Source organism: Stenotrophomonas sp. (assembly GCF_050737075.1).
Classification (GTDB): Bacteria; Pseudomonadota; Gammaproteobacteria; order Xanthomonadales; family Xanthomonadaceae; genus Stenotrophomonas.
In genome coordinates, this window is record NZ_JBOHXV010000018.1 from 1 (window position 1) to 55,472 (window position 55,472).

Consider the following 55,472-nt stretch of genomic DNA (forward strand, 5'->3'; position numbering starts at 1 on the left):
GACTAACAGTCGGCTCTACCCGGTCGGCTCTACCCCGTCGGCGCCATGCCATCGGGTCCATGCCGTCGGGTTTTACCGCGTCATTTCCCCTGCGCGATCCGTGCTTCGATGTCGTGCGCCGTGACCGGACCCAGGAATTCCTTGGCGACCTTGCCATCGGGCGCGATCAGGTAGGTCATCGGCAGGCCGCGCGGAATGGCGAAGTCTTCCGGCGGGTTGTAGGTGTCCACGATCACGATGGGATAGGTGACCGGACGCTTCTGCAGGAACGCCTTCATCTCGACCGGCTCGATGTCCTCGAAGGCCAGGCCCACGACTTCGATCTCATCGCGCATGGCATGCAGCGCCGACAGCTCCGGCATTTCCTTGCGGCACGGTGCGCACCAGGTGGCCCAGAAGTTCACCACCACCCACTTGCCACGGTGCGCGGCCAGGTCATAGGTGCCACCGTCGACCGTAGGTGCGACCAGCCGGGGCTCATCGGCCGTTTTGCGTTCGGCGACCGCTTCCGCAGGCGTGGCCGGATCGGCTGCGGCCGGTGCATCGGCGGCCGCCGGTGCCGGTGCAGCCGGTGCCGGTGCAGCGGCGTCGGGCTGCGCGGCGGGCTTGTTGCAGCCGGCCAGGGCCAGCAGGCTCACGGCCAGCAGCAGGGGCTTGAGGGTCATCATTTCTCTCCAGGGGTGGAATAGATATCGCTGACGCGGCGCTTGAGCAGCTCGCGCAGGGGCAGGCGCAACGCGTCCAGCGCGGCCACCGAGGCGGTGCCGAGGCTGTCCTCGCGGTACGGCAGGTAGGCTTCCTTCACCGGAATGCGCATCTGCGTGGTTTCGTACAGATCGGCCAGCGTGAGTTTCTCCAGGTCGCGCGCCAGCAGCCACTCGCCCTGCTCGTCGCGGCGTACCACGCGGATCGCCTCCAGGTCACAGAGCATGGTCTGCAGCAGCGAGTCGGTCAGCATGGGCTCCAGCCGCAGGATCTCATCGTCATCCAGCCCGCGCCCGTCGACCCGCGCCTGCTGGAAGCGCCCGATCAGCCGCAGCAGGCCGTAGATCTCATAACCGGTGGGAAGCCGCAGGTCGGCCGGCTGGTAGCGGAACGCGGCGATCGACGAGGCCAGCGACGCGCCGAGCAGCACCGAGACCCAGCACAGGTAGATCCACAGCAGCAGGATCGGCACGAACGCCACCGTGCCGTAGAGCTTCTGGTAGGACTGGAAACTGCCCAGGTAGGCGCCCATGCCCCACTTCACCAGCTCCAGCATCACCGCTGCCAGGATCGCGCCGGGAATGGCATGCCGCCACTTCACCAGGTGATGCGGGACCACGCGGTAGACCAGCATGATGCAGACGAATTCGATCAGGATCGGCGCCAGCGTCAGCGAGGCGTTGGCCAGCAGGCGGCCTTCGCTGGTGCCGAACAGCGGCAGCGCGAACACCCGCGCCGAGACCGCCAGCGAGGCGGCGGCGAGCATCGCGCCCAGCGTCAACACCGTCCAGTACACCAGGAAACGGGTGAGCTTGGGGCGTGCCGAGCTGACCCGCCAGATCTGGTTGAAGGTGGTCTCCACGCTGTTGAGGGTGATCAGCAGCGACACCACCAGGGCGATGAAACCGGCGGCGGTGAGCTGGCCCGCACTGGCCGAGAACTGGCGCAGGTAGCCCTCGGCGGCACGCGCCGCACTGGGCACGAAGTTGGAGAACACATAATCGCTGAGCGTGTCGCTCCAGCGGTCGAACACCGGAAACGCCGACAGCACGCCGAACACCACGATGGCCAGCGGCACCAGCGCGAACACGGTGGTGTAGGCCAGCGAGGCGGCGGCCTGGAACAGGCGGTCGTCCAGGAAGCGGCGCCACAGGAAGCGGCCGAAGCTGGCCGAGCGTGCGCGATCACGCACGCGCTCCATCCACAGGTTGAGGGTATCCAAGGGTTCCATCGAGGCAAGGGTACCTGAAGCCGGGTGGAGGCAATGCCATACTGCGGCTCGACTGGACACAACGGAAGCGAGATGGCGGAGATTCTGGTGCTGTACTACAGCCGCGGCGGTTCGGTGGCACGGCTTGCGCGCCAGATCGCGCGCGGCATCGGCGAAGTGCCCGGCATGGGCGCGCGCCTGCGCACGGTGCCGCCGGTAGCGGCAGTGACGCAGACCGCACGACCGCCGGTGCCCGACGAAGGCGCGCCATATGTGAGCGTGGAAGATCTGGCCGAATGCGCCGGGCTGGTGCTGGGCAGCCCGACCCGCTTCGGCAACATGGCCGCGCCGGTGAAGCACTTCCTGGACGGGCTCGGGGCCGAGTGGGTCAACGGCACCCTGGCCGGCAAACCTGCCGGCGTGTTCACCTCCACCGCGTCGCTGCACGGCGGCCAGGAGTCCACGCTGTTGTCGATGCAGGTGCCGCTGCTGCACCACGGCTGCCTGATCGTCGGCATTCCGTTCACCGAGCCGGCGCTTAGCCACACCACCACCGGGGGCACGCCCTACGGCGCCAGCCACGTGGCCGGTGCGGACGACAACCCGGTGCCGAGCGAGGACGAGGCCATCCTGGCGCGTGCGCTGGGCCGCCGGGTGGCCGACATCGCACGGCGGCTGGGATGAGTGCGCGCGCGCAGAAGGGGATCCTGGCCGCACTGCTGCTGGCGCTGGCGGCGGTATTCGCCGTCTGGTTCGCGCATGACCGGCACTGGCTGGCCAGCCAGCTGGTCTTCACCGCCCCACCCGTGCTGCTGGCCATTGGCGTGCTGACCGGACGCGGCAACGCGATGTTCTGGGCCGGCGTGCTGGCCCTGTTCTGGTTCAGCCATGGCGTAATGAGCGCCTGGAGCCACCCGGAAACCGCGCTGTGGGCCTGGCTGGAGCTGCTGCTGGCGCTGGCGGTGATCGGCGTTTCCTGCGCCCCCGGCCTGCGCAGGCGGTTCGGCAGGAAGCGTTGAGGCCGCCAGGGCAGCGCCCGGTGCCAGCGGATCGCGCGGTATCATGGCGTCCGGGCGCGGGTCGTTGCCGCGCAGCTCATCGTCAACCAGGATTGCTGCAATGGAAGAACTACTGATCATCACCACCGGTGGCACGATCGACAAGATCTACTTCGACGACAAGTCGGACTACCAGATCGGCGATCCGCAGATCGGGATGATCCTGCGCGAGCTGGGCGTGACCTTCCGTTTCAACGTGATTCCGATCCTGCGCAAGGACTCGCTGCACATCACCGATGAGGACCGCGAACTGATCCGCGCCACCATCGCCGCGCAGCCCACCCGCCACGTGCTGGTCACCCACGGTACCGACTCGATGGTGCAGACCGGCCAGGTGCTCAAGAGCATTGCCGACAAGACCATCGTGATGACCGGCGCGCTGAGTCCGGCACGCTTCCGGGGTTCGGATGCCGAGTTCAACATCGGCTGCGCGATCGGCGCGGTGCAGTCGCTGCAGCCGGGCGTGTACATCGCCATGAACGGCCGCATCTGGAATCCCGAACACGTGCGCAAGAACGTCGCCGCGAATCGATTCGAGGAGGCTTGAGGCGGGAACCGCCTCAAACCTCGGTAGCAACCGACCGTTGGTCGGGCGACCTTTGAATACGCTTTTTGTTCATCGTACCGATGAACAAAAACGCCCCGGCCGAGGCCGGGGCGCTGCCCATTGGAGAGGGGCTGGGCTCAGTACTGCGCGGTCAGGGTCACACCGGAGAAGGTGCTGTAGGCCTTCACCCGGACGTGCCAGGTGCCGGCTGCCGGCGCGCTGATGGTGCAGGTTTCATTGTTGCCGCTCAGGTACGGGCGGCAGTTGTACACGGTGTCGGTCGGCGCACTGCCCGAGCGCACGTACAGGTCGGCATCGCCGCTACCGCCGGCAATGCTCACCTTCAGCTGCGTGCTGCCCGACGGCACGGTGACGGTGTAGGCCAGCGATGCCCCCGCGGCGGCACCCAGGCCGGTGACGGGCACGTTGTTCTGCAGCACGGTGCCGGTGCCCGGGTTCGGGTTGGTCCCGCCCAGTGCCGCCGTCACCGCCGCATCGGCATCGACGATACCCGCGCCGCAGCCGCCGCTGCAGGCACCCGGCAGGGCCCGGGCGGTGTTCTTCAGCAGGGTTTCAATGGCCGCCGGCGACAGCGCGGTCGGCGCGACCGACTGCACCAGCGCGACCACGCCGGCCACATGCGGCGCCGCCATCGAGGTGCCGTTGTAGGACGCGTACGAGGCAGCGCCCGGCACGGTGGTGCCGCTGTTGAGCGTGGACAGGATCGCCTGGCCCGGGGCCGACACGTCGATGCCTGCACCGTAGTTGGAGAAGCTGGCACGCGCACCGGCCGAGGTGGTGGCGGCCACCGCGATCACGTTGGCGCAGTTGGCCGGCACCGACGAGGACACGTTGGCATTGCTGTTGCCCGCTGCCACCACCACGGTGGTGCCGCGCGAGACCGCGCCGTTGATCGCGTTCTGGTAGGTGGTCGAGCAGCTGCCACCGCCACCCAGCGACATGTTGATCACTTCGGCGGGGTTGGCGTTGGCCGGCACGCCGCTGACGGTGCCGCCGGACGCCCACACGATCGCATCGGCGATGTCGGAGGTGTAGCCGCCGCACTTGCCGAGCACGCGCACCGGCACCACCTTTGCGTTGTACGCGGTACCGGCCACGCCGGTGCTGTTGTTGGTCACCGCGGCGATGGTGCCGGCCACGTGGGTGCCATGCCAGCTGGAGTTGGACGCCGGAATGCCGGCGCCGCATTCGTTGGCGGCGTACCAGTCGCCTTCGTCATTCGGGTTGTTGTCGCGGCCACCGCCATCGCGCGCCATGGCGGCGTCGCTGATGAAGTCATAGCCGGGCAGGATGTTGGCATTCAGATCGGGATGGTTGGTGATGCCGGTGTCGATCACCGCCACGACCACGCCGGTGCCGGTGGCCTTGTCCCACGCCGGGCGCACGTTGATCGACGCATTGCTGGTGCCGAAGCCCCACTGCTCGGACAGGCGCGCGTCGTTGGGCACGAGGGTCGCGTGCATCAGCTGATCGACCTCCACGTATTCCACGTTGGGGTCGGCCGCCAGGCGGCGCATCAGCAGTTCGGACTCGGCCGCATCCAGCGGACGGTCAGCCTTGACCACGGTCGAGCCGATGGCCAGCTGGCGCAGCTTCTGCAGGCCCAGCGCGCGACCCTGCGCGGCCGGAACCGCCGACGCCGCCGCCTTGAGCGAGCTGGCCAGCGCGGTCGGGGTGGCCACGTCCGTGCTGCCGTCCTTGTACTTGACGATGAAGCGCTGGTGGGTGGGTGCGGAGGACAACCCGCTCAGCTGCACATCGCCGGCGAAGGCCGGCGCGGCCAGGAGCAGGGTCGAAAGAACCGAACCACTGAGTACAACCAATGCACGCTGGCGCAGACGCTGCGAATCATGAGACATCGGATTTCCCTTTAGGACTGAAAGATGCCGTCGATGCGGCGGAGGTCGGCGCGATCCGGTCGCTTTGGAGAGATGGCGCGGATCGAACCTGAAAGATGGATCGGTTTCCCCTTACGAACCGCCCGACCCCGGACGCTAGTGGTTTCGACCCACCCCAACAACGTTTCAGCCCGCTTTCAGGCTTGTGAAAGTTTCGATCTGAGACATTCAGGGTCAAGGGTTTGTGAATGTGAAGAAACTTTTTGATAGGCCACGTGCCTGCATCGCGGCATTCCGTGTCCTGCGTCACTGTCTTGTGCGTCAATGGCAAGACATGGCTTGCGCATCAATGCGTTACGGGCATTTGGATCGTTTAGACGCGGGGTCGGCATGCACCGCGACAGCCACCCATGGGGTGGCTCTACCGCCGCGCGCCACCCGCATGTAGAGCCACCCCATGGGTGGCTGCACGGTAGAGCCACGCCCTGCGTGGCTGCCTGTCGAGCGCCCATGAAAAAGGCCCGCATGTTGCCAGGCGGGCCTTGGACGTTCAGCGGCGGCGCGTCAGATCACGCGTCCAGGCGCACCAGCCAGCCATGGCGGTCCGGTAGGCGGCCGTACTGGATGTCGGTCAGTTCCTTGCGCAGCGACATGGTCACTTCGCCGGCCGGCGCGTTGATGTCGCCCACCTCGAAGCCCTCGCCCTTGAGCTGGCCGATCGGGGTGACCACCGCGGCGGTGCCGCAGGCGAACACTTCGGCGATCTCGCCGGAGGTCACGCCCTGCTTCCACTCGTCGATGGTGACCTTGCGCTCCTCGACCTTCATGCCGCGGTCGCGGGCCAGCTGCAGGATGCTCTCGCGGGTGATGCCTTCCAGGATGCTGCCCGACAGTTCCGGGGTCACCAGGGTGCCGTCCTTGTAGACCAGGAAGACGTTCATGCCGCCCAGTTCTTCCAGGTACTTGCCTTCGACCGGATCCAGGAACAGCACCTGCGAGCAGCCCTGCGCCTGCGCCTTCTGCTGCGGCAGCAACGAGGCGGCGTAGTTGCCACCACACTTGGCCGCGCCGGTGCCGCCCTTGGCCGCACGCGCGTATTCGGTGGACAGCCAGATCGACACCGGGGCCACGCCCTTGGCGAAGTACGGGCCAGCCGGGCTGGCAATGACGTAGTAACCGGCCTTCTGCGCGCCACGCACGCCCAGGAAGGCCTCATCGCCGATCATGAACGGGCGGAAGTACAGGCTGGATTCGTCGGCCGACGGCACCCAGTCGGCGTCCACGGCGATCATCTGCTTGAGCGACTCGACGAAGATGTCGACCGGCAGCTCCGGCAGAGCCAGGCGCTGCGCCGAACGCTGCAGGCGGCGGCCGTTGGCGTCCGGGCGGAAGGTCCAGATCGAGCCGTCGGCATGGCGGTAGGCCTTGATGCCTTCGAAGATTTCCTGGCCGTAATGCAGCACGGCGGCGGCCGGGTCCAGCTGCAGCGGGCCGTACGGGCGCACGCTGGCATCGTGCCAGCCGGTGTCCTTGTCCCAGCGCACTTCCACCATGTGGTCGGTGAAGTGCAGACCAAAACCGGGGGCGGCCAGGATGCGCTCGCGCGCCTCGCTGCTGCGCGGCTGGGCGGAACGGGTGGTGGTGAAGCTCACGGAAGACTGGGACACCGGATATTTCCTGTTCTGGTTACGGGGAACACACGCCGCCAAGACGCCTGCGGCGGATCAATTACAGCATGCCGGTTTCGAGGCGGGCAGCCTCGGACATCATGTGCTGGTTCCACGGCGGGTCGAAGACCAGCTCGACATCGGCCTCGGCCACCGTCGGGATCATCTCCAGCTTGCTGCGCACGTCGTCCACCAGGATATCGCCCATGCCGCAGCCCGGCGCGGTGAGGGTCATCTTGACGTCCACCTCGCGCTGGCCGTCGTCCAGGTGCTTGAGCTCCACTTCATAGACCAGGCCCAGGTCGACGATGTTGAATGGGATTTCCGGGTCGAAGCAGGTCCGCAGCTGCTGCCACACCAGCTTTTCGACCTCCTCGTCGGAGGCGTCGGCGGGCAGTTCCAGCGCGGGCACCGGATCCTTGCCGATGGCGTCACCGTTCTTGCCGGCGATGCGGAACAGATTGCCTTCGACAAACACGGTATAGCTGCCACCCAGGGCCTGGGTGATGTAGCCATAGCTGCCGGCCGGCAGGGTGACAGTTTCGCCCTGCGGGACCATGACGGCCTCGCAGTCGCGTTCGAAGTGGACGGGTTCGCTGCTACGGGAGTACATGTGGATCGATATGGGGGTCGCGGCCAATTCCCGCAAGACGGCCATTTTAGCCCAGTGGCCGCCCACGCGCCGGTCACCCCGCAAGCCGGTATCCTGTGGCGACTCAATGGAAGAATGCATGTCGCCCACGTCTGCGCCCGCCAGGTCGGTTCACTGGCTCTGGCCCCCGCTGTTGTTGATCGGAGTCGTCACGGCCACGCTGGCCTGGTTGTTCATCGCGCTGCTGAGCGGCCGCCAGTCAGGCTGGATGGCCGTCCTGGCGGCACTGGAACTGGGGTTCATGCTGCGCCTGGGCAGCCTGGGCGCCGGCCCGCTCCGGGTCGGGATCACGCTCGCCGGCACCCTGCTGGTGGCGCTGGCGGCCAACTGGGGCATCGCCTCGGCCTACCTGGGCGGCTCGCTGGGGCTGGATCCGTGGAATTCAGCGTTGCGGATGGGCCCGTTCATGGCCTTCACGCTGCTGCAGTTGGCCAACGGGGCTGCCGAGCTGTTGTGGCTGGGTGTGGCTCTGGTCGTTGGATGGTGGGTCGCGCGGTAACGCCAACGCATTCTGCGCTGGCGCTCCCACGGTTCGCTGCGCAAACCGCGGGCCCCGCGCATCACCATTCCCCCATACCCCCGCCGCTTCGCGGCCGCCCCCTGACTCAGGGGGCTATTCCCGCACGCATGCCGTCAGTGCCCGCCGTCGAGGGCTTTGAGCTCGCTGACCAGCGCGCTGGCCGCACCCGCCCCGTCGCCGTAGAGCATGCGCGCGTTGTCGGCATAGAACAGGGCATTCTCGATGCCCGCAAAGCCGGTGCCCTTGCCGCGCTTGATCACCACCACGTTGCGGGCGTTAACCACGTCCAGGATCGGCATGCCGTAGATCGGGCTGGCCGGGTCGGTGCGCGCGACCGGATTGACCACGTCGTTGGCGCCGATCACCAGCACCACGTCGGTGGTGGGGAACTCCGGGTTGATGTCGTCCATGTCCGCGATGAGGTCATAGGGCACCCCCGCCTCGGCCAGCAGCACGTTCATGTGCCCGGGCATGCGCCCGGCGACCGGGTGGATGGCGAATTTGACCTTGATCCCGCGCTCGATCAGCCGCTGCGCCAGTTCCCACACCTTGTGCTGGGCCTGGGCCACGGCCATGCCGTAGCCGGGCACGATCACCACGCGTTCGGCGAACGCCAGCATGGCGGCCACGTCGCTGGCCTCGATCGGCTTCTGCGCGCCGGTGATTTCCTGCGCCGTGCCACCCCCGCCGAAGTTGGAGAACAGCACGCCGCTGATCGGCCGGTTCATCGCCTTGGCCATCAACCGGGTCAACAGGATGCCGGCGGCACCCACCATCATGCCGGCGATGATCAGCGCCTCGTTGCCCAGCACGTAGCCCTCGAAGGCGACCGCCAGGCCGGTGAAGGCGTTGTACAGCGAGATGACCACCGGCATGTCCGCGCCGCCGATCGGCAGCGTCATCAGCACGCCCAGCGCCAGCGCGACCACGAAGAAGCTGACGATCGCCACCGGGCTCAGGCTCACCCCGGCCCAGATGCCCAGGCCGAACATGGCCACGGCCACCAGCAGGTTGAACGCCTGCTGGCCGGGGAAGGTCACGCGCCGGTCCAGCCGACCGTCCAGTTTGGCCCAGGCAATGATCGAACCGGACAGCGACACCGCGCCGATCGCCGAGCCGACGATGGCCAGCACCAGCACCGTTGCCGACGGCTGGCGCGCGGCCAGCTCGGCCAATGCCTGCTCGCTCCAGTGGCTGGTATCGCGGTTGGCCAGGAACGAGAACCGCAGCAGTTCCACCGCGCCGATCGCCGCGGCCGAACCACCGCCCATGCCGTTGTACAGCGCTACCATCTGCGGCATGTCGGTGATCGCCACGCGCTTGGCCGACCACCACACCACGCCGGTGCCGATCGCCACCGCCGCCAGGATCAGCGGCACGTTGTGCAGTTCGGGCAGGAAGAAGGTCGCCACCGTGGCGATCAGCATGCCCAGCCCGGCCCAGCGGATGCCGCTGCGCGCGGTCATCGGCGAGGCCATGCGCTGCAGGCCCAGCAGGAACAGGGTGGCCGCGACCAGGTAGCTCACCTGCACCAGCCACTGCAGCAGTTGCGCCGTGGTGACGTTCAAGGTGCCTTCTCCCCGTCACCGCGCTTCTGGCTGGGCTTGAACATGTCCAGCATGCGCTCGGTCACCACGTAGCCGCCGGCCGCATTGCCCGCGCCGAGCACCACGGCGATGAAGCCGATGATCTTCTCCAGCGGCGTCTGCGCGTGGCCCAGTACCACCATGGCACCGATCAGCACGATGCCGTGGATGAAGTTGGACCCGGACATCAGGGGGGTATGCAGGATCACCGGCACCCGCGAAATGATCACGTGGCCCGCGATCGCGGCCAGCATGAAGATGTACAACGCCACGAACCCGTCGCTCATTGCAGTCCCTCTTCCAGGCGGTCATCCCGTCCCCTGCATCATAACCATGCGCTGAACCGTTCTGCAGGCCGGTCAACCAAAGCCGCGCTCACGCGTTGTCACCGTATCCCCCCTGCGCGAGCGCTACCCTGTGCTGGTGAGCTCCTCCCTTCCGACGATGCCTGCCGACACCGACGCCACGCTGCCGGTCTCGCTGGACGTGTTCCTGGCCGGCATCGGCCCGCGCGCGTTCCGCTTCGCCGAGGCCGGCCTGCGCCAGCGCGACGATGCGCTGGACGCGGTGCAGGACGCGATGCTGCGCATGCTGGCCTACCGCGACAAGCCCGCCGCCGAATGGTCGCCGCTGTTCTGGAGCATCCTGCGCCGCCGGGTAGTGGACCTGCAGCGTCGTCGCGGCTTCCGCCTGCGCTTCTGGCGCAGCAGCGACGATGCGGGCGGCGAGCACGACATCGACTGGGCCGACCCTGGCCCGGGCCCGGCCCAGGCGCACGAGCAGCGCGACCAGTACGCGCAGCTGGTGAAGGCGCTGCGCGAGCTGCCGGCGCGCCAGCGCGAGGCCTTCACCCTGCGCGTCCTGCAGCAGCTGGACGGCGCAACCACCGCCGCCGCGATGGGCTGCAGCGAAGGCGCCGTCAAAACCCATCTTTCGCGCGCCCGGCAGGCGCTGCAGCAGCACCTGGAGATCGAACTGTGAGCCGCCCGCTTCCCCCGTTGTCCAACGACGCCGCCCTGCAGCAGCTGCATGCGCAGGCGGTTTCCCAGCTTTCCCCCGCCACGCTGGCGCGGCTGCGCGCCGCGCGCCACGCCGTACCGCGACGTACCCGCGTGCACGGCTGGTGGCTGGCCACGGCGTGTTCGGCGGTGGTCGCGCTGGGGCTGGGCTACAGCTTCACCGTCCATCCGCCGGTGGCACCGCCGGTGCAGGTGGCGGCCAGCGCGGGCGATGACAACAGCGATATGCTCGACGAAAATCCCGATATGTACGTGTGGCTGGGCACGACCGACCTGGCAATGGAGTGATTCATGAAACCGCGACTGACCCTGGGGTTGCTGCTGTTGACGCTGAGCGCGACGAGCTGGGCGCAGAGCTCGGCACTACCCGAGTGGGACAAACTTAGCCCGCAGCAGCGCGAGGTGCTGATCGCACCGGTGCGCGACCGCTGGAACGACGCGCCGCCGCCGCAGCGCGAGCGCATGCTGCAGCACGGCCAGCGCTGGCAGAGCATGACCCCGGAGCAGCGCGAGCTGGCCCGGCGCGGCCGCCACCGTTTCGAGAACATGAGCCCGGAGCAGCGCGAGCAGGCCCGCGCACTGTTCGCGCAGATGCGCAGCATGAGCCCGGCGCAGCGCGATGAACTGCGCGAGCGCTGGGCGAAGATGAGCCCGGAGCAGCGGCAGGAGTGGTTGAAGGCCAACCCGGCGAAGGATCTGCCGCCGACTCCGAAGCGGTAGAGCCCGCTGGGTGGAACCGACGGGGTGGAACCGACTGGGTAGAGCGGACTGTTAGTCCGCTGTCGCGCGCAGCGCGACGGATCCACCCGAAGCCCCGGAGGCAGCGGACTAACAGTCCGCTCTACCCAGTCGGGTTATCACCAGTCGCGTTGTCCAGCTACCCCTCGCCCGCGTTATCCCGCCGCGACCCACCGGGTTTTGGCCAGCAACTCATCCTCCCAATCGAACGCCACCGCGCCCTCCTTCAGGAACAGCGCGACGAAGTTGTACAGGTTGCGCGCATACATCTCGCTGGCATGCACGGCGCCTTGGCTGGCCAGGTTGAGCGGGCCGTCCACGGTCACGCCGCCGACGTCGACGGTCTCCCCTGGACGGGTCGCCTCGCAATTGCCGCCGGTTTCGGCGGCGAGATCGACGATCACACTGCCCGGGCGCATGCCCTGCACCATCGCGCTGCTGACGATCTTCGGCGCCGGCCGGCCGGGCACCGCCGCCGTACAGATCACCACATCGACCAGCCGCAGATGCTCGCCCAGCCGGCGCTGCTGCTCGGCGCGCTCCTCATCGGTCAACGGCCGGGCGTAGCCACCCTCGCCCACGGCGCTCACGCCCAGATCCAGGAATTTGCCGCCCAGCGATTCGATCTGCTCGCGCGTCTCGGGGCGCACGTCAAACCCTTCCACCTGCGCCCCCAACCGGCGCGCGGTGGCGATGGCCTGCAGCCCGGCAACACCAGCGCCCACCACCAGTACCCGCGAGGGACGAATGGTGCCGGCCGCGGTGGTCAACATCGGGAAGAAGCGCGGCGCCAGCTGAGCGGCAATCAAGGTGGCCTTGTAGCCGGCCATGCCGGCCTGCGAACTGAGCACGTCCATGGACTGAGCACGCGTGGTACGCGGCAGCCGCTCCAGCGGAAACGCCTGCAGCCCGCGCGACTGGATCATGCCGGCCCGCTCGGCATCGGCCTGCGGATGCAGCATGCCCACCAGGGCGGCGCCGGATTTGAGCTGGCCCAGCCGCGCGGTTTCCGGCGGCTGCACGCACAGCACGATATCGGCCTGGCCAAGCCGCGCGTCATCGGCCAGCTGCGCGCCAACCTCGAGATAGGCAGGGTCGGGGAAACCTGCGCCGCGACCGGCCCCGGGTTCGAACCACACCGCTGCGCCCAGCGCGATCAGCTTGCGCGCCGTTTCGGGCGTCATCGCCACACGCTGCTCGCCGGGCGCGCGTTCCCTCACCACCAAAACCTCGACAGCCATTGCCTGTCCCCGATGATCGGTAAGTCCCGCCGATCTTAGCCTGATACGGTGGCCGGGGCACCCTTACCCATCAAGACCTGCCCCGCTGCTCCAGGATCGTATCCCTATAGAAGGCTCTCGATGACCTCCCCATCCTCAATGAAGAGGGAGCATGCCGAATCCGAGCACGCTTCAAACGCAGGCCAGCCGCAGGAACTAGAGGGCATTCTTCCTCATGACCCCATCCTCAATGATCAGCCTGCGCTCACCATCAAGAACACAGCGGATGTCCAGGCACCAGACCTGATTGGCAAGATCCAGTGAACGGCAGAGTGTATTGGTATCGAACTCCACCTGCGGAACTCCGCTCCCGAGCGACTCTGCAGCAGCCAATCGGTGCCACAGATCGCCAAGCTCAGGTGCATCACGGTCCGTGACAGTCTCAATATCCAGCATCAACCATCCATGCGTGGAGCATTCACTTTGCCTGATCAGCGATGAAATGGTACGTCCTTCAAGAATTTTCATGACTCGCCGTTACGTTCCGCACTTGATCCGGAGGTTCCGGACATCCTGTAATGACTGCATCCCAGGCCACGTCTCAGCCCACCAGCAAGCTCACCGAAGCAGCTACACACGCTGAGACACAGCACAGGATCAGCGAGTAGACCACTACTGTGGGCAGGTTGCAGTAAACGGCATATGCGACGTAGGCCTCCTTCGGTTGGCGGCCGCTAACAGCAGCTGCGACAGCCAACCACGCCAGTGCCATGACACAGCCGCCACCGGTTCCCAATGCCATCCCTCGCCAATCCTGATTCGGGAGCGCCCCGGTTTGGTAAATCGAGATTGCAGCAACCAAGCCACCGAGGAGAAGCAGATTTTCCGTCAAAATGGCACCCCGATTCTCGCGCAGCAGTGTTTCGCGGCACTTGCTACCGCAAACGTTGGGCGCCCAGCGAGATAGTGCCTGGAAGGTTCCCGTAATCGCGTATGCAAGAAGGATCAAAGGGAGGCACACGGTAATCGACGGCCACTTGGATCCGTACAGCAGCCGGCCTATTCCATGTGTTGCAATTGAGACACCGACGGCCTGCGAACAATAAATTAGCAATCGGCGCAACGCCGGCGTAATCGTCATTTGCTTCGCACCTCCTCAATGAGCGGCTTCAACTCACCGGACGCGCCAATAGCCATCCCAAAAGCATTTGCTGCGGCCGGAGCCTGGTTGGAATCCTTGAATCCTGGGGTGGCGTCCTTTATTCCTTGCAGCAGATTAGTGGTAGCGAGTCGATCTCTCTGCGTCATCCCTGCGCTCGCTGCCTTGGAAGCCACGCTGGGAATTGAAGATTCCGCAGCACCTGAACCTCCCGTTGCGCCACTCACCAGTGCGCCTACAGCCACTTCGGATGCGGACGCCGTTCGCCCCTCAAGCTGAGCGTTTACCTGTGTCGCCGAAGCCGCAACAGCAGCGTTGCCGATGACATTGGCGGCAACTGTTCCTCCGGTCGTTGCAGCACCATTCGCAATTGCGCTTACGCCACCGCTTAACGCACCCGCTACCGTTGCGACCGCTACCTGCGTCAAGTTGATGCCTGCAAACCTTTCAGACAACGTCCCTGTTCCCATCGCCATCTGCACACTGATGTTCACTACAGCGCCAACAGGAGCGCCCCATAGGCATTGAGGACAGCGCCCGTCCGGATCGGTGATGTGCCAAGTGACGCTGGTGCTGGCCAACGCCCTCATGCCACGGAACGCGGGCCGCGCGAGGAAAAGCATGGCGCAAGCTCGATGGCAAGATCTGCTCCTTGCACAACGACGCTGAACGGCTCACTCGGAGGGCAGGGGTAACAGTCTACGAAGATGATTCCGCGCGGTCGCTCCACATGGAAAAGAACAGAATCTTCGGTGGCTTCTGATACAGCCAGGAGGGAGATCGGACTAACCTCTTCCACCCTTGCAAAGCCAAGGTAGTCTTTGTCATGAAAGCCAATCCATCCACTTATTGAAGTCAGCTTCTCTTGAATGCAAGCCAGCAACTCTCCAGCTTCACTCTTACCCACGTAAGGCGCAGCCAAACCCGGAGCAAGCGCAAGGTTCTTGGGCCAATCGAAGTTCAATGACAACCCCTGTTTCACGTCAAAGTCGTCCAGAGCCACCGATACTCCTGTCGTCTTGGCAATGATGGACGCAAGCGCATGCCCATGCAGTCCACGCAAGCGGTCCAATTCCCGAGCCTTGAGGATGCCTGCGCGCTTCAGACGCAACTCATCAGCTCTTTTATTCTCTTCAGACACATCCTCACCCGAAAATAGTCAGCGCTTTGGATCAAAGTCAACTCGGATCTTATCTACATTTTGGATTCGAGGCCTACCCGCCGGATCGACCTGTCCGCCTGGCTTTACAGCCCCCGCCTCAATCTGCGGCATGTCGGCGTGGTCTCCCCGCGTGTCCCTAGAAATTTGGACTGACTTTGTCTCAGTTCCTCCGCCTGCCTTCGGGACCTCATAGCTCTGTTGTCGCCCCAACTGCGTGCCATCCGAAGCTCTTCCATTCGATTGACTGCTAGGTTGCTGGCTCGTAGGAATGCCAGCCTCGCGCTTTGCTTCACGATTTGCTGCTTGCTGACTCAACTTCCCAACTGCGTTGGTAGCGCTGATTGCAGCCTTGACTGGCCTTGCTCCAGGTATAGCGGCCGCAGCTGCCTCACCTGGTGACGTTCTTACTAGCGCTTCACCACGCGCCGGCGCGTTGGCCGGTTCGGAGTGAAGAATTGCCCCGGCGCCGAAGATGACCGGAGCCAGCCAGAACATCCTTCCATCCGGATCGGTGAACTTGTAAGGATTGTTGTTCGCGTACGCGTAGCGATTGAATAGCGCGCCTCTTCTGGCATCGACGGCGACCGGATCGACCGATAGAAACACTCCGATTGCAGGGTCGTAGTATCGCTGCTGCATGTAGTCCAGCCCGGTCTCACGGTCGTGGACATGACCGGTGTAGCCGGGACCATCGCTTGAGTCCCCACCTATACGAAGCCCGTATGGCTCGTATTCTCGGCGCTCGATGACCTCCCCTGCCTCATTGGTGACCGCGACCACCGACCCGAGTGCATCGGTGTGGTAGTAGATGACGCTCGTGGGCGATGCGTCGCAGAGCGACGCACCCAGGAGCAGCACGATACCGGACAACAGCCTGCCGACCCAGTTCACTGCCATTTCACGGACGATCATCGATGTACTCATAGGCTTGAATCAGGAAGGGAGACCAGGCGGAACACCCTGCGGCGTTGCAGGCGCGCACGGCGTGCTGTGACCAGCACGCGACGTGCTGAGGAAATCCGCCGTTGCGAACTACGACCGACGTGCTGCGTTCGGCACTGCTGAAGGCTGCTACAGCGCCATTCGCGTTCGTCAGTTCATGGCGCTCCACATGTGCCACGGCACTCCATTCGACACGACACCGCCTTGATGACCCGGACATGTGCTGCATGGCGATTTTCTTGCTGTGCGTGATCGTCGGCGTGCCTGGAGGAAGAAGCACGTCGACCACCGATTCCCGGGACCAGGGGCCGCATCCGTCTGCATTGCAGGCCTGTATGCGATATCGCCACGCGCCGGTCCACCTGCCCTGCAGGCTCGCCGACTGACCACCGCCGCTGTGCACAGCCTGCCAACCTCCGCCCGGCACCAGCTCCTGCACCACGTAGGCGTCCACATGCGCCAACGCATTCCATGTCAGGGCGTAGGAACCGGTGTGACTGCCGCCCGGAGCGCTCAGCGCCGGCGCGCCGTCCGGCCGGACAACCACGCGTACCGTGGCTTCCGCGGAATCGGCGCTGCAGCCGCCCTCATTGCAGGCGCGCAACCGATACCCATAGTTGCCGCTGAGACGATTGGAGAGCGTCACGGCGGTGTGCGCACCCGTGTACGCACGTACCCATCCACCGCCTCCGTAACGTTGATCCAGCTCGTACCGTCCCGCACCCTCGGAAGCAGTCCAGGCAACGGGCAACTGAGCACCGATGTTCGTGTGCGGCACGTGCAGCGAAGGCGTCGCCGGGGGATAGACCACGCGGGTTGCCTCGGAGAGTACCGGACTGCTGCATCCCCATGGATTGCATGAGCGCACCCGGAAACGATACGTCCCTGCCGGCACCGCAACGAATCCGTGAAGCAAAGCTTCGCCTCGATAGGACTCTGACCACGCCCCCTGTGATTCCATCTCGAGGAGGTAGGTCGTCGGCCCGGTCTCGCGGGGGCGCGGCGGCTGCCAGGTGATCGTGAAGTTGCCCGATGGACCTACAGGCGGCGCGGTGATGCCGGCAGGTTCACGGGGCGGGTTGGATACGAACGTAGATACTGCGTTGCTCGGCACGCTGCACCCGGCTGCGTTACAGGCGCGCACCCGATAAGTGTACTGATCGGGCACACGCCCCTCCACGGCCACTGACAGTGCGGTACCGGTGTAAATGGTCGTCGTTCCGGAAGCGCTCGCCTCGGAAACGTCGTACGACGCTGCGCCCTTCATACCACTCCACGTGACGGCGAAGTTCCCATCCGTACTCCAGCCAGGCGCTTCGGCTACAGGTGGCGCGGGTGCGGCAAGCGAGGTGGGCCGCGCCACCAGCCTTCCGTTGAGGTAGACGTAGTCGTGGGCAGCAGCCTCGCGGTTGTTTCGCTGGAATCGGAGCACTCCCTCGCTGTCATAGAAGGACAGAATGGCGCCGCCGGTCGCATTCACAGCACCGACGCGGCGGCCGTGACCGTCGTAACTGTAGGTCTCCAGCCCTGGAATGCTCCGCAATCGGTTGCCATGATCGAACAGGAAATCCCGCCCGTTGCGGCGCGACAGGTTGCCCTGCATGTCATAGCTGAGCCCGATGACGGTGGACTGAGTGGTGCGATCAATGACATTGGTCAGGCGATTGGCCCCGTCGTACACGTAGTCATGATCGCGTCCCGCGATTCCGACCCTGCGCAGGTTGTCGAGGACATCGTAGCCATAGCTTGCACTCCCGAACATCGGCGACTGCGCGGCGACGAGACGATCCAGTCCATCGTAGGTCAGGTCACGATTGCCACGACTGCCCGGTGTGCCATCGCTGATGGCGACCACGTTGCCATTTCCATCATAGTCGTAGCTGTCATCCAGCACCGCTGCGCCAGAGGCGCTGTCCCGCCGCCTCTCCGCCAGACCCCGCACGTTGCTGGTCAGGGTGTGTTCCACGCCGTTTCCATAGCGAAAGCCAGCAATGTCGCCACCAGGCTCATACCGGACGTTCGTCGCGAAGTCGGCTGCACGCGTGGGCATTCCCAGCGCATTGGGCGCGTAGTCGACGCGCAGCCCATCGGGATACTGATAGGCCGCAAGCGACGCATTTGCGTCGTACGTTCGATGCAACGCGAGCACCTCACCGCTGCCGGTCTCCAGGGACTCCCGCGTGAGCAGACCGCGCAGATTGTAGGTGTAGCGACTGGTTGAGATCGCGCCGTCGTTGTTTGCGGTCACGAAGCGAGGTAGACCATCCGGCCAGTAGCCCCACAACTGGTCACCGTTCTTGTCTGTAAACCGCAGGCTCAACACGCGCCCGACTGGATCGTAGGTCCTATCCACGCGTGACGGCGCGCCAGCTGCTTCCGCCTGCGAGCAGCTGGACGGGTCCGTCAGTGCCACCCCTGCGGCAGACCAGGCGAGGTTTCCTGCGGCGTCATAGGCCATCACGGTAGCGCCTGTTTCCGGTTCAATCTGCTTGCAGAGCTGCTGATGCGCGTCGTAGACGTACCGACGGGGGCAGCGCACTGGTTGAATCCGCATTGCGTCGTCTGATTGCCGTGGGCTTCCCCAGACCATCGCGTTCGATATCGACGAACGTGCCTTCCGGAAGCTCAACGGTGACAGGATGATTCTGTTCCGGCGTGTCCCACGCCATGAAGGTCGTGGTGGTTACCTGGCCACGCGGATTGAAGACCTGCTGCCGGTTTCCGGGAAGATATGTTGTGCGGGTCGTCAATGGTCCCAGTTCGCTGTCCTGCTCCTGCAGCACGATCCGCCCCAGCGCGTCGTAGCTGGTGCGGCTGCCGGGACCAGCAGCGTCCACGTGGTCGATGGATCGTGATGGCTGGGACGCAAACTGCTTTCGCCCCATCACATCGAACCGGGCGACAGTCTGCGTGAGCGTCCCTGCCCGGTCGGCGGCGTCCCAGGATTCCACCAGAAGTGGTTGCCAAAGGGCGTCTAGAAGGGTGCGCTTGCGCGCATTCCCTGTACTTACCGTGTGCCGCCAGTGGCCGCCACCGATGCCGTACTCTGCGGAGCCCACCTGTTCCAGCAGGAACTGAGTGTTGTTCCAGGGCTGCTCGTCGTCTCGGGGCTGGATCAGGGAGGTGAGCCTGCCCATCGCGTCGTAGCCGTATCCGCGCACGGCACCACGCCGGTCGGTCACCTGTCGGATCCATCCGTTGTCATCGATCTGGGCACGCTCCTCCGCCCCGTCCGCGTACTGGATACGCTGAGGGAATCCCCGCTTCCAGTCACTCAGCGTCGTCGTGTGCCCCAGCGGGTCCCGCAGGGTCGAAAGGCTTCCATCCCCCAGATAGGTACGTTCGTCCACCTGCCGTCCGAAGGCGTAGTGCCGCCACGGCAGATCCCGCGCATCGAAATCGACTCTGGACAGCACCCGCCCGGGAACGGGCGCCAGCTCGTCCACCTGTCGGGGCTGACCAAGGACCCATGAGGCGAGATTGTCGTGATATAGGGTGCGCTCGGTCCGGTCATACCTGCCGTAGTTGAGGCTGTTTGCCCGGGAAACCTGCGCCGGCCGCGCAAACGCATCGAACGCGTCCACCCGGCGAATGTACGTTTCGCCGTCCTGCTCGATCGCGGTCTCCTGCAGCGGGCGGACGATCCCGATGGACGCATCGTCGACCCCCCAGGGAAATCCGTAGACGTCGGGGAAGGGCTGGCTTTCGCGATCAGCATTGCTGATGTAGTGACTGGTCTCGCGACGAAGCAGTCCCGGCCCGTACGTTTCCGATCTCAGCAGCCGCCCGTTGTCGTCACCGAACAGAGTTCCGAACGTTTGCTTCAGCTCACTGCCGTCCGGCTGCTTCACCACTACGACCTTCTCGCGGCGACACGATTCGCAAGGCAGGGGCCCAGTGCCTTGAACGGGCCTGACATTTCGGTACTCGTAAGACCAGCGCCGAGGCGCAAGTCCAGCCCCGGTAATGGTTTTCGCCTTGATCGAATAGACGTCGAAGTGGTCGGGGAACAGCGGCCTGAATGTGTTCGGGTTTGAGTCCGCCACGCAGGTATTGGCAGGGGTGCCGCTACGCTTGTGACGGCTCAAGCCAAACTGAAATGCTCCGGTGGCCCCTGTCGGGTGGTCCATCTCCACGTGGAAGTTCACGATGGGTGCCGGCATTGCCGGACAGTTGCGCATGCTCACGTCCAGCGGCACGTACGTTGGCGACAGCGTGCCGGTGTAGCGATAGCGCCAGGAATGGCCGTCAGGCTGCTGCACCGAGGCCAGCCTGGGCTTCCCGTAGGGGTAGTTGTTGTCCGTGTTGGAGGAATACCGGTAGTTCCAGGTGCGGCCGTTCGCCGATGCAACAGCGATCTCCGCACCCTCCCAGCCGATCTCGATGCGACGCCCATCATTGGATTCGATGGCGACCAGCTTGTCCCCGCTGTAGCGCCAGGCCACCCAGTTTCCGAACCGGTCCTCCACCCGGCTGGCGGCCAGGAACATCTTGCTTCGGCCAATGTACCGGCCGTATTTGTTGACGCGCCCTGCCCGCTTCTCGATGGCGATATCGAAGGTGTAGCGCAGCCCGTCTGGCGTATGCAGAACGAATCCTTCGCCCTGACTGATCGGCTGCTCGGCGGTACAGCTGAATACATTCAAGTCGCGGGTGGACCACACATACGGTCCGCCTTGCGACGGAACCGGCGCACCGCTGTCGCCGATGTACATCATCACCTGATCGCCCGCCCCGGGCAGGTGCAGGTAGTTGCCTGACCAGATTTCATCCAATCCGTAGGTACGCCCCACCCAGGGCCACCAATTCTCGGAGCAGCGCCGCGTGGCGCCATTACCGCTGTCCGTCCACCGTCCGGTGCTCGTGAATACGCCGTAAAGATAAGGCACGTCCAGATCCCACTCGCCAAAGCCGCCGAAGAACTCCATCTGCTTCTTCGACTCGACCTTCAGGCGGCGCCGCAGCTGCACCGGTAGACCATTATTCCCGGGTAGATCAATGTCGGTGACGACAAATTCGGTACTGCCGTCGTAGAGGCTGATTTGATCGCCGAAAAGATCCGAGGTCAGCGGCGCGGCCATCTCCGATGCGCGGATGCGTTCGTTATATTCCTGCCATGGGTAGCGCCCACCGCTGGACTGCGATGACGCAGAATCGACAAGACCCAGCCCGATGATGACTACGCCAGCTCGCACCCAGCGCGCAATGGATGAGTAGCTTTCCATTTTTTGACTCTCCTCGACGAAACATCTCTCGGCCACGCGCGGAGATGCGCTTGAACCGGGAGATGGATAGCAAGGATTGGGAAGCCCTGGAGTCAGCGCCGCGATGGAGGTGGTCAACGCGACGCTGGATGGCGCGAATCAGTCCATTCGATCGCCGTGAGAAAGGCGGCGCTGCGTCGATCGCGACGCAGGCGCAATGAGAGAGGCGTGTCGTACCTGCCGCCCGCGGAGTAGGGGGCGACCGAGACCAGCGGTTACGCTGGCGATCAGCGCGGCCGGGCAAAGCCCGGCGCTACGTTCAGCATTGCGGCATCGTAACGGCCTCAGTGAACCGTAGCGCCCTTGGTATCCAGGCGGTCGATCACGCCCTGCATGGCGCTGTCGAAGGCGCCGTCGTCGATGTGCGCGCGCAGGCGGCCCAGGCGGACCATGACCGCCAGTTCTTCCGGTGATGCCACGCAGAAGCGTACGCCGCGGCGGTTCACGAACAGCAGGCGCTGCGAGATCGGGCTCACCCAGGACAGCTTGCCGGCCTGGACCTTGCCGTCCTTATCGACGAAATCGAGCCAGCTGCCGATCTCCAGGCCGCGGAAGCGGTCGGCGTCGGCATTGTCGAAATCGCTGACATCCACCTTGCCGCCCAATTCCACCCCGCCGCTTTCCGGCGCCGGCGGCGCGGGCAGCACCACCTGCGGCAGTTCGGGCAGCGCGCGCTCCAGTTCCGGGCGCGATTCGGCGATGGACTGCAGCGTGTCGTGCAGCGTGTCGATGGCGGCCGTGGCCGCGTCGGCGTGGACGCCCACACTGGCGAACACCTTGCGCAGCGCCGGCTGCCAGGCCTGCAGCCACGGCTTGCCGACGATCTGGCGGCGCGCCTCGGAAATTTCTTCCAGCACCCCGTCGGCGAGCGCGAGCGCCTCGCTGACCGATGCACCGTCGTCCCCTTCGCGCAGCACCGCCAGGGTGAGGTGGTGCTGCCACGGCTGGCGCAGGAACTCGCCAAGTGCCTGCGGCAGCGTGGTATCGGCAATGCGCCAGTCGAGTTCGGTGGCGGCGCGGGTGCGCGCCATCTCCAGCTTTTCCTGGCCACGCTGGGTTTCCGCCGCACGCCGCTCGGCGATCTCGATGCGGCGACGGTGCTGGGTAAGGAAATCGCGGAATTCTTCTTCCAGCGTCAGGAAGATCGCCAGGTTCTCGTTGAACTCGGCCACCAGGCGTTCGATGATTTCTTCGACCTTGCCCATCAGCACGCGCTCGGCCTGGCTCTCGCCCATGTTGCCTTCGCAGGCCTCGGCCAGCGAATTGAGCAGCTTGCGCGCCGGGTGGGTCTTCTGCACGAACATGCGGCGGTCGAGCATGGCGACCTTCACGAACGGCACCACCAGCCGGCCGATCAGCTCGCGCGAGCGGCCCTCCAGGTCGCGCTCGTCGAGCATTACATCGAACAGCATGCCGACCAGGTCGATCGCATCCTCGTCCTGCGGGTCCAGCCGCGCCTGCGCCGGATCGACGCCGAGCCGGGTCGCGCCCGACAGCACTTCGCTCTTCAGGCGCTGGGCCAGCGATTCGCCGTCCTCACCGATCGCCGCGCGCAGCGTCGCGCTCGGCGTGGCCTGCAGCAGCGACAGCACCGACATCATCTCGCGCTGGCTGAGCGGGCGCTGCTGCCCGACCGCCACGCTGGCGGCGGACGTGGCGTCTTCGCGGACATGGCGGGTCTGCTGCAGCAGCTCGTGCAGCGCCTCCAGCAGCATGCCCTGGTTGCCGCTGAGGCCGTCGCCGCCCTCGCTGGCGCTGTCATGCGCGGCCTGGGCCGACTGCATGCGGCCGCGGCTGGCGGCCCAGCGGTCGGCGAAGCGCCGTGCCCAGGCGGGGGCCGCTGCGTCGTCGGCGTTCTGTGCCTCGGGGTCGAGCGCATCGACCAGATCGTCCAGCTCCTGGCGCGCCGACGGCGGCCGCGGCGCGGGACGGCGCGGTGCCGACAACTGCGGCATCACACCGGCTGCCGCCAACTGCTCGTCCAGCTTCTCGTAACGCTTGCCGATCGGTGCGTGCAGGTCACGCTCGCACAGCTTGATCAGCACCAGGCGCACTTCCGGCGCCAGTTCACAGTCTGCGAAGGCCTCATGGATCGCCACGCCGATGTGTTCGGGGCTGATCGGATTGAGGTCGGCGTCCAGTTCCACGCCGCCGGCGATCCAGCCCAGGCGGCGGTCCAGCCGCCCCAGCACCGGCTTCCAGTCGCGCAGCAGCACGGTGGCGAAATTGCGTACCGCCAGGCGCGATTCGAGCACGTGCTCGGGCACCAGGCTCAGGCCGCCTTCGACCTGGCCGGCCAACGTGGCCTCGGCCGACAACGGCTCACCCCGCTCCAGCGCATCCCAAGCCCGACCCAGATGGCCGCGGAAGCCGCCCACGATATCGTCGCGACGGCGGCGCAGCTCGCGCATGCCGTCCAGGAACAGCAGTTGCGACGCGCCGGCGGTGCCGGCACGGTCGAACAGCACATCGTCAAAGCGTGCCAGCACGGTCGCGAACGACTCGACCAGTCCGGGAAGGGCGGCCTCGCGCGCAAGCTTCAACAGCGCCGGGTCGCGACCCGGCTGCCCCGGTACGTTGGGCGTGGCGATCATGCGAGAAGGCTCCCCACCTTCGCAGGTACAGAATGCAACATGGATACAACGGGCGCGGGCGTCCCCAAGACACCGGCACTCGGATGGTAGGTCGGCCCGCCGGTCAGGGACAGTGAAACAGTCCGCACTTTGAACCTCACGACCCGGGCACCGGCAGGCCTTGTATCGTAAGGCCAGCGCTCCCGGGAAGCGAGTACAGCGACGTGAAGGATTGCCATTAATTAAGTGAGGTTCATCACGTTTTGTCGCAAATGGGCCAGAGATTGCCCAAGTTCGTGTCACAAACTGCCGCGACTATAATCGAGGGCACTGCGACACCCACTGAGATCCCATGCTCGATTCCCCTACACTGCACGCTCTGGACGCCCGCCGTTCGGTTCCCGCCCTGCAACTGGGCGCCCCCGGACCCGACCCGGAAACGCTGCTGCGGATGCTGGCCTCGGCCGTGCGCGTGCCCGACCACGGCAAGAAGGTGCCGTTCCGGTTCCTGCGCATCGCCGGCGACGCCCGCCACCGCCTCGGCGCGTTCCTGGCCCAGCGCAGCCGCGAGCGCGACCCCACCGCGTCGGACGCGCAGGTGGAGAAGGATCGGCAGCGCTTCTCGCACGCCCCGCTGATCATCACGGTCATCGCCCGGCCCACGCCGAGCCCGAAGGTGCCCGAGCAGGAGCAGCTGATGACCGCCGGCTGCGTCTGCTTTGCCCTGCTGCAGGCCGCCCAGGCACTGGGCTTCGGCGCGCAGTGGCTGACCGCATGGATGGCGTTCGACCCGGCCGTGCACGCCCACCTGGGCCTGGACGGCGAGGAGCGGATTGCCGGCTTCATCCATATCGGCACGCCGAAGACCGAGGTCCCGGAACGTGAGCGCCCGGATCCGGCGGCGCTGCTGCAGGACTGGGAGGGCTGAGATGCGCCAGCCGCTGTACCTGGTCGACGCCAGCCTGTACGTGTTCCGCGCCTGGCATTCGATGCCGGATGAATTCCAGGACCAGCAGGGCTGGCCGACCAATGCGGTGCATGGGTTCGCCCGCTTCCTGCTGGACCTGCTGGAGCGCGAGCGCCCGCAGCACATCGCGATCGCGTTCGACGAGGCGCTGGACAGCTGCTTCCGGCACACGATCTACGCCGCCTACAAGGCCAACCGCGACCCGGCTCCCGATGCGCTGCGCCGCCAGTTCGCCCATTGCAAGGCGCTGTGCGTGGCGCTGGGCCTGACCGTGCTCGCCCACCACGAATACGAGGCCGACGACCTGATCGGCAGCGCCCTGCACGCGCGCCGCGACGCCGGCATGCGCGGGGTGATCATCTCCGCCGACAAGGATCTTTCCCAGCTGCTGTACGAGCACGACGAGCAGTGGGACTACGCGCGCAACCAGCGCTGGGGCATGGCGGGGGTCAAGGCCCGCCACGGCGTGCATGCGCACCAGATCGCCGACTACCTGGCGCTGTGTGGCGATGCGGTCGACAACATTCCCGGCGTGACCGGAGTGGGCGCCAAGTCGGCCGCGGTGCTGCTGGCCCACTTCGGCAGCATGGACACCTTGTATGAGCGCCTGGACGAAGTGCCGTTCCTGCGCCTGCGCGGTGCCGCGCAGATGGCCGTGCGCCTGCGCGAGCAGCGCGAGCATGCGCTGCTGTGGCGCCAGCTCACCACGATTGCCCTGGATGCGCCGCTGGACGCGGCCCAGGCCGATTTCAGCCGTTCCAGCGCCGACGCGCAGATGCTGCAGGGTCTATGCGATGCGCTGCGCTTCGGCCCGTTGACCCGGCGCCGACTGTTCACCGCCGCCGGCCTGTCCGATTCCTCTTCCACTGCCAGCGAGTTCGCATGAGTCACAACACGCAGGACCCCAAGGTCGTCTATGAAGGCAAGTACCAGCGCATGGTCGTCCGCGGTACCTGGGAATACAGCGAGCGCACCCACGCCGGCGGCCTGGCGGCGATCATCATCGCCGTGACCCCCGACGACAGCGTGCTGTTCGTCGAGCAGTTCCGCGTGCCGCTGCAGGCCAGCACCATCGAGATGCCGGCCGGGCTGGTGGGCGACATCGACGCGGGCGAGTCGATCGAAGACTCGGCGGTGCGGGAACTGGAAGAAGAGACCGGCTGGACCGCCGCGCACGCCGAGGTGCTGATGATCGGCCCCACCTCGTCCGGTGCCAGCAGCGAGAAGATCGCGTTCGTGCGCGCCACCGGGCTGCGCAAGGTCGGCGACGGCGGCGGCGATGCCAGCGAAGACATCACCGTGCACGAGATTCCGCGTGCCCGCGCCGCCGCGTGGCTGGTGGAGAAGATGGGCCAGGGCTACCAGCTCGACGCCAAACTGTGGGCGGGGCTGTGGATGATCGAGCACCATCTGGACGGCACCCCGCGTGGCTGATTCGCGCGCACTTCCGCTCGCCACGGGCCCGCTGCTGGGTGATTCCGATCCGGCACCGTTCACCGTACTGCACCCGGGCGGGCGTTCGCCCTACGTGCTGATCGCCGATCACGCCGGCCAGCAGGTGCCGGCAGCATTGGCGGACCTGGGCCTGCGGCAGGCCGAGCTGGACCGGCATATCGGGTGGGATATCGGAATTGCAGGCGTCACGCGCGCGCTCGCCGGCCTGCTCGATGCGTGGGCGATCACCCAGACCTATTCGCGGTTGGTGATCGACTGCAACCGACCGCTCGCGTCACCGACCCTGATGCCCGAGCGCAGCGACAACACGCTCGTGCCGGGCAACGTCGGGCTGTCACCCGCGCAACGCCAGCAGCGCATCGACGAGATACATGCGCCGTACCACGCACGCATCGCCGCCGAACTGGATGCACGCACGGAACAGCAGCGCCCGACGCTGCTGGTGATGATGCACAGCTTCACCCCGCAGATGAATGACGTGCCGCGCCCGTGGCACGCCGGCGTGCTGTACCACCAGGACACACGGCTGGCACACGCCCTGCTGCAGGCGCTGCGTGACGAAGGTGATCTGGTGGTGGGCGACAACGAACCGTATTCGGTCAGCAGCACCAGCGATTACGCGGTACCGGTGCACGGCGAAGGCCGCGGCCTGCTGCACGTGGAACTGGAGATCCGCCAGGATCTGATCGCGGACGCGGCGGGGCAGCAGGCGTGGGCGGAACGGTTGGCGCGGGTGTTTGCGCGGTTGGAATCCGTGCGCGGGTAACACCGACGGGGTGCGTCAACGGGGACCCCGCACGGGGTGCCGACGGGGTGCCGGTGGGCTAACGACGGGGTACCGGCGGGGTACCGGCGGGCTAACGACGGGTACCGACGGGGTAGAGCCGACTGTTAGTCGGCTGCCGTCGGCGGGTGTTGGGTGATTGCGCGGAGAACAGCCGACTAACAGTCGGCTCTACCCAGTCGGCTCTACCCAGTCGGCTCTACCCAGCCGGCTCCAATACAACCCCGCTTTTTTCCGGCCGCAACCACAGCGCCACGCCTACCCCGAGCAACGCGAACAGCGCCGCGCCGTATTGCGCGTTCACCAGCCCCTGCAGCGCTTCCGGGCTGGTCCCCGCGGCACCTGCACTGCGCCACGCATTGGCTAGCATCACCAGCACCGCCAACCCCAGCGCGCCGCCGATCTGCTGCGCGGTGGCGGCCATGCCCGAGGCCACGCCCTGCTGCGCGGCAGGCACGCCCTGCCCGGCCACGATCCACATCGCCGTCCACGTCATGCCCTGGCCGATGCTGAGCACCACGATGCCCGGCAGCAGCGCCCAGTAGGTGGCGCCAAAGGGCAGCGCCACGGCGACCGCGCCGATGCCGACCGCGCCGGCGCCCATGCCCAGCGCCAGCACCTGGCGCGGCGAACGCCGGCGCAGCATGTGCTCGCTGATGCGGATGCCGAAGGTGCACACCAGCGTCGGCGGCAGGAACGCCAGCCCCGCCTGCAGCGCGCTCCAACCGTAGCCATCCTGGAAATACAGCGCCAGGAAGTAGTACTGCACGCCGAAGCTGCTCATGAACACCATCGTCAGCAGCATCGCCGCCCGCAGGCTGCGCAGGCGCAGCAGCGAGAACTGCATCAATGGGTCGCGGCTACGCTGTTCGATCGCCACGAAGGCGGCCAGCAGCACCACCGAGGCCAACAGGCAGCCCAGCGTGCGCGGCGCGGCCCAGCCCCATTCCGGCGCCTGCACCAGCGTGGTCACCAGCAGGCTGCCGCCGAGGGTCACGGTGAGGCAGCCGGCAAGGTCGAACGAGCGCCCGCGCACCACTGCGGCATCGCGCGGCAGCCACCAGCCGGCCAGCAGCGCGCAGACGCTGGCGAACGGCACGATCACCAGCAGCACCGACGACCAGCCGAAGCTCTGGGTGAGCACGCCACCGAGCAGCGTGCCCAGCGCCAGGCCACCGGCACTTGCCATCGACCAGATCGCCAGCGCGCGGTTGCGCGGCGCACCTTCGGCGTAGAGCGTGCTGATCAACGACAACGTGGCCGGGAACAGCAGTGCCGCACCGATGCCCTGCACAGCGCGTGCGGCGATCAACACCCCGCCGCTGTTGCTGAGCCCACCGACCAGCGAGGCCAGCGCGAACAGCGCCATGCCGGTGCGATAGACCCGGCGCCGGCCGAGCAGGTCGGCGGCGCGCCCGCCCAGCAGCAGGCAGCCGCCGAAGGCCACGGTGTAGGCGCTGACGATCCACTGCAGCTGCTGCGCATTGATCTGCAGCTGCACGCCCATCTCGTGCAGGGCGACGAAAATGATGGTGGCGTCCAGCGCGATGATCAGCTGGGCCATCGCCAGCAGGGTCAGCGCCAGGCGTGGCGGGAAGGAAGATGGGGTGTGGGTCATGCCGGTCGTTGCAGGGGGAAGGCGGGCAGTCTCATTGATGACGGGCAACAAAGAAACCCGGATACTTCGATTTCTGTCATGCATTTTCGCATCAATCGGACGCCACGATGGATCTCAATGCCGTGCGCATGCTGGTGCAGGTTGCCGAAGCACGCAGCTTCACCGCCGCCGCTGGCCAGCTGGGCGTCAGCCAGTCGGGCCTGTCGCGCGCGATCGGTCGGCTGGAGGGCGAACTGGGCGTGCGCCTGCTCCACCGCACCACCCGCACCGTCAGCCTGACCCCGGACGGGCGCCAGTTCGTCGAGCACTGCACGCCGTTGCTGTGCGGCCTGGAGGACGCCGAGCGCAAGCTGGGCGACCGGCCGTGCACGCCGTCCGGCGTATTGAAACTGACCGCGCCGTCGATGTTCGGGCGCAAGGTGCTGGTGCCGCTGGCCGGACGGCTGACGGCCGCGTACCCGCAACTGCAGTTCGAACTGGTGCTCAACGACCGGCTGGTGGACCTGGTGGAGGAAGGCTTCGATGCAGCGCTGCGCACCGGGCCGATCGGCGACGTGCGCATGGTGGCGCGGCCGCTGCGGCCACTGCGCTGGGTGACGGTGGCCTCGCCGGCGTACCTCGCCCGGCACGGCGCGCCGGCCACCGTCGATGCCCTGCACGATCACACCTGCCTGGCCGTGCGCAACCTGCGTAGTGGCCGGCTGGTGGATTGGCAGTTCCGCGAGGGCGACGGCCTGCGCGACTTCACCGCGCCGGCGCGGATGGTGTTCGACAGTGGCGACCCCCTGGTGGAGGGCGCCCTGGCCGGCATCGGCATCGTGCAGGTCATGGATTTCGCCGTGGCCGACGCGTTGGCCGATGGGCGCCTGCAGCGCGTGCTGGAACCGTTTGAAGGGCGCACCCGTGCGTTGTCGCTGGTGTATCCGCCCTCGCGGCAGGCCTCGCCGAAATTGACGGTGCTGGCGGAGGCATTGTCCGCCGGCACCTGGTGACCGCCTCAGCCGTCAACCGGCGAAACGGTCCGTCGCGCGTACCAGCGCGTCGATGTTCTCCGCTTCGAACGCGGAATGGCCCGAGGCCGGGCTGATTTCCAGCGTCGATTTCGGCCACGCCTTGTGCAGTTCCCACGCGCTCTGCAGCGGGCACACCACGTCGTAGCGGCCGTGCACGATCACGCCCGGGATGTCGGCGATACGGTGCGCGTCGCGCAGCAGCTGCTCTTCCACCTCGAAGAAGCCGCCGTTGACGAAGTAGTGGTTCTCGATGCGGGCGAACGCCAGCGCGAACTGCGGGTCCTGGTGGCTGTTGACGAAGTCGTCGTCCACATGCAGGAAGCTGGTTGCGCCTTCCCACACGCTCCACGCCTTGGCCGCCGCCAGCCGGGTCGCTTCGTCATCGCTGGTGAGGCGGCGATGGAAGGCGGAAATCAGGTCATGCCGCTCCACGGCCGGGATCGGCTTGAGGTAATGCTCCCACGCATCCGGGAACAGGCGGTTGGCGCCTTCCTGGTAGAACCATTCCAGTTCCCAGCGGCGCAGCATGAAGATGCCGCGCAGCACCAGTTCGGTCACGCGGGTCGGATGGGTCTGCGCGTAGGCCAGCGCCAGGGTCGAGCCCCAGCTGCCGCCGAACACCTGCCAGCGCTCGACGTTGAGATGCTCGCGCAGCCGCTCGATGTCGGCCACCAGGTCCCAGGTGGTGTTGTCCACCAGGTCGGCATGCGGCGTGGAACGACCGGCACCGCGCTGGTCGAACAGGATGATGCGGTACTTGGCCGGGTCGTGGAACTGGCGCATCTTGTCGCTGCAGCCGCCGCCCGGCCCGCCGTGCAGCATCACCACCGGCTTGCCGTCCGGGTTGCCACACTGTTCGAAGTACAGCGTGTGGCGGTCGTCGACCTTCAGGCTGCCGACGTCGTAAGGGGTGATGGCGGGATACAGCGTGCGCATGTGCGGAACTCCAGAGGGAATGACGGCCGTCGCCGGCGCTCAGCCGGCGTGGACCCTCATTCTAGCGTTGCCGGCCACCGGCCCAGGCTCACCCGGTCGCGCTGTTCCAGATCCACCGCCGTAGCCACTTCCACGAAGCCACGCGCGTCGAGCAGCGCACGGATCGCCTCGCCCTGGTCCCAGCCATGCTCCAGCAGGAGCCAGCCGCCGGGGAGCAGGTGCGCGGGCGCGCCGTCGATGATCTGGCGGATGTCCTCCAGGCCGTCGTGGCCGGAAGCCAGCGCACTGGCCGGTTCGAAGCGCAGGTCGCCTCGTACCAGGTGCGGATCGTCGCTGGCAATGTAAGGCGGATTGCTGGCGATCAGGTCAAAGCGCTCGCCGGCCAGCGGCGCGTACCACGAGCCTTGGCGGAAACCGACGTTGGGCAGTGCGTGGTGGCGGGCATTGGCGCCGGCCACGGCCAGCGCGGAAGCGCTCATGTCGGTGGCCAGCACCTGCGCCTGCGGACGCTCACTGGCCAGCGCCAGTGCAATGGCGCCGCTGCCGGTGCCCAGGTCGGCCACCCACAGCGGCCGGTCGGCGGGCAGGCGTTCCAGTGCCAGCTCGACCAGCCGCTCGGTTTCGGGCCGGGGAATCAGGGTGGCGGGGCTGACGGCCAGGTCCAGGGTCCAGAAGCCCCGTCGGCCCAGCAGGTAGGCCACCGGCTCACCGGCGATGCGACGCTGCAGCAGGGCCGCGAAGGCCTCGGCGTCGGCCGGGTCGAGCACATCGGTGGCGTGGGCGAACAGCCAGCTGCGCTCTCGTCCCAGCACGTGCAGCAACAGCAGTTCGGCCTCGTGGCGGCCTTCCACGCCGGGCAGCTCGCGGGCGGCATCGGCAAGCAGCTGGCGGATCTCCTGCGGGGCGGCGGTCATGGCGGGTCTGGGCAATGGTGGGGGCGCAGTGTAGGCCAATGGCGGCACCGGCCGACCGGCCGCGACCCGATGTCGCACCCGCCGCCAGAGCCTGAATGTCTGTTCAGCTTCACGATCACGCGCATAAGCAACGGCTATCAGGCCGTTGATCGGCGAATTCACCAAATCCTTTGCGCGACAAGGGTTCTGTCATGAATGGCGATCAATGTTCATCCCGGAATCAGTCCATATCGATAGACTGTATCTATTGTATAGATGCAATCAATGGATTGTCCTTATCGGAAGTGAGCCGCTAACCTGTGTTGGTCGCTTCACCCATCCCCCTTCACCACGAGGAATACCGATGTCGCTCATCAACACCCAGATCAAGCCGTTCGAAGCCAACGCCTACCAGAATGGCGAGTTCATCAAGGTCTCCGACAGCACCCTGAAGGGTCAGTGGTCGGTCCTGATCTTCATGCCGGCCGCCTTCACCTTCAACTGCCCGACCGAAATTGAAGATGCTGCCGACCATTACGCCGAGTTCCAGAAGGCCGGTGCCGAGGTGTACATCGTCACCACCGACACCCACTTCTCGCACAAGGTGTGGCACGAAACCTCGCCGGCCGTCGGCAAGGCCCAGTTCCCGCTGGTCGGCGACCCGACCCACCAGCTGACCAACGCCTTCGGCGTGCACATTGCCGAAGAAGGCCTGGCCCTGCGCGGCACCTTCATCATCAACCCGGAAGGCGTGATCAAGACCCTGGAGATCCACTCCAACGAGATCGCCCGTGACGTCTCCGAGACCCTGCGCAAGCTGAAGGCTGCCCAGTTCACCGCCGCCAACCCGAACCAGGTGTGCCCGGCCAAGTGGAAGGAAGGCGAGAAGACCCTGACCCCGTCGCTCGATCTGGTCGGCAAGATCTAAGTCGCACCTCACTCCCCCTCCCGTCCAGACGGGGGTGGGGGTGAACCGAAGCCGGTGCCCCGGCGCCCGCTTCGGTTCACCCCTACGCCGCCCAGATGTACCGTAGTGGTACGTCGACGCTGTTCCTTTGCCTGAATCAAGGAGTTTTTCGATGTTGGATGCCACCCTCCAGTCCCAGCTGAAGACCTACCTGGAACGCGTCACCCGTCCGATCCAGATCACCGCCCATGCGGACGACGGGGCCAAGTCGCAGGAGATGCTGGAACTGCTCGAAACCCTGGTCAGCCTGTCGAACCAGATCACGCTGGACGTGCGCCGCGACGGCGCCGAGCGTACCCCCTCATTCGCGCTGACCACCCCCGGCCAGGACATCCACCTGGCGTTCGCCGGGCTGCCGATGGGCCATGAGTTCACCTCGCTGGTGCTGGCCCTGCTGCAGGTCGGCGGGCACCCGTCCAAGGCCACCGCCGAGGTCATCGAGCAGGTGCAGGCGCTGGACGGCGACTACACGTTCGAAACCTACTTCTCGCTGTCCTGCCAGAACTGCCCGGACGTGGTCCAGGCGCTGAACCTGGCGGCGGTGCTCAACCCGCGCATCCGCCACGTGGCCATCGACGGCGGGCTGTTCCCGGCCGAAGTCGAGGCGCGCCAGATCATGTCGGTACCCACCGTCTACCTCAACGGCGAGATCTTCGACCAGGGCCGCATGAGCCTGGAGCAGATCGTGGCCAAGCTGGACACCGGTTCGGCCAAGCGCGACGCCGCCAAGATCGCCGCCAAGGCCCCCTACGACGTGCTGGTCATCGGCGGTGGTCCGGCCGGTGCGGCGGCGGCGATCTACGCCGCGCGCAAGGGCATCCGCACCGGCGTGGCCGCCGAGCGCTTCGGCGGGCAGGTGCTGGACACCATGGCGATCGAGAACTTCGTTTCGGTCAAGGAAACCGAAGGCCCCAAGCTGGCCACCGCGCTGGAACAGCACGTGCGCGAATACGACGTGGACATCATGAACCTGCAGCGCGCCAGCGCGCTGGTGCCGGCCGGTGACGATGGCCTGGTGGAGATCAAACTGGAAAACGGCGCGTCGCTGAAGTCGCGTTCGGTGATCCTGTCCACCGGCGCGCGCTGGCGGCAGATGAACGTGCCGGGCGAGGACCAGTACCGCAACAAGGGCGTGGCCTACTGCCCGCACTGCGACGGTCCGTTGTTCAAGGGCAAGCGCGTGGCGGTGATCGGCGGCGGCAACTCCGGTGTCGAAGCCGCCATCGATCTGGCCGGCCTCGTGACGCATGTGACCCTTCTGGAATTCGATGAGAAACTCCGCGCCGATGAGGTGCTGCAGAAAAAGCTGCGCAGCCTCGGCAACGTCACGATCATCACCAACGCGTTGACCCAGGAAGTGCTGGGCGATGGCCAGAAGGTGACGGGCCTGGTCTACAAGGATCGCGTCGGCGGCGATGCGCACCGCATCGAGCTCGAAGGCATCTTCGTGCAGATCGGCCTGCTGCCCAACACCGAATGGTTGAAGGACGCCGTCGCACTGTCGCCGCGCGGCGAAGTGGTCATTGACGACCGCGGCCAGACCAATGTTCCGGGGGTATTCGCGGCAGGCGATTGCACTACGGTGCCCTACAAGCAGATCATCATCGCGATGGGCGCCGGTTCCACTGCGGCACTGAGCGCTTTTGATCACCTGATACGTACATCCGTTCCCAAGAGCAGTGGCGCTGTCGCCGAAGCTGCCTGAAACGTCGGGTTCCCGGTTCGCCGGGAACCTTTTTGCCTGCTGGGTAAACCACGCCATCACCCGGTCCATTACCGTCTAGAGGTACAAGGAAATGAACCTACGTGATCTGAAATATCTGGTGGCGCTGGCCGACCATCGACACTTTGGTCGGGCGGCTGCCTCCTGTTTCGTCAGCCAACCCACGCTGTCGACCCAGATCCGAAAGCTCGAGGATGAGCTGGGCCTGCCGTTGGTCGAGCGCGCACCGCGCAAGGTCATGCTCACCCCGGCCGGCGTGGAAGCGGCTGCCCGTGCCCGCACCATCGTGGCCGAAGTGGAACAGATGAAGGAGGCGGCGCGGCGCAGCATCGACCCCGAGGCCGGCACCGTGCGGCTGGGTATTTTCCCGACCCTGGGGCCGTACCTGCTCCCGCACGTCATCCCCAACATCCGCGAACGCTTTCCTCAGCTGGAACTGCTGCTGGTCGAGGAGAAAAGCGACGAACTGTTGAACCGGCTGCGCGAAGGCCGGCTCGACGCGGCGCTGCTGGCGCTGCCGCTGGACGATGACCAGCTGCACGCGGAATTCCTGTTCGAGGAGCCCTTCCTGCTCGCCGTGTCCGGCCAGCACCCGCTGGCGCGTCGCAACCATCTGGACGTCCAGGAGCTGTCGTCGCAGAAGCTGCTGCTGCTTGAAGACGGGCATTGCCTGCGTGACCAGGCGCTGGCGGTCTGCCGCCTGTTCGGCGCGAACGAGAAATCCGAGTTCCGCGCCACCAGCCTGGAGACGCTGCGGCAGATGGTCGCGGCCGATGTGGGCATCACCCTGCTGCCGACCCTGTCGGTCAAGCCGCCGGTGCCGCGTTCGGAGAACATCCGCCTGCTGGACTTCAGCGGCGACGACCGCCCCAGCCGCCGCATCGCCATGGCATGGCGGCGCAGTTCGGCCATGACCGGCTTCCTGGAACAGCTGGCCCAGCAGTTCAAGCGGCTGCCCCAGGGGCTGTTTACCCTCGATCCCGCCGACCACGCCATGGGCGCCGCCAACCGGCGCCTTTCGCGGGCCTGAGGCGGTCGCTGAACCGGCTGCAGCGATCCGCCCCGCGGACGGGTCGCATCCGCCTTCGATAGGCAGCACAATAGAACCAGGCGGCGCCAGAAGGCGCCGCCTTTTGCATGGGTCTTCCATAAACGTAAGGAGCTTTACATGTCCACTTCCAGCGGACTGCCGCCATCCATCGCCCCCATCACGGTGTCCAGCCGCGACATGGACCGCCTCGACGCGATGCTCGAGTCGCCGGCCATCCAGCAGACCCCCGCTGCGCAGGCCCTGATCCAGGAGCTGAACCGGGCGACCGTGGTGGCACCGGAAGACATGCCCGAAGGCATCGTCATGATGCATTCGCGCGTGGAGTGCGAAGATGAGGTGCATGGCGACAAGCATGAGCTGACGCTGGTGTTCCCGCGCGAAGCGGACGTCGACCAGGGCAAGGTATCCATCCTGGCACCGGTCGGTACCGCACTGCTCGGCCTGGCCGTTGGCCAGACCATGGACTGGGATGCACCGGGTGGCCGCAAGCTGCGCCTCCGCGTGACCGCTGTCCACAACCCGTCCCCGAATTGATCCCCCCTGGCGCGTATCGCGCGGGGTTTCCGTTTTGCTCCAGGAGTCGCAATGAGCACTGCAACGCCGTCCAAACTCACCCAGCTGCGTGACCTCTCCGTGGTCGTTGCCGACACCGGCGACTACGAGGCGATCAAGCGCCTCAAGCCGGTCGACTGCACCACCAATCCGACCCTGGTGAAAAAGGCGTTGGACCTGCCCGTCTACGTGGACCTCATCGAACGCGAGCTTGCCTGGGGCCGTGGCCAGCAGGGCGAGCGCGAGACCATCGTGCACGCCGTGGCCGACCGGCTGACGGTGGGCGTGGGCACGCTGCTCAGCTCGCTGGTGCCGGGCCGCGTGTCCACCGAGGTGGATGCGGACCAGGCGCATGACACGGCCGCGACGGTAGCCAAGGCGCGCCAGTTCATTGCGATGTACGAGGCGGCCGGCGTGCCGCGCAGCAAGGTGCTGATCAAGATCGCGGCCACCTGGGAAGGCGTGGAAGCGGCGCGCCAGCTGCAGGCCGAAGGCATCGACTGCAACCTCACCCTGATCTTCAACCCGACCCAGGCGCTGGCCTGCAGCGAAGCAGGCGCGTTCCTGATCTCGCCGTTCGTGGGCCGCATCCTGGACTGGTACGTGGCCAACGGCCAGACGCCGGCCAACATCGATGCCGACCCGGGCGTCGTGTTCGTGCGCGGCGTGTATGCAGAATTCAAGCGCCGCGGTTCGCCGACGGTGGTGATGGGCGCCTCGTTCCGCTCCACCGCGCAGATCGAAGCGCTGGCCGGCTGCGACCGCCTCACCATCTCGCCGGACCTGCTGGAAAAGCTCGACGCCGACCACGGCGACCTGCCGCGCAAGCTGGTGGCCGGCGCCGCCGAGTCGGTCGCAGTGACCCCCATCGATGCCGCCCAGTTCGCCACCGACCTGGCCGCCGACCCGATGGCCACCGAGAAGCTGGCCGCCGGCATCGACGCGTTTGCGAAAGACCTCGAAGCCCTGCGCCAGACGATTCGCGAACGGCTGTAAGCCGTAGTCGTTTGACGATGTAAAAGCGGGACGAATGCAGAAACTGCATTCGTCCCGTTTTCATTTGGAAACCCGCGAACGGGCCTGGGGCCGGTAGCGTCGGTTCCCGAACGACGGCACGCAACACCACCGCGCCCGGTAACGCATGAAAATGATCGGCACCGCCGTTGATGTTCCGTGACCACCGAATAACTGTCGGGGGTCGGCGGGGGTGGGTTTGCGGGACCGCAGAAAACATGGGTCCGGCGCATGCGCCGGACGGGTTGGGCACGACGCCCAACCCCGGCCTTGCCGTGTACGCAGGATTGCGTACACGCGCAAGTTTTCTACGAGCCTCCAAGGACGGATTCACGGCGTGTCCCGCAAACCCGCACCCGCCGGCCCAGCTCAGGCCATGCGCAGGCAACCGGCTGTTCGCTCAAATGCGTGAAGCGGCCGGGCAGAGCCCGGCACTACGGGCCGTTTCTTACGCTCCCACGCCGATCGGGCAGCTCACGCCGGTGCCACCAATCCCGCAATACCCGTTCGGGTTCTTGGCCAGGTACTGCTGGTGGTAGTCCTCGGCGTAGTAATACTCCGGCGCCGGGAACTCGATCTCGGTGGTAATCGCCCCCAGCCCGGCCTCGGTCAGGCGCTCCTGGTAGCCATCGCGGCTGGCCAAGGCCGCGTCGAGCTGGGCCTGCGACGTGGCGTGGATCGCCGAGCGGTACTGGGTGCCGGTGTCGTTGCCCTGGCGCATGCCCTGGGTCGGGTCGTGGTTCTCCCAGAACACCTGCAGCAGCTCGGCCAGGCTGATGATGGCCGGGTCGAACACCACCTCCACGATCTCCGTGTGCCCGGTCAGGCCGGAACAGACCTCGTCATAAGTCGGGTTCGGGGTCGACCCGCCGGCATAGCCGACCGAGGTCGAATACACGCCCGGCAGCGTCCAGAACTTGCGCTCGGCGCCCCAGAAGCAGCCCATCGCGAAACGGATGCGCTGCAAGCCGGCGAAACCGTCCTTGAGCGGGTGGCTGTTCACGTAATGCTGGTTGTGCAGCGGCAGCGCGTGTTCGCGGCCCGGCAACGCCTCGTCCGGCCGCGGCAGGCGCTGCTTGAACGCACCGATACCCAACAGGCCCTTGGCAATTCCCAACATGGCGGTCTCCTAGGCCGGCAACGGGCCGGCGCTTTCGTCTCCGTCCCATATGGGGTCGTCCGGGGGCCCGCCCAAGTCCAGCCCGGCCACGACCTGCTCGGCTTCCGGCCTTGCCAGGTCGGGCACGCAGACCCGGAGCACCCCGAACAGCGGCAGCTCGCCCATCCCACCCAGCAGCGACTCCCCGAACACGAACGCCGGTATCCCCGCCGCCTCCAGCGCGTGCTTGACCAGATGGGCGTCGAACAGGTTGTCGGCCTGGTAGATCACGTGCATGGGAAGCTCCCGTAGGTTCTGGGGGCAGCATACGCCGCCGGGAGGTCGGCCGGGCAGAGCCCGGCGCTACGTCTAGCGTGTCTCCCTTTGGGAGACACGCTAGACTGGCAATCTTTCTGCCTTCTGCCTGCGCCTCATGTCCGAGCCTATTGCCACCCCCACCGACGCCCTTCCGGAAACCCACGAAAAGCGGGATTTCATCCGTCAGATCGTCCGCGAGGACCTGGCCGCCGGCAAGCATGCCGCGATCAAGACGCGCTTCCCGCCCGAGCCCAATGGCTACCTGCATATCGGCCATGCCAAGTCGATCTGCCTGAACTTCGGCATCGCCGGCGAGTTCGGCGGCGTGTGCAACCTGCGCTTCGACGACACCAACCCGGCCAAGGAAGATCCCGAATACGTCGCCGCCATCCAGGACGACGTGCGCTGGCTCGGCTTCGAGTGGAACGAGCTGCGCCATGCCTCCGACTACTTCGACGCCTACTACCTGGCCGCCGAAAAGCTGATCCGCGACGGCAAGGCCTATGTCTGCGACCTGTCGGCCGAGGAAGTGCGCGCCTACCGTGGCACCCTGACCGAACCAGGCCGCCCCTCGCCGTGGCGCGAGCGCAGCGTGGACGAAAACCTGGACCTGTTCGCGCGCATGCGCGCCGGTGAATTCCCCGATGGCGCCCGCACCGTGCGCGCCAAGATCGACATGGCCAGCGGCAACATCAACCTGCGCGATCCGGCCCTGTACCGCATCAAGCATGTCGAACACCAGAACACCGGCAATGCCTGGCCGATCTACCCCATGTATGACTTCGCGCATGCCCTGGGCGATTCCATCGAAGGCATCACCCATTCGCTGTGCACCCTCGAATTCGAAGACCACCGCCCGTTGTACGACTGGTGCGTGGACAACGTCGACTTCGCGCACAACGATGCGCTGACCCAGCCGCTGGTCGAGCGCGGCCTGCCGCGCGAAGCCGCCAAGCCGCGCCAGATCGAGTTCTCGCGCTTGAACATCAACTACACCGTGATGAGCAAGCGCAAGCTGATGGCGCTGGTCACCGAACAGCTGGTCGACGGCTGGGAAGACCCGCGCATGCCGACCCTGCAGGGCCTGCGCCGCCGCGGCTACACCCCGGCCGCGATGCGCCTGTTCGCCGAACGCGTGGGCATCAGCAAGCAGAATTCCATGATCGACTTCAGCGTGCTGGAAGGCGCACTGCGCGAAGACCTGGACAGCGCCGCCGCGCGCCGCATGGCCGTGATCGACCCGATCAAGCTGGTGCTGACCAACCTGCCTGAAGGCCACGCAGAGACCCTGACCTTCTCCAACCATCCCAAGGACGAGGCATTCGGCACCCGCGAGGTTCCGTTCGCTCGCGAGCTGTGGATCGAGCGCGAAGACTTCGCCGAAATCCCGCCCAAGGGCTGGAAGCGGCTGGTGACGGGCGGCGAAGTGCGCCTGCGCGGCGCCGGCATCATCCGTTGCGATGAGGTCATCAAGGATGCCGACGGTGCCATCACCGAACTGCGCGGCTGGCTGGACCCCGAATCGCGTCCGGGCATGGAAGGCGCCAACCGCAAGGTCAAGGGCACCATCCACTGGGTCAGCGCCGTGCATGCGGTGCCGGCCGAGATCCGCCTGTACGACCGCCTGTTCTCGGTGCCCAACCCGGACGACGAGTCCGAGGGCAAGACCTACCGCGATTACCTCAATCCGGACTCGCGTCGCACCGTGACCGGCTACATCGAACCGGCCGCGGCTACCGCCGCGCCGGAGCAGTCGTTCCAGTTTGAGCGCACCGGCTACTTCGTCGCCGACCGTCGCGACCACAGCGCCACCACGCCGGTGTTCAACCGCAGCGTGACCCTGCGCGATACCTGGTCGGCCTGAGCCGTTCCGGCCGGTGCCTGGCACCGGCCCTGCCACCCCACCAGCGCGCCGCCCTGCCCTCCGGCAGGGTTGGCCGGCTGCGCGTGCGTGCCCGCGTTCAGCGCGGACACGGCAGCGCCACGCCCGGCCCGATACACTGCGCCCGCCCCACCCGAATACCAAGAGGTTTCCGTCCCGATGCTGTACGCGCAAGTCCACCTCACCCTGCCCGCCTGGATCCACGACCAGATCGACCAGGGCCGCGCCTATCCCGGCGACGCCGCCAAGGTCACCCTGGCCATTGAGCTGTCGCGCCTGAATGTCGAGGCGCAGACCGGCGGCCCCTTCGGCGCCGTGGTGTTTGGTCCGGACGACCGCATCATCGCCGTGGGCGTGAACCGGGTCGTGCCGCACAGCACCTCGCTGGCACACGCCGAGAACATGGCCTACATGCTGGCCCAGCAGCGGCTGCAGACCCCGCGCCTGAACGATGTGCTGTCGCCGGTCACCTTGGCCACCTCCTCGCAGCCGTGCTGCCAGTGCTACGGCGCCACCATCTGGGCCGGCATCGACCGGCTGCTGATCGGCGCCAGCGCGCAGGACGTGGAAGAACTCACGCCGTTCGACGAAGGCCCGCTGCCGGCCGACTGGATCGGTGAACTCAACACGCGTGGCATCGAGGTCGTGCGCGACATCGAGCGCGATGCAGCGCGCGCGGTACTGCGCCAGTATGGAGAAACCAACGGTGCGCATTACTGATTTCCACGCCACGGGCGTGCGCCGATGAGCGGCCTTCTGTGCCTGTGCCGGCAGGGTTTCGAACCCGAACTGGCCGGTGAGCTCTCCGAACGCGCCGCGTACGCGAACATCGCCGGCTATGCGCGGACCCAGCGCAACGACGGCTACGTGCTGTTCGCCACCGAGGAAGGCGCCGCGCTGTCCAAGGCCCTGCCGTGGCGCTCGCTGATCTTCGCCCGCCAGAAGCTGGTGGTGCTGGCCGAGCTGCCGCAGCTGGATGCGGCCGACCGCATCACCCCGATCATCGCCGCCCTGCAGGGCCAGCTGCGGTTCGGCGACATGTGGGTGGAGCATCCGGATTCGGATGAAGGCAAGCCGCTGGCCGGCCTGGCCCGCGCGTTCGGCAATGCGCTGCGCCCGGCGCTGCGCAAGGCCGGCCTGCTGACCGACAAGCCCAACACCGCGCTGCCGCGCCTGCACATCGTGTTCGTGGGCGGCCGCCATGCCTTCGTCTGCGTCGCCGATACCCGCGACAGCGCGCCGTGGGCGCTGGGCATCCCGCGCCTGAAGCTGCTGCCCGACGCGCCCTCGCGCTCGGCACTGAAGCTGGACGAGGCGCTGCTGACCCTGATGAGCCCGGAAGAACGCGAGCAGTTGGTCAAACCCGGCATGCGCGCGGCCGACCTGGGCGCGGCTCCCGGCGGCTGGACCTGGGTGCTCACCCGCCAGCACATGCGCGTGGTCAGCGTGGACAACGGCCCGCTGCGTGAGCACGTGCTGGAGACCGGCCTGGTCGAACACCTGCGCGCCGACGGCTTCCATTGGCAGCCGGAAACCCCGTTGGACTGGATGGTCTGCGACATGGTAGAGCAGCCGCGCCGCGTTGCCGAACGCATGGCCACCTGGTTCCGCGAGGGCTGGTGCCGGCACGCGATCTTCAACCTCAAACTGCCGATGAAGAAGCGCTGGGACGAAACCCGGCTGTGCCTGGAGCTGTTCGAAGCGCAGGCCGGGCGACCGCTCACCGTGCGTGCCAAACAGCTCTACCACGACCGCGAAGAGATCACGGTGCTGGCGTGGAGCGGGCGGTGAGAAGGCCCGGGCAGCGGCGCGGCTGGCTGCTGCCCTGAGCAGCGGTCAGTCTGCGCGCGGGCCGGAAAACTTCTGCAGGTTGTCCACCTTCATCAGCACGTTGCGCAGCGCCTCGATGGCCTCGTCCGTGGGCGCACCCTCCAGCTGCCTGCGCCAATCCCGCTCCAAGTGCGCCAGGTCAACCAGCTGCTGCCGAAAACCCTCCTTCGACGGCGGCAGGCCGCTGTTCGCCGCATCGCGAACGAAAGCCTGCAGCTTGTTGCCGGCATCCAGCGCAGGCCCACTGGCATAGCCGACGCCGTGCGGCCTGCCGTTCTCCACACTGTGGAGCAACTGCCCGAACTGGCCGATGGCCTCCTCGGGTGCGGTGACCATGCGCTGGGCCGTTTCTTCCGCAGCCTTGATCTGCTTTTCCGTGCGCAGCTTGTCCCAAAGGGCGCTGAAGGAGGGGAATGCTCTCGAAGGATTGATGGGCGGGGTCATGGCACTCCAGCGGGTCCTGAAAGACGAAGGGGCGAGGCCGATGCATCCGTTCCGCATCGACCGCGCGTTCTCAGTCTGCCGGTCGCATAGGCGCCGTCACTTTCAGTTTTCGATCACTGCAGGTGAATTGCGACACACGAACCGCCGGCCAGGCTCCACTCACGGCTTCAGCAGGTGCTTTACCGCGCGGGCCTGTTGAGCGAGCGCCTTGAGTTCCTCGTAGCGCTTGTAGTTGTGGCTCTCCACCTGCCCGCGCTCCAGCCTGGCCTTGTCGCGTTCGACCTTCAATCCGTGCTGGATGACGCGCATGTCCTTGAACGCCAGCTTGCGCGCTTCATGCGACACCGGCTGCAACGCCTCCTGGGCCTTTGCCGCCTCCTCGACGAAACGCAGCAGCGCGTTCTGCGCCCTCATCGCCTGGGTGGAGCGCGGCGTGTTGTCGACGCGGTTGACCACGTCACGGACCACCGTTGCCAGTGGCTGCGCAGGATCCTGCGGTGGAGCACCCCGCTTCGGGATGGGCTGCCAGCAGTACTTCAACTTGTGGAACAGTTGTTGGGCGGTAGATTCAGTCTTCATCGAAATCCCGGAGCGCTGGCGGAGGTGCTAACCCCCTAAGCGTCCCCCAGCCCCCCCAATACCGCTTCCACGTTTCCATCATGCGGCGCGCGGCAGCGCCTACAGCCCGGCCGCCCGCTTCCACAGTGCCGACACCAGCGGCGGCCACTTGCCTACGCAGCCCAGCGCGCGGCCGCGGGCCAGGGTCAGGTGCATCTCGTCGTTGGAGAACACCGTGTTGATCGCGTCAAAGCCGTACGCCGACACGGTATTGTCGCTGCGCCGCTCCCGCGCCCAGCGCTGCAGCCGGTCCGGCGACGCCCAGTCCTGGCGGCGCTGTTGCGCGCGCAGTACCAGCGCGTGCAGCGCCGCCACGTCGCGCAGCCCCAGGTTCACGCCCTGCCCGGCCAACGGATGCACTACGTGGGCGGCGTCGCCCAGGGTCAGCACCCGGCCCGCCACGTAGCCCGTGGCCAGCTGGCGCCGCAGCGGGAACGCGGCGCGCCGGGAGGTCAGGGTCATCTCGCCCAGGCGACCAGCGAAGGCGCGGGTCAGTTCTGCCCCGAACGCGGCCTCGTCCAGCGCGAGCACGCGCTCGGCCTCGGCGTCGGGCAACGTCCACACGATCGAACTGCGGCGCGTGCCGGTCGGCAGCACCGCCAGCGGCCCAGTCACCAGGAAACGCTGCCAGGCCGTGGCCTCGTTGTCGTGTTCGGTGTCGACATAGGCCACCACGCCGCGCTGGCCATACGCCTGCGCCGCCACCTGCAGCCCCGCCAGCCGGCGCAGGGTGGAATCGGCGCCATCGGCGGCAATGGCCAGCGCCGACTCCAGCCGACGGCCGTCGTCCAGGCGCAGGCGGACGCCGTCGGCATCCTGCTCCAGCGCGTCCACCCGCGCCGGGCAGCAGATCTGCACGCCCGCCGCCGGCAAGGCGGCCCACAGGCGGTCCACCAGCAGGTCGTTCTCGATGATCCAGCCGAGTTGTTCGCGCCCCAAGGTGTCGGCATCGAAACGCAGTTCGTCGCCGCCAGCGGCATCCCACACCCGCATGCGCCGGTAGGCACAGGCACGCGCGGCAACGATCGACGGCCACACGCCCAGCGTACGCAGCAGCTGCGCGTTGTCCGGGGCGAAGGCGTATACGCGCAGATCCGGTTGCTGCGGCTGCCAGGCCGAGGGCTCGCGCCCTTCCACCAGGGTCACCTCCAGCCCGGCGTCGGCCAATGCCAGCGCGCAGGCGGCGCCGACCACGCCGCCGCCGACCACGGTCACATCACGTGCGCGCCGGCTCATGCGCCCACTCCACGGCACAGCGCCGGCACGTCGCCGCGGAAACCCATCGCGCCGCCCACCAGCATCGACTGCATCGGCGTGGCCTGCGCGGCCAGCAGGCCCAGGCTGCGCAGCGGCCGCAGCAGCGGCGCGGCGTTGCTGGTCAACCGCGCCAGCCCACCGGAGAAGGCGATGGTCTGCCGGCGGTCCTCGTCGCGGCGCGCGACGTGGGCCTGCAACAGGGCGTCACTGCCGGCGTCGTCGGCCGTGGCCACCAGCTCGGCCAACGTCAGCGCATCGCGCAGGCCCAGGTTGAAGCCCTGCGCACCCAGCGGATGGATGGTCTGCGCTGCATTGCCCAGCAGCACGCTGCGTTCGCCGACCAGCGCGCGGGCCAGCACCTGGATCAGCGGGTAGGCACTGCGCGGGCCGCTGTCGAGCAGCCGGCCGGCACGCCAGCCGATGGTCGCCTGCAGGCGCTGCAGCCAGGCCGCCTCATCCAGCGCCATCACCGCGTCGGCCTGGTCGCGGGCGACGCCGTGCACGGCGCCGTAGTGGCGGTCGCCGCGCGGCAGCAGCGCGGTCGGGCCGGTGTCGGTGAAGCGTTCGTAGGCCGTGCCATCCGGCGCACGCGCCGCGCGCAGCCGCGCCACGAACAGGGTCTGCTGGAAGTCATGCTCGTCCACGTCGATGCCGAGCGCCTCGCGCACCGCGCTGCGGGTGCCGTCGGCGCCGACCACCAGCCGTGCCAGCAGGCAGCGCTCGCCGCTGTCGTCGGCGATGAACACCTGGCGATGGCCGTCCACGGTCGCCCCCAGCCGCACGAAGCGTGCCGGCCGGTAGCGGGTAAGGTGCTGCAGCGACTGCAGCCGGGTCTCCAGCGCCTGGCCGAAGTCGCGCGCCACCACCACCTGGCCGAACCAGGGCCGCTGGTACTCCGCGGCGTCCAGCTGCACCCGGCCGAAATCGCCGGCGCGGCTCACATGGATACGGGTGATCGGCCCGACCGCCGAGCCGAGCAGGGGCATCACCCCCAACGCGGTCAGCGCGTTGACCGTGGCCGCGGCAAAGCTGAGGTTGCGCTGGTCGAACACCGGCGGCAGCGCGCCGGCCGGCGCGGCTTCCACCAGGCCGACATCGCGCCCGGCCCGGTCCAGCGCGATGGCCAGGCTGGCACCGACCAGGCCGCCGCCCACGATCACTACGTCATGACGTTCACTCATGCCGCCCATTCTAGTGCGTGCGGCCCACCGGTAGATGAGCGCCGCGCGGCCGCCAGCGCCCCGCCGCCGCAGGCGCTAGAATGAATGCTGGACTCCCATCGCCAACGCCATGACCACCCACGCCCAACGCGCCTTCGTTCTGTTCGTGCTCGTGCTGCTGATGGCGGCCAGCCGGGTCAATCACTTCGCGGCGATCCCCGACGCATCGTGGGCCGTGTTCTTCATCGGCGGCTTCTACCTGCGCAGCTGGACGCGCTGGGCCTTCCCGCTGCTGATGGTGCTGGCGATCGTGATCGACGTGCTGGTGATCCGTGCCAGCGGTATCGGCTACTGGCAGCATTACTGCGTTTCGCCGGGTACCGCGCTGCTGGTGCCGGCCTACTTCAGCCTGTGGGCCGGCGGTGCGGTGCTCCGCAAGGGCTACCAGGGCGCCAGCTGGGCCGCGCTGGGCAAGGCCTCGGCGCTGCTGATCGCGGCCGTGGCGGTATGCCACCTGTTCGCGCAGAGCGGTTTCTACTGGACCAGCGATGTGGTCGCCGCGCCGACCGCAGCCGGCTGGCTGAAGAACTACGCCGACTGGTTCCTGCCCTACCTGCGCACCGCCGCGATCTATGTCGGCCTGGCAGCCGCGCTGCAGTTGACCGCCGAACAGGTGGTCAAGCTGCTGCAGGCCCGCCGCGACGCGCTGCGCTGAGTCGCCCCGCATGGGCAACCGGCTGTCGCGCATCTATACCCGCACCGGTGACGACGGCAGCACCGGGCTGGGCGATGGCAGCCGCGTGCCCAAGGACGCGCTGCGGGTGAACGCCTTCGGCACCGTGGATGAGGCCAATGCCGCCCTGGGCGTGCTGCTGGCCGTGCCGCTGCCCGAGGACGTGCGCGCATTGCTCACCACCGTGCAGCACCAGCTGTTCGACCTGGGTGGCGAGCTGTGCATTCCCGGCCACGCCGCGATCCAGGCCGCCGACGTGACCGCGCTGGAACAGCAGCTGGACCGCTACAACGCCGACCTCCCCGTATTGAAGGAATTCATCCTCCCGGCCGGTGGCGAAGCCGCTGCGCGTTGCCACCTGGCGCGCACCATCGTCCGCCGCGCCGAACGCGAGACCGTCAGCCTGGCCCGGCACGAGCCGGTTCGCGCCGAGGCGCTGCACTACCTCAACCGGCTCTCCGACCTGCTGTTCGTGCTGGCCCGCGTGCTCGCCCGCGCCAATGGGCACGGCGAAGTGCTCTGGCAGCACACCCGCCGCCACGGCTGAGCCGCCCTACCGCCCCGGAACCCTGTCCGCATGCTGGTTTTCACCCACCCCGCCTGTCTGCAACACGATCCCGGCCGCGGCCACCCCGAAAGCCCGCAGCGCCTGCAGGTGGTGCTCGACGCGCTGCAGGCCGCCTGGCCGGACCAGCTGGACTGGCGGCAGGCCCCGCCGGCCAAGTTTGGCGAGCTGGCCCGGGTCCACGACAGCGAACTCATCGACCTGGTGCTGGCGCCACAGACCGAGCTGCTGCGCCTGATCGACATGGACACCCTGACCTCGCCGGGCTCGGCCAGTGCCGCCCTGCATGCCGCCGGCGCCGGCGTGGCGGCGGTCGATGCGGTGATGCTGGGCGAAGACCCGGTCGCGTTCTGCGCGGTACGCCCCCCAGGCCACCACGCCACCGCCACCACGGCGATGGGCTTCTGTCTGTTCAACAACATCGCCATCGCCGCCGCCTATGCGCGCGACCGCTATGGGCTGGAACGCATCGCGGTGGTCGATTTCGACGTGCACCATGGCAATGGCACCCAGGACATCTTCGTGGCCGATCCGCGCGTGGCGTACTACAGCACCCACCAGGCCGGCTTGTTCCCCAACTCCGGGCTGCGCCGCGACCGCGGTGCCGGCAACCTGCTCAACATCCTGCTGCCACCGGGCAGCGGCAGCTTCCGCTTCCGCAATACCTGGGCCGATGAAATGCTGCCCGCCATCGATGATTTCCGCCCGCAGCTGCTGCTGGTCTCGGCCGGTTTCGACGCGCACCTGCGCGATCCGCAGGCCGACCTGATGCTGGAAACCGATGATTTCGCCTGGATCACCAGCGAGCTGCGGACCCTGGCCCGGCGCCATGGCGGGGGCCGCATGGTGTCCATGCTGGAGGGCGGCTACGACCTGCAGGCGCTGGCCGAATGCTCGGTCGCGCACGTGGGCGCGATGCTGTAGTGGGTCGCCCGGCAGAGCCCGGCGCGACGGCATTTCGATGAACCTGAACCCCCGGCCGCGACAAGCCTTCATTGCCCCTATGCAAGGGATGGGGCAAGCTACGATCCGTTTTCGCCCGAATCCGAAGCCCGCGTGCGCCGAGCCCTCCGTCTGCTGCCCCTCCCCCTGAGCATCGCCATCTGCCTGCCGGCCATGGCCGACGACAAACCGGTGAACTGGGGCCTGTGCCCGGTTACGGATGTCCTGCCCGTGTTCACCGACGCCCCCGTGGCGGACAAGGCCGCGGCCGAAACCCGCGACCAACAACCCACCGATATCGAAGGCGACACCCTGTTCGGGACCAGCACGGTGCCCCAGTACCAGGGCAACGTGGCGCTCAAGCGCGGCGACCAGTTCCTGGGCACCGACCACCTGAGCTTCGACACCGAGAGCGGCAATTACATCGCCGAAGGCAACGTGCGCTACCAGGACTCCTCGATCCGCATGGTCGCCAAGCGCGCCGAGGGCAACCAGGAGTCGGACACCCACAAGATCAGCGACATCAGGTACCAGCTGGTCTCGCGGCGTGGCAATGGCGACGCCGAGTCGATCGACCTGCAGGGCGCGGTGGGCCAGATGCACCGGTCCACCTACACCACCTGCGACCCGTCGCAGCCGGTGTGGAAGCTGACGGCCCCGCAGATCGACGTGGACAACGACGAAGGCTTCGGCACCGCGCGCAACGCGGTACTTCGCATCGGCAAGGTGCCGGTGCTGTGGGCGCCGTACTTCAAGTTCCCGATCGACGACCGTCGCCAGACCGGCCTGCTGTACCCGCAGATCGGCATGTCCGGCCGCAACGGGTTCGATTACGCCCAGCCGATCTACTTCAACCTGGCGCCGAACTACGACGACACGTTGACCCCGCGCTACATGAGCAAGCGCGGTTTCATGCTCGACAACGAGTTCCGCTATCTCTATGGCGGCGGCCGTGGCGAGCTGCAGACCGCCTACCTGCCCAACGACAAGCTGCGCGACCGCGACCGTGGCCAGGTGGAGTTCGAGGGCTACCACAACATCAATTCCCACTGGCAGACCCGCGCCAACATCGCCTGGGTCAGCGACGAACGCTACACCGAAGACTTCTCCAGCAAGCTGCTCGGGGTCACCACCTCCAGCCTGCAGAGCCAGATCGGCATCTACGGCACCGGTGAGAACTGGACCGGCGGGCTGATGGCCGACTACTGGCAGCTCACCGATTACACCCTGACCGAGGCCTCGCTGCCCTACTCGCGCCAGCCGCGCCTGTTCGGCACCTGGGACAAGCCGCTGCTGCCGTGGCTGGAAGTGGGCGTGTACGCCGAGGCGGTGCATTTCACCCATGACGACGCCAACCAGAAGTTTGGCGCCGACGGCGACTACGAGCGCAACGGCCTGGTAACCCCGTATTACAACGGCTCGCGCCTGGACGTGAAGCCCTACGTGACCATGCCGTTTGCCGGCGCGGCCTGGTATGTCACCCCGACCCTGGCCTACCGCTACACCGGTTACCAGCTGGACCGCGGGCTGGCCGACCAGACCCGGCTGCAGGCATTGCGCGACGCGAACGTCGACCTGAGCACCCTCACCCCGGACCAGCTGCGCGGCAACACGTCGCCGCACCGCAGCGTGCCGATCGCCAGCCTCGACGCGGGCATGTTCTTCGACCGGGAAACCGAGATCGGCGGCACCTCGTACCTGCACACGCTGGAACCGCGCCTGTTCTACCTGCGCACGCCGTACCGCGACCAGAGCGACCTGCCGATCTTCGACACCCGCGACTTCACCTTCAGCTGGGGCCAGCTGTTCCGCGACTCGCGCTACACCGGTGCGGACCGCCAGAACGACGCCAACCAGCTGACCATGGCCGTCAGCACCCGCTTCATCAACCAGGAAACCGGCCGCGAGCGCTTCTCCGCCAGCATCGGCCAGATCCTGTACTTCGACGATTCGCGGGTGACCGTGCCCGGTACCGCCTCGCAGGTGGAAGAGGGCAAGTCCGCCTGGATCGCCGACGCCAACTACGCCATCAACGACCGCTGGAACCTGGGCGCCACCTACCAGTGGGACCCCAAGTACAAGCGCGAGGACCTGGCCAGCGTGCGTGCGCGCTACCTGATGTCCAACGACGGCATCGTCAACCTGACCTACCGCTACCGCGTCAACGCGGCCGCCCCGGTCACCGCGACCAAGGAAGAACGCACCCTGCTGGAGCAGGTGGACCTGTCCTTCCTGTACCCGATCAACGAGCGCTGGAGCGTGGTGGGCCGTTACTACTACTCCATCGCCGACAAGGCGCCGCTGGAAATCATCGGCGGCGTGCAGTGGGACAGCTGCTGCCTGGCCGTACGCGCCCTGGCCCGCCGCTACGTGCGCAACCGCGAGGGTGAGCTGAACAATTCCTTCCAGATCGAGTTCGTGCTCAAGGGCCTGAGCTCCATCGGCCAGAACACGGACCGCACTTTGCGCCGTGCTATTCTCGGCTACTACCGAGACGACCTCTATCTCGTGCCGCCCAGCAACACCGGCGTCCCCACGCGCGAAGACTACGATCCGAACCTGATCCCATGACCAAGACCTTCCCCGTCCTACTCGCTTCCCTGATCGCCGTCAGCACCGTCTCCGCGCCGTTGCAGGTGCTGGCCCAGCAGTCCCAGTCGCTGGACCGCATTGCGGCCATCGTCGACGAGGACGTGGTGCTGCAGAGCGAGCTGGACCGCGCCATCGTGAACATCAAGGCCCAGTACGCTGGCCGCGAAGGTCAGCTGCCGCCCGACGACGTGCTCAGCCGCCAGGTGCTCGAGCGCCTGGTGCTGGTCAAGCTACAGGTGGCCCGCGCCGAAGGCAGCGGCATCAAGGTCAGCGACCAGGAGCTCAACCAGGCCCTGAACGCCATTGCCCAGCAGAACGGCTCCAACCTGGACGCCCTGCGCCAGCGCCTGGCCGCCGATGGCGTGGATTTCAACGACTTCCGCAGCTCGGTTCGCGATGAAATCACCGTGCAGCGGCTGCGCCAGAGTTTCGCCCAGAGCCGCATCAGCGTCAGCGAAGGCGAAGTGGATGCCGCGCTGAAGCAGGAAGCCACCGCGGGCACCCAGTACCACCTGGCACACATCCTGATCGGCCTGCCCGAAGCGGCCACGGCCGACCAGATCAGCACCGGGCAGAAGAAGGCCGACGGCGTGAAGGCGCTGCTGGACAAGGGCGAGCTGGACTTCAACGCTGCCGCCGTGCGCTATTCCGACAGCCCCAACGCGCTGGAAGGCGGCGACCTGGGCTGGCGCTCGCTGGACGAAATTCCCAATGCGTTCGCGCAGATGATGGCCAGCATGAAGGCCGGCGACGTGGTCGGCCCGCTGCGTGGCCCGAGCGGCTTCCAGCTGCTCAAACTGGTGGAAGTGCGTGATGCCAGCGCCGCCGCCGGCGGCCAGACCATCACCGAATACCATGGCCGCCACATCCTGATCCGTGTCACCGACCAGCAGGACAACGCCGCCGCCAAGGCCAAGATCGATACGATCCGCGCCCGCATCGCCGGCGGTGCCGACTTCCAGGCCGTAGCCAAGGAATCGTCGGAAGACACCAACAGCAAGGGACAGGGCGGTGATCTGGGCTGGTTCCCGGCCGACGCGTTCGGTCCGGACTTCGGCAAGCAGGTCTCCGGTCTCACCGATGGTGGCGTGAGCCCGCCGTTCCGCACCGACGCGGGCTGGCACATCGTGCAGCGCGTGGCGTCCCGCCAGACCGACGCCGGCACCGACAACAAGCGCTCCCAGATCCGCGAGACCATCGGCCGTCGCAAGCTGGAAGAAGAGTACAACCGCTACCTGCAGGAACTGCGTGGCGAAGCCTACGTGGACCTGCGCACCAACGCCCCGGCCGCCGCGGCCCCGGCACCTGCCAAGCCCTGAGTCCGGCACGATGATCCCGCAGCTCGCTCTGGTACCGGGCGAGCCCGCCGGGATCGGCCCGGAACTCTGCCTTCGCCTGATCCAGCAGCCGCGCACCGATTGCCGGCTGCTGGCCTTCGCCGACCCGGGCACGTTGCGCGCGGCCGCCACGGCGCTGTCGCTGCCGCTGAATCTGCTGCCTGAAGATGCCATCGCCCGCCAGCCGGGCGATCTGCCGTTGCGCGAGGTGCGCAATGCGCAGCCGTCGCGCTTCGGCCATACCGACCCGGCCAACGCCGCTGCGGTGATCGCCGCCCTGCTGCAGGCCGGCCAGGCCTGCCTGTCCGGGGAACTGGACGGCGTGGTCACCGGACCCGTGCACAAGGCCGTGATCAACCAGGGCGGCATCGCCTACAGCGGCACCACCGAACTGCTGGCCGACCAGGCCGGGGTCGAGGTGGTGATGATGCTGGCCAACGACATTGTCCGGGTGGCCCTGGCGACCACCCACCTGCCCCTGCGCGCGGTGGCCGATGCCATCACCGCCGAGGGCCTGGGCCGCACGCTGCACACCGTGCACGCGGCGATGCAGCGCCAGTTCGGCATCGCCACGCCGCGTATCGCGGTGCTGGGGCTGAACCCGCATGCCGGCGAAGACGGGCACCTGGGACGAGAGGAGCTGGACCTGATCATCCCGCTGCTGGAGCGCCTGCGCGCCGGCGGCATGGACCTGGTCGGCCCGCTGCCGGCCGATACCGCGTTCCTGCCGGCCAAGCTGGCCGGGTTCGACGCGGTGCTGGCCATGTACCACGACCAGGGCCTGCCGGTGCTCAAGTACAGCGGCTTTGAACAGGCGGTCAACATCACGCTCGGGCTGCCCTATCCCCGGGTGGCGGTCGACCACGGCACCGCCTTGGACCTGGCCGGGCGCGGCCTGGCCGACCCTTCCAGTCTCCTCGCCGCCACCGGACTGTGTGCCCGGCTGGCGCGGCAACGTAAGATGGCAGCATGACTTCCCCGTATTCCTCTTCAGCCGCCGGGTTCACCGCGCCGGCCAAAAAGCAGCTCGGCCAGCACTTCCTGGCCGATCGCAGCTACATCGACAAGATCGTCATGGCCGTCAACCCGAAGGACGACGACCGCCTGGTCGAGATCGGCCCCGGCCAGGGCGCCATCACCCTGCCGCTGCTGCGCCGTCATCCGCGCCTGACCGTGATCGAGTTCGACCGCGACCTGATCGCGCCGTTGACCGCCGCCGCCGCGCCGCTGGGCGAGCTGACCATCGTGCACCGCGACGTGCTGCAGGTGAACTTCACCGAGCTGGCCGGCGACGGCCAGATCCGCCTGGTCGGCAACCTGCCCTACAACATCTCCTCGCCGATCCTGTTCCACGCCATGGAGCACGCCGCGGTGATCCGCGACATGCACTTCATGCTGCAGAAGGAGGTCGTGGACCGCATGGCCGCCGAGCCCGGCAGCAAGGTCTATGGCCGGCTGAGCGTGATGCTGCAGGCCTGGTGCAAGGTCACCTCGCTGTTCGTGGTGCCGCCGGGCGCCTTCCGGCCGCCGCCGAAGGTGGATTCGGCGGTGGTGCGGCTGGTCCCGCGCGACCCGTCCACGGTCGACATCCACGACCGCAAGCGCTTTGCGGACGTGGTCCGCGCCGCGTTCGGGCAACGCCGCAAGACGCTGCGCAATGCACTCAACGGCGTGGTCAGCGCCGAGCAGTTCGAGGCCGCCGGGGTGCGCAGCGATGCGCGCGCCGAGCAGTTGGCCGTGGCCGAATTCATTGCGCTGGCCAACGTGCCGGTTCCGCCGGCCGAGTAGCGCCATGCGCGTGACGCCCCCTGCCCGGCGCTCACCTCACTCTGCACAACACCCTCTAAACTGCCTGCATGAACGACGCTGCAAACTACGCGATCTCCGTCGAGGTCGCCCCGCGTTTCCTCGATGACCAGTCCATCCCCGAGGACGGGCGCTTTGCGTTCGCCTATACGATCCGCATCCACAACGGCGGCCGCGTCGCGGCACGGCTGGTGGCGCGCCACTGGCGGATCACCGACGGCAATGGGCGGGTGGAGCATGTCGACGGCGACGGCGTGATCGGCGAGCAGCCGCGGCTGCGCCCGGGTGAAGACTTCCGTTACACGTCTGGCGTCATGCTGGAGACCGAACACGGCACGATGCAGGGGCATTACGACATGGTGGCCGACGACGGCACCGAGTTCGCTGCACCGATCGCGCCCTTCGTGCTCACCGTTCCGCGCACACTGCACTGATGGAGGCGCACGCATGAGTGTCTGGGCCATCGGCGATCTGCAGGGCTGTTACGACGTCACCCAGCGCCTGCTGGAAAAGATCCGCTTCGACCCGGCGGTGGACAAACTGTGGTTCTGTGGCGACCTGGTCAACCGCGGCGGACAGTCGCTGGAGACGCTGCGGCTGGTCCATTCGCTGCGCGAACACAGCGTGGTGGTGCTGGGCAACCATGACCTGTCGCTGCTGGCCGTGGGCGCGCGCACCGAGGAAGAGCAGCGCAAGGTCAACCCGGACCTGCTGCGCATCGTGCAGGCCGAAGACCGCGACGAACTGCTCGAATGGCTGCGCCTGCAGAAGCTGGTTCACGTGGACCGCGAGCTGGGCTGGATGATGGTGCACGCCGGGCTGGCCCCGAAGTGGACCACGCAGCTGGCCGAGAAACACGCGCGCGAGGTAGAGGTGCAGCTGCACGGCAGCGGTTACCGCAAGCTGTTCCGCAACATGTACGGCGACAAACCCGGCTGGTCGCCCGGCCTGGGCGGTTACGACCGCTCGCGGGCGATCATCAATCTGCTCACGCGGATGCGTTACTGCACGCCGCGCGGCCGCATCGGGATCGAGGACAAGGGCACGCCGGGCACGCAGGAACAGGGCCTGTACCCGTGGTTCGAAGTACCGGGTCGGGTCGAACGCGATCTGAAGATCGTGTGCGGCCACTGGTCGGCGCTGGGCCTGACGATCACGCAGGGCGTGCATGCGATCGACACCGGTGCGGTGTGGGGCGGCAAGCTCACGGCGCTGCAGCTGGATACCGAGGAACTGCGCGTGGTGCAGGTCCCGGGCCGCGACGTACCCAAGCCGGTAACGCCACCGCGCCCCCCGGCACGGCGCCCCGCCAACGAAGGCGGCCAACCCGGCAACAACCGGCCCCCGCGCCAGCGCGAGGGCCAGCCGCGCGACCGCGGCCAGCGCCAGCAGCAACAACCCCGCCCGCCGCGCGAACCGGCAGGCAACAACGGCAACGACGGCAACAACACGCCAACCACGGCGTAGCGCAACGGCCAGAGCCTTGGACTGTGAATGTCTCTGGTTTGGGCCGGCGGCGGTGGGGGTATGGGGCACGCTGCAAGTACGTCCATGTAAGCTCGTTCACGCCATCCATGGCGCTCTACGGCCCCATACCCCCACCCCCACCGACCCTTCGATAGTTGCGTCGGTGAGTCACTCTGAAGCGGTAGAGCCGGGCTCTGCAGCCAGGCATGGCCTGGCTCTACGGCGTCGCGCGCGACGCCATTGTTTCTTGATTTCCAATGGCCACCAGCCGACTGTCGAAGGGTCGGTGGGGGCAGGTTTGCGGGGGCATGAGCCGCATGGATGCGGCGACTGAGCTTACAGGGATGTACTTGCAGCGTCCCCCGCAGGCCTGCCGCCGCCGGCCCAAGCCAGACACATTCGCAGAGCAGGGCTTTGGCTTTGGCTTCGGCCTTACGCCTTACGCCTTCCGCACGTAATCCACGAAATCGAACGCGAACGCGTGTTTGGCGTCGGCGGGATGATGCTCGCGGGTGGTTTCGACCCACTGCTGCGGGTCGACGGGCGGGAAATGGGTGTCGGCGTCCAC

Annotated in this window: 55 protein-coding genes (1 of these 55 running past the window's edge); 29 read left to right on the forward strand and 26 right to left on the reverse strand. The window is 67.1% G+C overall.

Translation table 11 applies throughout. The annotated features are described in order from the left end of the window. Positions 1 to 80: 80 nt before the first annotated feature. Complete coding sequence (locus ACREPD_RS06420) at positions 81 to 665, reverse strand: TlpA family protein disulfide reductase (RefSeq protein ID WP_431598547.1); 585 nt, start codon at positions 663 to 665, stop codon at positions 81 to 83. Continuing rightward, complete coding sequence (locus ACREPD_RS06425; RefSeq protein ID WP_431598548.1) at positions 665 to 1,936, reverse strand: YihY family inner membrane protein; 1,272 nt, start codon at positions 1,934 to 1,936, stop codon at positions 665 to 667. The genes ACREPD_RS06420 and ACREPD_RS06425 overlap by 1 nt, the downstream gene beginning before the upstream one ends. A 72-nt stretch (positions 1,937 to 2,008) precedes the next feature. Between ACREPD_RS06425 and wrbA the strand changes: the two genes are divergently transcribed. The 3 genes from wrbA (at position 2,009) to ACREPD_RS06440 (ending at position 3,520) form a co-directional block, all read left to right on the forward strand. Beyond that, positions 2,009 to 2,599, forward strand: coding sequence for an NAD(P)H:quinone oxidoreductase (gene wrbA, locus ACREPD_RS06430; protein ID WP_431598549.1), 591 nt, complete (start codon positions 2,009 to 2,011; stop codon positions 2,597 to 2,599). Further along, positions 2,596 to 2,934, forward strand: a complete 339-nt coding sequence (locus tag ACREPD_RS06435; protein WP_431598550.1) for a DUF2069 domain-containing protein — start codon at positions 2,596 to 2,598, stop codon at positions 2,932 to 2,934. The genes wrbA and ACREPD_RS06435 overlap by 4 nt, the downstream gene beginning before the upstream one ends. A 100-nt stretch (positions 2,935 to 3,034) precedes the next feature. Next, positions 3,035 to 3,520 carry an asparaginase domain-containing protein gene (locus ACREPD_RS06440; protein WP_421570854.1) on the forward strand — a complete coding sequence of 162 codons (486 nt, stop codon included), beginning with the start codon at positions 3,035 to 3,037 and terminating at the stop codon, positions 3,518 to 3,520. A gap of 137 nt (positions 3,521 to 3,657) precedes the next feature. Here the strand turns inward: ACREPD_RS06440 and ACREPD_RS06445 are convergent, their stop codons facing one another. The 3 genes from ACREPD_RS06445 to sufT all read right to left on the reverse strand — a co-directional run bounded on the left by ACREPD_RS06445 (position 3,658) and on the right by sufT (position 7,659). Beyond that, positions 3,658 to 5,400 carry a S8 family peptidase gene (locus ACREPD_RS06445; protein ID WP_431598551.1) on the reverse strand — a complete coding sequence of 581 codons (1,743 nt, stop codon included), beginning with the start codon at positions 5,398 to 5,400 and terminating at the stop codon, positions 3,658 to 3,660. A gap of 548 nt (positions 5,401 to 5,948) precedes the next feature. Then, on the reverse strand, positions 5,949 to 7,046 hold the full coding sequence (locus ACREPD_RS06450) for a branched-chain amino acid aminotransferase (protein ID WP_431598552.1): 1,098 nt from the start codon (positions 7,044 to 7,046) through the stop codon (positions 5,949 to 5,951). Positions 7,047 to 7,107: 61 nt separating this feature from the next. Further along, complete coding sequence (gene sufT, locus ACREPD_RS06455; protein WP_431598553.1) at positions 7,108 to 7,659, reverse strand: putative Fe-S cluster assembly protein SufT; 552 nt, start codon at positions 7,657 to 7,659, stop codon at positions 7,108 to 7,110. Positions 7,660 to 7,777: 118 nt separating this feature from the next. Here sufT and ACREPD_RS06460 point away from each other — a divergent pair, with 118 nt between their 5' ends. Then, positions 7,778 to 8,197 (forward strand): hypothetical protein, encoded by a 420-nt coding sequence (locus ACREPD_RS06460; RefSeq protein ID WP_431598554.1) that lies wholly within the window; start codon positions 7,778 to 7,780, stop codon positions 8,195 to 8,197. A 134-nt stretch (positions 8,198 to 8,331) separates the two neighbouring features. On the opposite strand, the gene ACREPD_RS06465 is transcribed toward ACREPD_RS06460, so the two are convergent. Both ACREPD_RS06465 and ACREPD_RS06470 read right to left on the reverse strand, forming a co-directional pair. Further along, complete coding sequence (locus tag ACREPD_RS06465) at positions 8,332 to 9,786, reverse strand: NAD(P)(+) transhydrogenase (Re/Si-specific) subunit beta (protein WP_431598555.1); 1,455 nt, start codon at positions 9,784 to 9,786, stop codon at positions 8,332 to 8,334. Then, the gene (locus ACREPD_RS06470) at positions 9,783 to 10,091 is read right to left on the reverse strand and encodes an NAD(P) transhydrogenase subunit alpha (protein WP_421570848.1); all 309 of its coding nucleotides are present in this window, start codon (positions 10,089 to 10,091) and stop codon (positions 9,783 to 9,785) included. The genes ACREPD_RS06465 and ACREPD_RS06470 overlap by 4 nt, the downstream gene beginning before the upstream one ends. Positions 10,092 to 10,221: 130 nt before the next feature. Here ACREPD_RS06470 and ACREPD_RS06475 point away from each other — a divergent pair, with 130 nt between their 5' ends. The 3 genes from ACREPD_RS06475 to ACREPD_RS06485 are packed head-to-tail and all read left to right on the forward strand — an operon-like array spanning position 10,222 to position 11,543. Continuing rightward, positions 10,222 to 10,785 carry an RNA polymerase sigma factor gene (locus ACREPD_RS06475; RefSeq protein ID WP_431598556.1) on the forward strand — a complete coding sequence of 188 codons (564 nt, stop codon included), beginning with the start codon at positions 10,222 to 10,224 and terminating at the stop codon, positions 10,783 to 10,785. Further along, a complete protein-coding gene (locus tag ACREPD_RS06480; RefSeq protein WP_431598557.1) occupies positions 10,782 to 11,111 on the forward strand; it encodes a hypothetical protein in 330 nt (109 codons plus the stop codon). The genes ACREPD_RS06475 and ACREPD_RS06480 overlap by 4 nt, the downstream gene beginning before the upstream one ends. 3 nt (positions 11,112 to 11,114) lie before the next feature. Next, positions 11,115 to 11,543, forward strand: coding sequence for a DUF3106 domain-containing protein (locus tag ACREPD_RS06485; RefSeq protein WP_431598558.1), 429 nt, complete (start codon positions 11,115 to 11,117; stop codon positions 11,541 to 11,543). 173 nt (positions 11,544 to 11,716) lie between these two features. On the opposite strand, the gene ACREPD_RS06490 is transcribed toward ACREPD_RS06485, so the two are convergent. From ACREPD_RS06490 to ACREPD_RS06530, 9 genes are all read right to left on the reverse strand, one after another. Continuing rightward, positions 11,717 to 12,802: an NAD(P) transhydrogenase subunit alpha gene (locus tag ACREPD_RS06490; RefSeq protein ID WP_431598559.1), complete on the reverse strand. Its 1,086-nt coding sequence runs from the start codon at positions 12,800 to 12,802 to the stop codon at positions 11,717 to 11,719. Between the two features lie 195 nt (positions 12,803 to 12,997). Beyond that, positions 12,998 to 13,309 carry a hypothetical protein gene (locus ACREPD_RS06495; RefSeq protein WP_431598560.1) on the reverse strand — a complete coding sequence of 104 codons (312 nt, stop codon included), beginning with the start codon at positions 13,307 to 13,309 and terminating at the stop codon, positions 12,998 to 13,000. Between the two features lie 73 nt (positions 13,310 to 13,382). Beyond that, complete coding sequence (locus tag ACREPD_RS06500) at positions 13,383 to 13,922, reverse strand: hypothetical protein (protein ID WP_431598561.1); 540 nt, start codon at positions 13,920 to 13,922, stop codon at positions 13,383 to 13,385. Further along, the gene (locus ACREPD_RS06505; protein ID WP_431598562.1) at positions 13,919 to 14,434 is read right to left on the reverse strand and encodes a hypothetical protein; all 516 of its coding nucleotides are present in this window, start codon (positions 14,432 to 14,434) and stop codon (positions 13,919 to 13,921) included. Before ACREPD_RS06505 ends, ACREPD_RS06500 begins: the two co-directional genes overlap by 4 nt. Before the next feature lie 92 nt (positions 14,435 to 14,526). Beyond that, positions 14,527 to 15,081 (reverse strand): hypothetical protein, encoded by a 555-nt coding sequence (locus tag ACREPD_RS06510; RefSeq protein ID WP_431598563.1) that lies wholly within the window; start codon positions 15,079 to 15,081, stop codon positions 14,527 to 14,529. Positions 15,082 to 15,099: 18 nt separating this feature from the next. Beyond that, on the reverse strand, positions 15,100 to 16,014 hold the full coding sequence (locus tag ACREPD_RS06515; protein ID WP_431598564.1) for an RHS repeat domain-containing protein: 915 nt from the start codon (positions 16,012 to 16,014) through the stop codon (positions 15,100 to 15,102). After that, entirely contained in the window at positions 16,001 to 18,502 is a 2,502-nt protein-coding gene (locus tag ACREPD_RS06520) for a hypothetical protein (protein WP_431598565.1), read from the reverse strand. Before ACREPD_RS06520 ends, ACREPD_RS06515 begins: the two co-directional genes overlap by 14 nt. 22 nt (positions 18,503 to 18,524) lie before the next feature. Further along, the gene (locus ACREPD_RS06525) at positions 18,525 to 21,269 is read right to left on the reverse strand and encodes an RHS repeat domain-containing protein (RefSeq protein ID WP_431598566.1); all 2,745 of its coding nucleotides are present in this window, start codon (positions 21,267 to 21,269) and stop codon (positions 18,525 to 18,527) included. A 323-nt stretch (positions 21,270 to 21,592) separates the two neighbouring features. Beyond that, positions 21,593 to 23,902 carry a DUF1631 domain-containing protein gene (locus ACREPD_RS06530; RefSeq protein WP_431598567.1) on the reverse strand — a complete coding sequence of 770 codons (2,310 nt, stop codon included), beginning with the start codon at positions 23,900 to 23,902 and terminating at the stop codon, positions 21,593 to 21,595. Positions 23,903 to 24,233: 331 nt separating this feature from the next. On the opposite strand from ACREPD_RS06530, the gene ACREPD_RS06535 reads away from it, so the two are divergent. From ACREPD_RS06535 to ACREPD_RS06550, 4 genes are read left to right on the forward strand one after another with little or no spacing between them, the layout of a single operon-like run. Further along, positions 24,234 to 24,809 carry a nitroreductase family protein gene (locus tag ACREPD_RS06535; protein ID WP_431598568.1) on the forward strand — a complete coding sequence of 192 codons (576 nt, stop codon included), beginning with the start codon at positions 24,234 to 24,236 and terminating at the stop codon, positions 24,807 to 24,809. A gap of 1 nt (position 24,810) precedes the next feature. Next, positions 24,811 to 25,734 carry a 5'-3' exonuclease gene (locus ACREPD_RS06540; protein ID WP_431598569.1) on the forward strand — a complete coding sequence of 308 codons (924 nt, stop codon included), beginning with the start codon at positions 24,811 to 24,813 and terminating at the stop codon, positions 25,732 to 25,734. Beyond that, complete coding sequence (locus tag ACREPD_RS06545) at positions 25,731 to 26,282, forward strand: NUDIX hydrolase (protein ID WP_431598570.1); 552 nt, start codon at positions 25,731 to 25,733, stop codon at positions 26,280 to 26,282. The genes ACREPD_RS06540 and ACREPD_RS06545 overlap by 4 nt, the downstream gene beginning before the upstream one ends. After that, positions 26,275 to 27,069 (forward strand): N-formylglutamate amidohydrolase, encoded by a 795-nt coding sequence (locus ACREPD_RS06550; protein WP_431598571.1) that lies wholly within the window; start codon positions 26,275 to 26,277, stop codon positions 27,067 to 27,069. Before ACREPD_RS06545 ends, ACREPD_RS06550 begins: the two co-directional genes overlap by 8 nt. A gap of 217 nt (positions 27,070 to 27,286) precedes the next feature. Here ACREPD_RS06550 and ACREPD_RS06555 read toward each other — a convergent pair whose 3' ends face one another. Further along, positions 27,287 to 28,705, reverse strand: a complete 1,419-nt coding sequence (locus tag ACREPD_RS06555) for an MFS transporter (protein WP_431598572.1) — start codon at positions 28,703 to 28,705, stop codon at positions 27,287 to 27,289. A gap of 107 nt (positions 28,706 to 28,812) precedes the next feature. On the opposite strand from ACREPD_RS06555, the gene ACREPD_RS06560 reads away from it, so the two are divergent. After that, a complete protein-coding gene (locus ACREPD_RS06560; protein WP_431598573.1) occupies positions 28,813 to 29,697 on the forward strand; it encodes a LysR family transcriptional regulator in 885 nt (294 codons plus the stop codon). Positions 29,698 to 29,709: 12 nt separating this feature from the next. On the opposite strand, the gene pip is transcribed toward ACREPD_RS06560, so the two are convergent. Beyond that, positions 29,710 to 30,654, reverse strand: coding sequence for a prolyl aminopeptidase (pip, locus tag ACREPD_RS06565; protein WP_431598574.1), 945 nt, complete (start codon positions 30,652 to 30,654; stop codon positions 29,710 to 29,712). A gap of 56 nt (positions 30,655 to 30,710) precedes the next feature. After that, positions 30,711 to 31,568: a peptide chain release factor N(5)-glutamine methyltransferase gene (prmC, locus tag ACREPD_RS06570; RefSeq protein ID WP_431598575.1), complete on the reverse strand. Its 858-nt coding sequence runs from the start codon at positions 31,566 to 31,568 to the stop codon at positions 30,711 to 30,713. A 343-nt stretch (positions 31,569 to 31,911) separates the two neighbouring features. On the opposite strand from prmC, the gene ahpC reads away from it, so the two are divergent. From ahpC to ACREPD_RS06595, 5 genes are all read left to right on the forward strand, one after another. Next, entirely contained in the window at positions 31,912 to 32,475 is a 564-nt protein-coding gene (ahpC, locus tag ACREPD_RS06575) for an alkyl hydroperoxide reductase subunit C (RefSeq protein WP_068849365.1), read from the forward strand. 151 nt (positions 32,476 to 32,626) lie between these two features. Then, a complete protein-coding gene (gene ahpF / locus ACREPD_RS06580) occupies positions 32,627 to 34,219 on the forward strand; it encodes an alkyl hydroperoxide reductase subunit F (protein ID WP_431598576.1) in 1,593 nt (530 codons plus the stop codon). Between the two features lie 91 nt (positions 34,220 to 34,310). Continuing rightward, positions 34,311 to 35,267, forward strand: a complete 957-nt coding sequence (gene oxyR, locus ACREPD_RS06585) for a DNA-binding transcriptional regulator OxyR (RefSeq protein ID WP_431598577.1) — start codon at positions 34,311 to 34,313, stop codon at positions 35,265 to 35,267. Between the two features lie 138 nt (positions 35,268 to 35,405). Beyond that, positions 35,406 to 35,822: a nucleoside diphosphate kinase regulator gene (rnk, locus tag ACREPD_RS06590; protein WP_431598578.1), complete on the forward strand. Its 417-nt coding sequence runs from the start codon at positions 35,406 to 35,408 to the stop codon at positions 35,820 to 35,822. A gap of 51 nt (positions 35,823 to 35,873) precedes the next feature. Beyond that, the gene (locus tag ACREPD_RS06595; RefSeq protein ID WP_431598579.1) at positions 35,874 to 36,836 is read left to right on the forward strand and encodes a transaldolase; all 963 of its coding nucleotides are present in this window, start codon (positions 35,874 to 35,876) and stop codon (positions 36,834 to 36,836) included. 466 nt (positions 36,837 to 37,302) lie between these two features. Here the strand turns inward: ACREPD_RS06595 and msrA are convergent, their stop codons facing one another. Both msrA and ACREPD_RS06605 read right to left on the reverse strand, forming a co-directional pair. Continuing rightward, positions 37,303 to 37,953 carry a peptide-methionine (S)-S-oxide reductase MsrA gene (gene msrA, locus ACREPD_RS06600; protein WP_431598606.1) on the reverse strand — a complete coding sequence of 217 codons (651 nt, stop codon included), beginning with the start codon at positions 37,951 to 37,953 and terminating at the stop codon, positions 37,303 to 37,305. A 30-nt stretch (positions 37,954 to 37,983) separates the two neighbouring features. Next, complete coding sequence (locus ACREPD_RS06605) at positions 37,984 to 38,250, reverse strand: DUF2007 domain-containing protein (RefSeq protein ID WP_431598580.1); 267 nt, start codon at positions 38,248 to 38,250, stop codon at positions 37,984 to 37,986. A gap of 136 nt (positions 38,251 to 38,386) precedes the next feature. On the opposite strand from ACREPD_RS06605, the gene ACREPD_RS06610 reads away from it, so the two are divergent. The 3 genes from ACREPD_RS06610 (at position 38,387) to rlmM (ending at position 41,944) form a co-directional block, all read left to right on the forward strand. After that, entirely contained in the window at positions 38,387 to 40,135 is a 1,749-nt protein-coding gene (locus ACREPD_RS06610) for a glutamine--tRNA ligase/YqeY domain fusion protein (protein ID WP_431598581.1), read from the forward strand. A gap of 177 nt (positions 40,136 to 40,312) precedes the next feature. Beyond that, positions 40,313 to 40,873: a nucleoside deaminase gene (locus ACREPD_RS06615; RefSeq protein WP_431598582.1), complete on the forward strand. Its 561-nt coding sequence runs from the start codon at positions 40,313 to 40,315 to the stop codon at positions 40,871 to 40,873. 24 nt (positions 40,874 to 40,897) lie between these two features. Further along, on the forward strand, positions 40,898 to 41,944 hold the full coding sequence (gene rlmM / locus ACREPD_RS06620; RefSeq protein WP_431598583.1) for a 23S rRNA (cytidine(2498)-2'-O)-methyltransferase RlmM: 1,047 nt from the start codon (positions 40,898 to 40,900) through the stop codon (positions 41,942 to 41,944). A gap of 45 nt (positions 41,945 to 41,989) precedes the next feature. Here rlmM and ACREPD_RS06625 read toward each other — a convergent pair whose 3' ends face one another. From ACREPD_RS06625 to ubiH, 4 genes are all read right to left on the reverse strand, one after another. Next, complete coding sequence (locus ACREPD_RS06625; protein WP_431598584.1) at positions 41,990 to 42,427, reverse strand: hypothetical protein; 438 nt, start codon at positions 42,425 to 42,427, stop codon at positions 41,990 to 41,992. Between the two features lie 159 nt (positions 42,428 to 42,586). Then, positions 42,587 to 43,006: a hypothetical protein gene (locus tag ACREPD_RS06630; RefSeq protein ID WP_431598585.1), complete on the reverse strand. Its 420-nt coding sequence runs from the start codon at positions 43,004 to 43,006 to the stop codon at positions 42,587 to 42,589. Between the two features lie 99 nt (positions 43,007 to 43,105). Beyond that, positions 43,106 to 44,281 (reverse strand): UbiH/UbiF family hydroxylase, encoded by a 1,176-nt coding sequence (locus ACREPD_RS06635; protein WP_431598586.1) that lies wholly within the window; start codon positions 44,279 to 44,281, stop codon positions 43,106 to 43,108. Further along, the gene (gene ubiH, locus ACREPD_RS06640; protein WP_431598587.1) at positions 44,278 to 45,483 is read right to left on the reverse strand and encodes a 2-octaprenyl-6-methoxyphenyl hydroxylase; all 1,206 of its coding nucleotides are present in this window, start codon (positions 45,481 to 45,483) and stop codon (positions 44,278 to 44,280) included. Before ubiH ends, ACREPD_RS06635 begins: the two co-directional genes overlap by 4 nt. Positions 45,484 to 45,592: 109 nt before the next feature. On the opposite strand from ubiH, the gene ACREPD_RS06645 reads away from it, so the two are divergent. The 9 genes from ACREPD_RS06645 (at position 45,593) to ACREPD_RS06685 (ending at position 54,904) form a co-directional block, all read left to right on the forward strand. Then, positions 45,593 to 46,177 carry a hypothetical protein gene (locus tag ACREPD_RS06645; protein ID WP_431598588.1) on the forward strand — a complete coding sequence of 195 codons (585 nt, stop codon included), beginning with the start codon at positions 45,593 to 45,595 and terminating at the stop codon, positions 46,175 to 46,177. 10 nt (positions 46,178 to 46,187) lie between these two features. After that, the gene (locus ACREPD_RS06650) at positions 46,188 to 46,742 is read left to right on the forward strand and encodes a cob(I)yrinic acid a,c-diamide adenosyltransferase (RefSeq protein ID WP_421570454.1); all 555 of its coding nucleotides are present in this window, start codon (positions 46,188 to 46,190) and stop codon (positions 46,740 to 46,742) included. 30 nt (positions 46,743 to 46,772) lie between these two features. Then, positions 46,773 to 47,684, forward strand: coding sequence for a histone deacetylase family protein (locus ACREPD_RS06655; protein ID WP_431598589.1), 912 nt, complete (start codon positions 46,773 to 46,775; stop codon positions 47,682 to 47,684). 132 nt (positions 47,685 to 47,816) lie between these two features. Continuing rightward, complete coding sequence (gene lptD, locus ACREPD_RS06660; RefSeq protein WP_431598590.1) at positions 47,817 to 50,273, forward strand: LPS-assembly protein LptD; 2,457 nt, start codon at positions 47,817 to 47,819, stop codon at positions 50,271 to 50,273. Continuing rightward, positions 50,270 to 51,613, forward strand: coding sequence for a peptidylprolyl isomerase (locus tag ACREPD_RS06665; protein WP_431598591.1), 1,344 nt, complete (start codon positions 50,270 to 50,272; stop codon positions 51,611 to 51,613). The genes lptD and ACREPD_RS06665 overlap by 4 nt, the downstream gene beginning before the upstream one ends. Positions 51,614 to 51,623: 10 nt before the next feature. Further along, positions 51,624 to 52,604, forward strand: a complete 981-nt coding sequence (pdxA, locus tag ACREPD_RS06670; protein WP_431598592.1) for a 4-hydroxythreonine-4-phosphate dehydrogenase PdxA — start codon at positions 51,624 to 51,626, stop codon at positions 52,602 to 52,604. Next, entirely contained in the window at positions 52,601 to 53,419 is an 819-nt protein-coding gene (gene rsmA, locus ACREPD_RS06675) for a 16S rRNA (adenine(1518)-N(6)/adenine(1519)-N(6))-dimethyltransferase RsmA (RefSeq protein ID WP_431598593.1), read from the forward strand. The genes pdxA and rsmA overlap by 4 nt, the downstream gene beginning before the upstream one ends. Positions 53,420 to 53,487: 68 nt before the next feature. Next, the gene (gene apaG / locus ACREPD_RS06680; RefSeq protein ID WP_431598594.1) at positions 53,488 to 53,871 is read left to right on the forward strand and encodes a Co2+/Mg2+ efflux protein ApaG; all 384 of its coding nucleotides are present in this window, start codon (positions 53,488 to 53,490) and stop codon (positions 53,869 to 53,871) included. A 13-nt stretch (positions 53,872 to 53,884) separates the two neighbouring features. After that, positions 53,885 to 54,904, forward strand: coding sequence for a symmetrical bis(5'-nucleosyl)-tetraphosphatase (locus tag ACREPD_RS06685; RefSeq protein WP_431598595.1), 1,020 nt, complete (start codon positions 53,885 to 53,887; stop codon positions 54,902 to 54,904). 439 nt (positions 54,905 to 55,343) lie between these two features. On the opposite strand, the gene ACREPD_RS06690 is transcribed toward ACREPD_RS06685, so the two are convergent. Then, positions 55,344 to 55,472: the end of a dihydrofolate reductase gene (locus tag ACREPD_RS06690; RefSeq protein WP_431598596.1), read on the reverse strand. The gene runs 366 nt beyond the window's last position; only the last 129 of its 495 coding nucleotides appear in the window; the start codon falls outside the window, past its right edge; it ends in the stop codon at positions 55,344 to 55,346.

Bases quoted from the DNA above. Each gene is read 5' to 3' on its own strand.
- pdxA (WP_431598592.1), top strand. From the start codon at position 51,624: ATGATCCCGCAGCTCGCTCTGGTACCGGGCGAGCCCGCCGGGATCGGC.
- ACREPD_RS06435 (WP_431598550.1), top strand. From the start codon at position 2,596: ATGAGTGCGCGCGCGCAGAAGGGGATCCTGGCCGCACTGCTGCTGGCG.
- ACREPD_RS06485 (WP_431598558.1), top strand. From the start codon at position 11,115: ATGAAACCGCGACTGACCCTGGGGTTGCTGCTGTTGACGCTGAGCGCG.
- ACREPD_RS06685 (WP_431598595.1), top strand. From the start codon at position 53,885: ATGAGTGTCTGGGCCATCGGCGATCTGCAGGGCTGTTACGACGTCACC.
- sufT (WP_431598553.1), bottom strand. From the start codon at position 7,659: ATGTACTCCCGTAGCAGCGAACCCGTCCACTTCGAACGCGACTGCGAG.
- ACREPD_RS06440 (WP_421570854.1), top strand. From the start codon at position 3,035: ATGGAAGAACTACTGATCATCACCACCGGTGGCACGATCGACAAGATC.
- rnk (WP_431598578.1), top strand. From the start codon at position 35,406: ATGTCCACTTCCAGCGGACTGCCGCCATCCATCGCCCCCATCACGGTG.
- ubiH (WP_431598587.1), bottom strand. From the start codon at position 45,483: ATGAGTGAACGTCATGACGTAGTGATCGTGGGCGGCGGCCTGGTCGGT.
- ACREPD_RS06555 (WP_431598572.1), bottom strand. From the start codon at position 28,705: ATGACCCACACCCCATCTTCCTTCCCGCCACGCCTGGCGCTGACCCTG.
- ACREPD_RS06520 (WP_431598565.1), bottom strand. From the start codon at position 18,502: ATGGCCTATGACGCCGCAGGAAACCTCGCCTGGTCTGCCGCAGGGGTG.
- ACREPD_RS06605 (WP_431598580.1), bottom strand. From the start codon at position 38,250: ATGCACGTGATCTACCAGGCCGACAACCTGTTCGACGCCCATCTGGTC.
- wrbA (WP_431598549.1), top strand. From the start codon at position 2,009: ATGGCGGAGATTCTGGTGCTGTACTACAGCCGCGGCGGTTCGGTGGCA.
- ACREPD_RS06500 (WP_431598561.1), bottom strand. From the start codon at position 13,922: ATGACGATTACGCCGGCGTTGCGCCGATTGCTAATTTATTGTTCGCAG.
- ACREPD_RS06645 (WP_431598588.1), top strand. From the start codon at position 45,593: ATGACCACCCACGCCCAACGCGCCTTCGTTCTGTTCGTGCTCGTGCTG.
- ACREPD_RS06560 (WP_431598573.1), top strand. From the start codon at position 28,813: ATGGATCTCAATGCCGTGCGCATGCTGGTGCAGGTTGCCGAAGCACGC.
- ACREPD_RS06535 (WP_431598568.1), top strand. From the start codon at position 24,234: ATGCTCGATTCCCCTACACTGCACGCTCTGGACGCCCGCCGTTCGGTT.
- ACREPD_RS06635 (WP_431598586.1), bottom strand. From the start codon at position 44,281: ATGAGCCGGCGCGCACGTGATGTGACCGTGGTCGGCGGCGGCGTGGTC.
- ACREPD_RS06595 (WP_431598579.1), top strand. From the start codon at position 35,874: ATGAGCACTGCAACGCCGTCCAAACTCACCCAGCTGCGTGACCTCTCC.
- ACREPD_RS06425 (WP_431598548.1), bottom strand. From the start codon at position 1,936: ATGGAACCCTTGGATACCCTCAACCTGTGGATGGAGCGCGTGCGTGAT.
- ACREPD_RS06515 (WP_431598564.1), bottom strand. From the start codon at position 16,014: ATGATCGTCCGTGAAATGGCAGTGAACTGGGTCGGCAGGCTGTTGTCC.
- ACREPD_RS06630 (WP_431598585.1), bottom strand. From the start codon at position 43,006: ATGAAGACTGAATCTACCGCCCAACAACTGTTCCACAAGTTGAAGTAC.
- ACREPD_RS06420 (WP_431598547.1), bottom strand. From the start codon at position 665: ATGACCCTCAAGCCCCTGCTGCTGGCCGTGAGCCTGCTGGCCCTGGCC.
- apaG (WP_431598594.1), top strand. From the start codon at position 53,488: ATGAACGACGCTGCAAACTACGCGATCTCCGTCGAGGTCGCCCCGCGT.
- ahpF (WP_431598576.1), top strand. From the start codon at position 32,627: ATGTTGGATGCCACCCTCCAGTCCCAGCTGAAGACCTACCTGGAACGC.
- ACREPD_RS06650 (WP_421570454.1), top strand. From the start codon at position 46,188: ATGGGCAACCGGCTGTCGCGCATCTATACCCGCACCGGTGACGACGGC.
- ACREPD_RS06525 (WP_431598566.1), bottom strand. From the start codon at position 21,269: ATGGAAAGCTACTCATCCATTGCGCGCTGGGTGCGAGCTGGCGTAGTC.
- ACREPD_RS06655 (WP_431598589.1), top strand. From the start codon at position 46,773: ATGCTGGTTTTCACCCACCCCGCCTGTCTGCAACACGATCCCGGCCGC.
- ACREPD_RS06610 (WP_431598581.1), top strand. From the start codon at position 38,387: ATGTCCGAGCCTATTGCCACCCCCACCGACGCCCTTCCGGAAACCCAC.
- ACREPD_RS06460 (WP_431598554.1), top strand. From the start codon at position 7,778: ATGTCGCCCACGTCTGCGCCCGCCAGGTCGGTTCACTGGCTCTGGCCC.
- ACREPD_RS06615 (WP_431598582.1), top strand. From the start codon at position 40,313: ATGCTGTACGCGCAAGTCCACCTCACCCTGCCCGCCTGGATCCACGAC.
- ACREPD_RS06540 (WP_431598569.1), top strand. From the start codon at position 24,811: ATGCGCCAGCCGCTGTACCTGGTCGACGCCAGCCTGTACGTGTTCCGC.
- ACREPD_RS06495 (WP_431598560.1), bottom strand. From the start codon at position 13,309: ATGAAAATTCTTGAAGGACGTACCATTTCATCGCTGATCAGGCAAAGT.
- rlmM (WP_431598583.1), top strand. From the start codon at position 40,898: ATGAGCGGCCTTCTGTGCCTGTGCCGGCAGGGTTTCGAACCCGAACTG.
- ACREPD_RS06665 (WP_431598591.1), top strand. From the start codon at position 50,270: ATGACCAAGACCTTCCCCGTCCTACTCGCTTCCCTGATCGCCGTCAGC.
- ACREPD_RS06470 (WP_421570848.1), bottom strand. From the start codon at position 10,091: ATGAGCGACGGGTTCGTGGCGTTGTACATCTTCATGCTGGCCGCGATC.
- ACREPD_RS06445 (WP_431598551.1), bottom strand. From the start codon at position 5,400: ATGTCTCATGATTCGCAGCGTCTGCGCCAGCGTGCATTGGTTGTACTC.
- ACREPD_RS06530 (WP_431598567.1), bottom strand. From the start codon at position 23,902: ATGATCGCCACGCCCAACGTACCGGGGCAGCCGGGTCGCGACCCGGCG.
- ACREPD_RS06625 (WP_431598584.1), bottom strand. From the start codon at position 42,427: ATGACCCCGCCCATCAATCCTTCGAGAGCATTCCCCTCCTTCAGCGCC.
- prmC (WP_431598575.1), bottom strand. From the start codon at position 31,568: ATGACCGCCGCCCCGCAGGAGATCCGCCAGCTGCTTGCCGATGCCGCC.
- ahpC (WP_068849365.1), top strand. From the start codon at position 31,912: ATGTCGCTCATCAACACCCAGATCAAGCCGTTCGAAGCCAACGCCTAC.
- ACREPD_RS06490 (WP_431598559.1), bottom strand. From the start codon at position 12,802: ATGGCTGTCGAGGTTTTGGTGGTGAGGGAACGCGCGCCCGGCGAGCAG.
- ACREPD_RS06545 (WP_431598570.1), top strand. From the start codon at position 25,731: ATGAGTCACAACACGCAGGACCCCAAGGTCGTCTATGAAGGCAAGTAC.
- oxyR (WP_431598577.1), top strand. From the start codon at position 34,311: ATGAACCTACGTGATCTGAAATATCTGGTGGCGCTGGCCGACCATCGA.
- pip (WP_431598574.1), bottom strand. From the start codon at position 30,654: ATGCGCACGCTGTATCCCGCCATCACCCCTTACGACGTCGGCAGCCTG.
- rsmA (WP_431598593.1), top strand. From the start codon at position 52,601: ATGACTTCCCCGTATTCCTCTTCAGCCGCCGGGTTCACCGCGCCGGCC.